Source organism: Pseudomonas sp. PvP027 (genome assembly GCF_017833005.1).
GTDB classification, from domain to species: Bacteria; Pseudomonadota; Gammaproteobacteria; order Pseudomonadales; family Pseudomonadaceae; genus Aquipseudomonas; species Aquipseudomonas congelans.
Window position 1 is genome coordinate 1,557,132 of the sequence record NZ_JAFIBK010000001.1, and the last position, 57,024, is coordinate 1,614,155.

Below are 57,024 nucleotides of genomic sequence, written 5' to 3' on the forward strand. Positions count from 1 at the left end.
ACTGTCCTGTTACAGGACAAGTCACGTTCCATGCCAACTGCGCCGAAAACAGCCCTTGAACCCTTGCTCAGCGCGCACGTTGCGATGGTCTACGCTTAGCGCCAGGCACTGCCGGGGCCCGTGAAAAACGACTTTGTCTGCGCAACACGACACGAAAATGTCATGCAAAACGCCTAACTTGGCTCAGGTATTGCTGATCTAGACCAAACAATCCGCAACGAACGCTTCTCTCAAGAAGTGCACTAGGAGCTCCGAATGAAACATCTTTTGTTGGCATCACTCCTCGGTTCAGCCATGGCAATGAGTTCGCTGGTCATGGCTGCGGACACGGATCTTAAAACGCTGGAGGCTGCGGCCAAGGCTGAAGGCGCGGTCAACAGCCTCGGCATGCCGAATGACTGGGCAAACTGGGGCGGCATCTGGAAAGACCTGGAAGCCAAGTACGGCCTCAAGCACATGGACACCGACATGAGTTCGGCCCAGGAGATCGCCAAGTTCGAGGCGGAAAAAGATAACGCCAGCGGTGACATTGGCGACGTCGGCGCAGCGTTCGGCCCTATCGCCGCAGCAAAAGGCGTCACCCAGCCTTACAAGCCGACCACCTGGGAGCAGATTCCGGAATGGGCCAAGGACAAGGACGGCCACTGGGCGCTGGCCTACACCGGCACCATCGCTTTCATCGTCAACAAAAATCTGCTGCACGGCTCTGAAATCCCGAAAAGCTGGGCTGACCTGAAAACCGGTAAATACAAGGTTTCCATCGGCGACGTGAGCACTGCGGCTCAGGCTGCCAACGGTGTACTGGCAGCAGCCATCGCCATGAAAGGGGACGAAACCAACATCGCACCGGGCCTGGCACTGTTCACCGATCTGGCCAAACAGAAGCGTCTGTCACTGGCCAACCCGACCATTCAGACTATCGAGAAAGGCGAAATCGAAGTCGGTGTGGTCTGGGACTTCAATGGCCTGAGCTACAAAGCCAAGATGACCAAGCCCGATGATTACGTAGTGCTGATCCCGTCGGATGGCTCGGTGATTTCCGGCTACACCACCATCATCAACAAGTACGCCAAGCACCCGAACGCCGCCAAGCTGGCGCGTGAATACACCTTTAGCGATGCGGGTCAGATCAGGCTGGCAGAAGGCAATGCGCGCCCGATTCGCGTAGAGCACATCAAACTGCCTGAAGATGTTCAAGCCAAATTGCTGCCGCAAGACCAGTACAAGAATGTCAAACCGATCGAGAAAGCAGACGCATGGGAGAAAACCTCCAAAGCGCTGCCGCAGATGTGGAACGAGCAGGTCATCATCGAGATGAACTGATTCTCTCCTGCGGCTCAGGGATGAAGTCGTGTACACCGGGCGAGCCAGTCTCGCCCGTTCTTTCAAAGCGAGTCGCCCATGAAACACAACGTCATCCTGATCGTGCTAGACGGCCTCAATTACGAAGTGGCACGCCATGCGATGGGGCATCTTCAAGCCTGGCACGCTGCAGGACGGGCCGCGCTCTACAAGATGGAATGCGAACTGCCCGCCCTCTCCCGTCCCCTTTACGAATGCATACTGACCGGTGTCGCGCCCATTGACAGCGGCATCGTGCACAACAACGTCTCGCGCCTGTCGAATCAGCGCAGCATCTTTCACTATGCTCGCGACGCCGGGCTGAGTACGGCAGCGGCGGCCTATCACTGGGTCAGCGAGCTGTACAACCGTGCGCCTTTCGACCCGGCACGCGATCGCCACACCGAGGCAGCGGACCTGCCGATCCAGCACGGCCTGTTCTACTGGGCCGATCACTACCCTGATTCGCACCTGTTCGCCGACGCCGAAAGTCTGCGTCTAAGCCACGCCCCGAACTTTCTGCTGATTCACCCCATGAACATCGACGACGCCGGGCACAAGCACGGCCTCGATACTGCGCAGTACCGCAACAGCGCCCGCAGCGCCGACATCATTCTGGCTGACTACCTGCAACGCTGGCTGGACGCGGGTTATCAAGTGCTGGTGACGGCCGACCACGGCATGAACAATGACCGCTCGCACAACGGGCTGTTGCCGGAAGAGCGGGAAGTGCCGTTGTTCGTCATCGGTGATGCCTTCACCTTGAATGTTGACGCAGCGCCGCGCCAGACCGACCTGTGCGGCACGGTCTGCGAGCTGCTGGGTATCCCCCACGACAAGCCGATCTGCCGGGAGCTCCTCAATTGACGACCTTTTCCCGAGGCAAGTGGCTGGGCCTGTTGTGCCTGCTGCCCTTCGCCGTATTCTTCATCGTGTTTCAGATTGCACCGCTGTTGTGGGTCGCGATTCACAGCCTGCAAAGCGATGCCGGCTGGGGCTGGGAAAACTTCACCCGGGCGTTCAGCTCGAAGTTCTATCGGCAGGCCATTCAGTACAGCCTGGAGATCAGTTTCTGGTCGAGCCTGTTCGGCATCGTCATCTCCGTCCTGGGCGCCTATTCACTGCGCAAGGTGGATTCGCGGCTGCGCGACTTCGTCAATTCCTTCGCCAACATGACCAGCAATTTTGCCGGTGTTCCACTGGCGTTCGCGTTCATCATCCTGCTGGGGTTCAACGGCGCGCTGACCCTGATCCTCAAGCAGACCGGGATCATCGATGACTTCAACCTGTATTCCAAGACCGGGCTGATCATCCTCTATACCTACTTCCAGATCCCCCTGGGTGTGCTGCTGCTCTACCCGGCATTCGATGCCGTGCGCGAAGACTGGAACGAGTCGGCAGCGTTGCTGGGTGCCAGCAGCTATCAGTTCTGGCGCTACATCGGCCTGCCGGTGCTGACCCCGGCACTGCTCGGCACCTTCGTCATTCTGCTGGCCAATGCGCTCGGCGCCTATGCCACGGTCTACGCGCTGACCACCGGAAATTTCAACGTACTGCCCATTCGTATCGCGGCAATGGTCGCGGGCGATATCACGCTTGATCCGAACATGGCCAGCGCGCTGGCGATGATTCTGGTCGGGCTCATGACCCTGGTCACCGTGGTCCATCAGTGGCTGTTGAGAAGGAGCTACCATGTCACGCGTTGAACGAGGGCCTGCGAGCATTTATCACAAGACAGTGGTCTACCTGCTGTTCCTGATCCTCTTGCTGCCGCTGGCCGGCACCTTTCTGTACTCGATCGCGACCAGTTGGTCGGCGACCATTCTGCCCAGCGGCCTGACCTTCAAATGGTACGTGGCGCTGTGGAGCGACCCGCGCTTTCTGACGGCGTTCGGCCAGTCATTGCTGGTCTGCGTTGGCGCACTGGTCCTTTCGGTGGTGCTGATTCTGCCCCTGCTGTTCGTCGTGCATTACTACTTTCCGCGCCTCGACGGGCTGATGAACATCCTCATCCTGCTGCCGTTCGCCGTACCGCCGGTGGTCTCCTCGGTCGGCCTGCTGCAGCTGTATGGCTCAGGGCCCATGGCCATGGTCGGCACACCGTGGATTCTGATCGGCTGTTACTTCACGGTCGCCCTGCCCTTCATGTACCGCGCCATCACCAACAACCTGCAGGCCATCAACCTGACGGACCTGATGGATGCAGCCCAATTGCTCGGCGCCAGCACCTGGCAGGCGGCGTTCATGGTCGTGCTGCCCAACCTGCGCAAGGGCCTGATGATTGCCCTGCTGCTGTCGTTCTCGTTTCTGTTCGGCGAATTCGTGTTCGCCAACCTGCTGGTCGGCACGCGCTATGAAACCCTGCAGGTCTACCTCAACAACATGCGCAACAGCAGCGGTCACTTCAACAGTGCGCTGGTGATTTCCTATTTCCTCTTCGTGCTGGTGCTGACCTGGGCCGCCAATCGACTGAACAAGGACAAAGACTGAGATGAGTTTTGTCAGCATTGAAAACCTGCAGAAAAGCTACGCCAGCACGTCAGTGTTCAGCGACATCAACTGCAGCATCGCGAAGGGCGAATTCGTTACCTTGCTGGGCCCGTCGGGCTGCGGCAAATCCACCTTATTGCGTTGTATCGCCGGGCTGACCCCGGTCAACAGCGGGCGCATTCTGCTCGATGGCAGCGACCTGGTGCCGCTCACACCGCAAAAGCGCAACATCGGCATGGTGTTCCAGAGCTATGCGCTGTTTCCCAACATGACCGTCGAGCAAAACGTAGCCTTCGGCCTGCGGATTCAGAAAGTCAGTGCCGACGAGAGCGCAAGGCGCGTTGCCGAGATTCTGCGCATGGTCGAGTTGCACGATTTTGCCACGCGCTACCCGCATCAGTTGTCAGGCGGGCAATGCCAGCGCGTCGCGCTGGCACGCTCGCTGGTCACTCGCCCGCGTCTGCTGTTGCTCGATGAGCCGCTGTCAGCGCTGGATGCGCGGATTCGCAAGAACCTGCGCGAACAGATCCGCGCCATTCAGCGCGAGCTGAGCCTGACCACTATTTTCGTGACCCACGACCAGGAAGAAGCGCTGACCATGTCAGACCGTATTTTCCTGATGAACCAGGGCCGGATTGTGCAGAGCGGCGACGCCGAAACCCTCTATACCGCGCCTGTGGACGTCTTCGCCGCAGGCTTCATCGGCAACTACAACCTGCTGGAAGCCGACGACGCCACTCGCCTGATGCAGCGCCCGATCAACAGCCGTGTCGCGATCCGCCCTGAATCGATCCAATTGAGCCTGACAGGCGAACTGGAAGGCGAAGTACGCAGTCACAGTCTGCTTGGCAACGTCATCCGCTACCGGGTGCAGGCCCGTGGCGTGGAACTGGTGGTCGACGTGCTGAACCGCAGCGCCGACGACCTGCACCCGGACGGAAGGCGTGTAACACTGAACATCGAACCGTCGGCACTTTGCGCCTTGAACTGAACGCGCCGTGAACTGAATTTGTTCTGCACGAATAACGCCACACGCTTGCCGATCAAGACGCCAAGCGTGAAGCTGACAACTGATTCAACAGACTTTAGGAGAAACGCACATGCCCCTGGCAATTTTCGACCTGGACGAGACCCTGATCGGTGGTGACTGCGCCACGCTCTGGAGCGAGCAGATGGGTCGCCTGGGCTGGGTTGATTCGACGTCGTTCATGCAACGCAACGACGAACTGATGGCTGCCTACAGCGCGGGCGAGCTCGCGATGGAAGACTACATGGCCTTCAGCCTGGAACCCATGGCTGGCCGTACACCTGAAGAAATCGATCATCTGGTCGGCCCTTGGGTCGAGGACGTCATCGAGCCGATCATCTACAGCGACGCCTGCACCTGCATTGCAAAGCATCGCGCCAAGGGTGACCGCATTCTGGTGATCTCGGCGTCGGGCGTGCACCTGGTCAAGCCGATTGCCGAACGCCTCGGGATCGACGAAGTGCTGGGTATCGAGCTGGAGGTGCAGCATGGCGTCTACAGCGGTGCCACCGTCGGCGTGCTGACCTATCGGGAAGGCAAGATCACGCGCCTGATGGAGTGGCTGGATGCCGAGGGGGAAAATCTCGAGGGTGCGAGTTTCTATTCGGATTCGCGCAATGACCTGCCGCTGCTGCTCAAGGTTGACCACCCTAACGTGGTCAACCCCGATGCCGTGTTACTGGAACACGCGCAGAAAGCAGGCTGGCCGGTGCACGACTGGAGCTGAGTCCAGAGGCACCGCCGGGTCAGACCAGACTTTCGTCGATCACCAGCACGATCTTGCCGGACACCGTGTTGGTCGCCAGCTCTTCGAACGCCGCTTCGGCATCCTTGACCGCAAAGGATTTCGCCAGTTGCGGCTTGAGGCGACCTTCAGTGAACAGCGGCCAGACGTGCTGGCCCAGATCGCTGAGCAGATCGGCCTTGAATGTATCGTCGCGGCTGCGCAGGGTCGATCCCATCAACTGGATACGCTTGCCCAGCACGTGAGCCAGATCCACCTGCGCCTCGCGGCCGCTCATGATGCCGATCAGCACCCAGCGACCATCCAGGGCCAGCAGTTTGACGTTGAGCTCGGCGTAGCTCGCCCCCACCGGGTCGAGGATGACGTTGAACGGTGCAAAATCGTTCAGGCCCTCAAGACTTTCGCTGCGTACCACGCCGCCCTGAGCACCCAGTTCGACGCAATAGGCCAGCCGTTCGGCCGAGCCGACGCTGACCCAGACCGGGTTGCCAAACGCCTTGCAAAGCTGAATCCCGGCTGAACCAACCCCACTTGCACCAGCGTGCAATAAAACCTTCTCGCCAGGCTTGAGCCCGGCGAGCTCGAACAGGTTCAGCCACGCCGTGGCATAGACCTCGGGAATGGCCGCCGCCTCATGCAGCGACAGCCCTTCCGGTACCGGCAGCACGTGTCGCCCGTCGACCACCACTTCTTCGGCCATCGCCCCGCCCGCCAACAGCGCGCAGACGCGGTCTCCGACCACCCAGGACGTACCCGGGCCGACTTCGGCGATCACGCCCGAGCACTCCAGACCCAGTGTCTGAGTGACGCCGGGCGGCGGCGGATACTTGCCTTCGCGCTGCAGCAGATCGGCACGATTCAAACCTGCAGCTGCCACTTTGATACGTACCTGCCCCACATCAAGGGCCGGACTCGGCTCCTCGACCCATTCCACATGTCCTTCAACGCCTTGCAATGCCTTCACGGTGCCTCCATAGTGAGTCCAGACTGAGCCCGTGGCTGTTTTGCCCGGGCTTTTGCATTATGCGGCCGGGTCCAAAGGAACCGGCGACCTCAAAGACGGCCTAATATGCGTTATCAATTGTCCTCGCGTCGAATCAGCATGAAGCAATTATTCCCCAGCACTGCCCTCGCACTGTTTGTCGGCCTTAGCGTTTTGCCGATGTCAGCCAGTACCTTTGCCGCCAACAGCTGGGATAACCTTCAGCCGGACCGCGACGAAGTGATTGCCAGCCTCAACGTGGTTGAGCTGCTCAAACGACATCACTACAGCAAGCCGCCCCTGGACGACAAGCGCTCAGCGATTATTTACCAGAGCTACATCAAGCAACTGGACCCCTCGCGCAGCTATTTCATGGCCAGCGACATTGCCGATTTCGACAAATGGCAATTCCAGTTCGACGATTTCCTGAAAAGTGGCGACCTGAACGCCGGCTTCATCATCTACAAGCGCTATCTGGACCGCGTCAACGCGCGTCTGAACTTTGCGCTGGGCGAGTTGGGCAAGGGCGTCGACAAGCTCGACTTCAATACCAAGGAAACCCTGCTGGTCGACCGCAAGGACGCCGCATGGCCCAAGGATACAGCCGAGCTCGACGAACTGTGGCGCAAGCGCATCAAGGATGAAGTCCTGCGGTTGAAGATTGCAGGCAAGGACCCGGCGAAGATTCAGGAAACCCTGACCAAACGCTACAAGAATCAGCAGGCGCGTCTGAACCAGACCCGTGCCGAAGATATCTTCCAGGCCTACATCAACACGTTCGCCATGTCCTACGACCCGCACACCAACTACCTGTCACCTGACAGCGCGGAGAACTTCGACATCAACATGAGCCTGTCGCTGGAAGGCATCGGCGCCGTGTTGCAGAGCGACAACGACAACGTGAAGATCGTGCGTCTGGTCCCGGCAGGTCCAGCGGCCAAGACCAAGCAGGTCGCGCCGGCCGACAAGATCGTGGCCGTTGCCCAGGGCGACAAGGAAATGGTCGACGTGATCGGCTGGCGCCTGGATGAAGTGGTCAAGCTGATCCGCGGTCCGAAAGGATCCGTGGTACGCCTGGAGATCATCCCGGCCAGCAATGCGCCGAATGACCAGACCAGCAAGATCGTTGCCATCACCCGTGAAGCGGTGAAACTGGAAGAACAGGCGGCCAAGAAGTCGATCCTGCACATCAAGCAGGATGGCAAGGACTACAAGCTCGGCGTCATCGACATTCCGGCCTTTTATCTGGACTTCAAGGCCTACCGTGCTGGCGATCCGGAATACAAGAGCACCACCCGTGACGTGAAGAAACTGCTCACCGAGTTGCAGGCCGAGAAGGTCGACGGTGTGGTTCTGGATCTGCGCAACAACGGTGGTGGTTCGTTGCAGGAAGCCACCGAGCTGACCAGCCTGTTCATCGACAAGGGCCCGACCGTACTGGTGCGTAATGCCGACGGCAAGGTCGACGTTCTGGAAGACGAAGCCAAGGGCGCGTTCTACAAAGGCCCGATGGCATTGCTGGTCAACCGTCTGTCTGCTTCGGCATCGGAGATTTTCGCCGGGGCGATGCAGGATTATCACCGCGCGCTGGTGATCGGAGGTCAGACCTTCGGTAAAGGCACCGTGCAGACCATTCAGCCGCTCAATCACGGCGAACTGAAACTGACGCTGGCCAAGTTCTACCGGGTTTCCGGCCAGAGTACCCAGCATCAGGGTGTGGTACCGGACATCACTTACCCGTCGCTGATCGACACCAAGGAAATCGGCGAGAGCGCGCTGCCCGAGGCCATGCCGTGGGACAGCATCAAACCGGCGATCAGGCCGGCGATCGATCCGTTCAAGCCGTTCCTGGCCCAATTGCAGGCGCGTCATGAGGCACGCTCGGCAAAAGACGCCGAGTTCGTGTTCATCGAGGATCGCCTGGCGCTGGCCAAGAAGCTGATGAACGAAAAGACCGTCAGTCTCAATGAAGCTGACCGTCGTGCCGAGCATGCCTCTATCGAAAGCAAGCAGCTTGCGCTGGAAAACACCCGCCGCAAGGCCAAGGGTGAAGAGCCGCTCAAAGAGCTGAAGAAAGAGGACGAAGACGCGCTGCCGGTAGAAGACGAGAAAACCAAACCCGAGGACGATGCCTATCTGGCAGAGACCGGGCGCATTCTTATCGACTACCTGGGTCTGAGTGCGGCTGTCGCGAAAAAGTAACGCAGCCTCATTGATGGCTATTTAGTCTCAACGTCATCAAACAGTCATGAAGCTGTCGTGAAATACGGGGCTGAACGCGAAAGCGCTCAGCCCTTTTTCATTCTCTTCGAGACGACCATGACCATAACAGAGCAGCTGAGCGCACTGAGTTCCATTCTGGCTCGTGGTGATTTGCACAGTTTGTTCCAGCCCATCGTCTCGCTGTCGGAGCACCGTATTCTGGGCTATGAAGCCCTGACTCGCGGCCCGTCCAACAGCGCCCTGCACTCGCCCTTGAACCTGTTCGCCATCGCCCGCCAGGCCGGTCGCCTGAGCGAGCTGGAGTTGAGCTGCCGGGACAGCGCCTGCCGGCGTTTCAGTCAGCAGAAGTTGCCGGGCAAGCTGTTTCTCAACGTCTCCCCCGAATCGCTGCTCGAAACCTCTCATCCTCCAGGTCGGACTCTGGAAATGCTGCGTCGGTACCACATCGCGCCCAAGGACGTGGTCATTGAATTGACCGAGCAGATGCCGACCGATGATTTCGATCTGCTGTACAACGCCTTGCACCACTATCGCGACATGGGTTTTTCCATCGCGCTGGACGATCTCGGTGCCGGTTATTCGAGTTTGCGACTCTGGTCGGAGCTGCGCCCGGACTACGTGAAAATCGATCGGCACTTCATCGACGGCATTCACCAGGATGCGGTAAAGCGCGAGTTCGTCGGCTCCATGCTGCAGATGGCCAAGGCCTCCAGAGCGACGGTGATTGCCGAAGGCATCGAATTGCCAGAAGAGCTGGCGACGCTTAAAGAGATGGGCGTGAACCTGGTTCAAGGCTATCTGCTGGCTCGCCCTCAGGAGCGCCCGCCGCGCGATACCCGCGCCATGCTGCCCAGAACAGAGATCGCAGTGGCGCCGCTCAACGAAGAAGCCGCCGATCTGTCTGCCCTGCTCAACCCACAGCCATCGGTCAGCCAGTCCACTCCCACAGCTGAAGTCCTGGAAGCGTTTCGCAGGCAGGCCAACCTAAACTCTCTGGCGGTGCTGGATGACGAAGCCCGACCGTGTGGCATCGTCCACCGGCACTCGCTGTCAGAAGCACTGCTCAAGCCCTTCGGTACCGAGCTGTTTGCCCGCAAACCGATCAGCCGCCTGATGAGCAGTGACTTTCTGGCCGTTGAAGTCAGCCAGTCGCTGCAACAGGTCAGCCGGCTGTTGACCAGCCGTGCCCGGCAGCGCATCGAGGAGGATTTCATCATCACCTCGAACGGTGCCTATCTGGGACTGGGCCGGGTGATCGACGTACTCAAGCTGATTACCGAGATGAAGATCCAGCAGGCACGTTACGCCAACCCGCTGACCCTGCTGCCCGGCAACGTTCCGATTCAGCAGTGCCTGACTCGGCTGCTGCAGCAGGGCCGTGCGTCGATGATCTGCTACGTGGACATCGACAGCTTCAAGCCCTTCAATGACATCTACGGTTACGCCCGTGGCGACGAGGTATTGTTGTGTCTGGCGCAATGCCTGAGCGACCGCGTCGATCCGGCCAGGGACTTTGTCGGGCACATCGGCGGGGATGATTTTCTGATGGTGCTGGGCTTTGATGACTGGGAACGGCGCCTGAAAACCCTGCTGGATGATTTTCAGAATCAATGTCGACGTTTCTACCGCGCAGAACACCTGGAAGCCGGTTGCTTCATCGCCCTCAACCGTCAGGGGCAACGCCAGGAATTCCCCCTGCTGTCACTGTCGATTGGCGTGGTCCACCTGCATGAAGAAAGCTGCACGCTGGTCGATGCCAGCCAGTTGGCCGACCTCGCCTCACAGGCCAAGCACTTCGCCAAGGATATCGCCGGCGCAAGCATTCACGTCATCGATTCGACGCGACTGGATTTGTTGATGCAGGCGTAAGGGCCGGTGTCATACCCTTACTGCGCTTCAACTTCCGGATAACTGTATTCAAAGACCCGAACCACCTCCGAGGCGTGCCAGGAGGCTGCAGCGACACCGTCCGAAGGCCCGGAGAAACGGCCCAGGCGCTCGGCGCACTCGAAAAACCCAGGCCGCGGCAGGCGGCTTGCGCCCTGGCTGATGACCAGCGAACTGCGCAAGGGCTGTTCGGCGCGGGCATCCATGGCGGCCAGGTGCTCCAGGGCCGCGGTGAGGGTCTGCATGGCCGGGCTGGGCAATTGCAGGCGCTCCACAAGAGCGCGATAGGTCAGCAGATGCCGTTGGCGCCGGGCCAGATCGAGTTCATTGAGCAACCCGTCCCAATGCTGACGACTGATGCGCACGCTCACGACTCACCTCGCCAGCCCGGTACCCCAAGCTCCCACGCCAGGCTACGTTTGATTGCGCCGTCCGGCTGACGAGTACCGTTTTCGATCAATTCCAGATAGGACGGGCTGATCCCGACGGTACGCGCCAGGCTCGCCGCTTCAAGGCCCTTGGCCTCGCGCAGCGCACGCAACTCATCGAACCCGGGAAGCTCACTGGCGGTGGTACCGGAAGTCGATGCAGCCGGCTCGCTGGATGGCTTGTCGGCCAGTCCGGCGGCCTTGAGCAGCGCTTGATACTGTGACCAGGGCAGCACGGCGTATTCCGGCTCCCCGTCACGGGATATTACTTGAAGATCCATAGAGTCACCTTGTACTACACGACCACCTACTGATCAGGCCTGATCCATAGGCAGGCATCTTAACAGCGGAACGCCAGGGCTTGTGTTCATTGCGTGAGACTTACACCTTGCCCCGCTCTTGCTCCAGCAATGCCTGAGTCTTTGGCAGTTGCTCGACCACAATGAGTTTCTCGGGCGATTGCTGCGCGCGCCATGCACGAAAGGCGTCCAGCTCATTGCTCAGGTGCTTGGTAACCCATGCCAGCACGGCAATGTCATCGAGCATGCCGAGGCCGGGTATCCAGTCAGGGATCGCATCCAGCGGGCTGAGGAAGTACATCAGACCGGCGACGATGGACAGGATCGCTTTGGGGCTTATGCTGCGGTATTCGCCACGCCAGTAAGCCAGGCACAAGGCCTGCAGCAAACGCAGATCGTCCTTGAGCTTACCCAGACGACTGCCTTCACTGTTGCCCTTGCGCGCAACAGCAAACAACAGTCCTGGCAATCGTCCAGCGGCCAGCAGACGCCGGGCTCCTGGCAGATAACGGATAAAATTCCATGGTGCTTTCATACCCACTCCCGTTCAGCAAATCGTTGTTCGATAAAAGCAGATCCGCTGAACCTGCCTGGACAGTGCCACAAGGTTATCCACAATAATTGTGGATAACCTTGTGAACAGCGGCTTTTTTCCAGCCTCAACACCCCATTTTCGGGGGGCCGTAGTCAAATCGGGCGTTTTTTACTCACAAAAAAACTACAAACGTGTGAACCCGACACCTTCTATGAAACGAATGCCTGGATCTTGCCGGACTGTCGGACAATGCTTTTGCATGCATCCATGATAGTGGGACTGCCCGAATGGCCAAGCGTTCGGGAAATAAGCCGGACACAAAAACGCCCTGTCGAGACAGGGCGTTTTCTGTAGCCAGGTGGTGCGTTACTTCTTGGCCGGAGCCGAAGCGGCAGGGGCTGCCTCTTCTTCGTCGGCATCAGCACCAGGCGTCGGTGCCGCTGCAGGGTCTTTGATACCCAGCAGTTCGAGATCGAACACCAGTACCGAGTTGGCCGGGATCGCCGGGCTCGGGCTCTGTGCGCCGTAAGCCAGATCACTCGGGATGAAGAGTTTGATCTTCTCGCCGACGTGCATCAGTTGCAGACCTTCGACCCAACCCGGAATCACACCGCCAACAGGCAGGTCGATCGGGCTGCCGCGCTCAACGGAACTGTCGAAGACCTTGCCGTCGATCAGCTTGCCTTCGTAGTGAACAGTCACAACATCGGTAGGCTTGGGCTGAGCGCCATCGGCTTTCTTGATGATCTGATACTGCAGGCCGGAAGCGGTGGTGACCACGCCGTCCTTTTTACCGTTCTCTTCGAGGAATTTCTTGCCAGCGGCAGAAGCTTCTTCGCTCATCTTGGCCAGACGCTCTTCGGAACGCTTTTGCAGCGCGGAGAAGGCTTCAACCAGCTCTTCGTCCTTGAGTTTCTGATCTTTCTTGCCGACAGCGTCTTCGATACCCAGGGCCACAGCCTTGGAATCCAGATCATCCATACCTTCCTGAGCCAGGCTTTTGCCCATGTTCAGACCGATGCCATAAGACGCTTTTTGTGCTGGGGTTTTCAGCTCTACGGTGCTGGCTTGCTTGTCACAACCTGCGAGTACCAGACCGACCAGGGCAATCGCCGCTGCCAACCGATGCTGTTTCATGCTAATTCCTTGTTCATGCGCCAAAAGGGCAAACGAGTAAAGCCGCGAGCTTATCAGGCCGCCGCGATCAATGGCTACCGGCATGAGAGGCAGAAAACGCCGATAAGTTCAGGTATCCAAAGGTTTTCCCGGATCTGTACCGCATTGTTCAGTTGCAGTTCAGTTTGCAATTCATACAGGCAAGGCGCTGGCTCGCTGCAAAGGGCTCAGGCCACCGGACTGATCACACCGGCATCCGGCCAGCGCTCACTCGTCTGCAGCACGCGCAGAAGCCCGGCCCGCGCGACCCGAAGGACGAAATCCTGCACGCTGAGGGTACCGGCAGCGAGCTGCGCCTGAATGGAATCGGCCCCGGAGTACACCCGCGATACGCTTTGCAACAGTTGAAACTCCTCGTCGGACTGGCTGGGGGTGTAACAGAGCAGCGCGCCGTCGGCGGCCGAGAAATAAACCGCGGACATCTCGAACCCATAGCGAATCGGCAAGCCTTTGCGGCGCTTTTCCGGTTTGTGCCGATAGCTGAACACCCGATGCAGGTCATCCGGCTCGAAGAAATCGTTGATGACTGCACGCCCGCCCTCGGCGGCCAGATTGGCAGAGCAGAAATACATACCGTCCACACGGTAGCCGTCAGGTAATGCAGGCCGGTAATACGCATCGGGATGGAACGCCGAACACGGCGCATACACCGGCATGCCATCATCGATAATCGGCTCGGCAGCCCGATAGGCTCGCGTGACCGGATTGAACAGCAGAAAACCGATGATTTGCGAGTGAATACGACTGCCGATACGACCATGTGCGTAACGTGCAGCTTCATCGGCACTGCTGAACGGCGCGCTGAGGCTCAGAGGCCGGGGTGGCCATTGCGCGTCGCAACTTGCGGGCGACTTGGCGGGCGGTCTAAGAGCGGCAGCCTCGTCGGGGTAAGGGTGCCAGTCGGCCGCGACTTTGCCGGCCTGCCCCCACAGGCGACTGGGCACGATCACCTGCAGATCCCCGGCACCGGCCAGCAGGCGGACCACATCACTGGGCATCATGCTGAGGTTCTGCAACGCCTTGTGGATCTGGCTGAGCTCACACAGGTGCGGCATGCTCTGCGGACCGGAGACGCGCGCAAGCAGGGTGTCTTCGGCGGCAGAGCGCGACAGCGTGTACTTGATCAGGGAACCGTCCGGCCCGGAAAGGTAGGTCGCGGCACACACCTCCTGATCATCGATGACCGCATAGATGTCGCCGGCTGAAAAACTGTTCGGGTAAGTGACCTTTTCACTCTCCGGCCACTCGTCGAGCCCGGCCTGCAGTGACGGGTGAGAATGGTAGACCGCATAGTCCTCATGCCCTTGCGGGTAGAGCACGTAACCTTCCTGCTCATTACGCGGAAACACTTCGTTGGGATCGAAGCTGAACTGGCTGCCGTTCATGGGTTCGGTCGCAACATACTTGCCGTCCCTGCGAATCAGAATGAAACCGCCGTATTCGCGATCACGCCGGTTGCCGATTCGCTCATGGGCATAACGCGCCGCGTCATCAGGATGATCGAACGGCGCGCTGAGCGCCGGCATGTCGGAATGGTGATCGATGGATCGTTTGTAGAGTCTTTTTCTGAGGTACATCCGGGGCTCCTTGAAAGCCTGACTGATTGAGTCATGAGCGTAAGGAAACCCGACACAGCGAGTGACATAGATGAATATGGCGTCACGTAGGTCAGCCGGCGCGAACAACATGAAATTAAAGATAATTTTTAAGCACTCCGGGATGTGCTTCGATCCTCGGCGTGGGCGAATCTGCCCAGCCCCTGCGTCGACCATCGCGACTGGCGATCAGGGCTCGTGCAGCATGTCGTGCTCAGGAACGTTTTATGCAATCGACCACTCGTTTTCGCCCAAAGCGCTCGACAGCTCGCCAGTGGGCAAGCCTGGCCGTGATCGCAGCAGCAGCCATGTTGCCGGTCAGCGCAGCCCACGCCACCAAGAAGCCGCCTTTGGTTGTCACTGAGGGCATCAAGGCCTACCGGCTGTGCACAGGCTCAGACAAGCTGTCACACGTCATCGAGGGGTCGATTGATCAACAGGCCATGACCGATGTCAGCGCCCTGCACTTCAAGGAAACCCCGGCGCACTCGACCTTTGACTGGCATCCGGCACCCGAAGAGCAGTACGTGATCACCCTGTCCGGCACGCTGGAATTTTCCACCACGGGTGGCGAGAACTTTGTCCTGCACCCCGGGGAAGTGTTGCTGGCACAGGACACTACCGGCCCCGGTCATCGCTGGAAGCTGATCGACGATCAGCCTTGGCGACGTGCGTACATCATCACCAAGCCAGGCGACAAGAGCGCGTTCGTGCCGAAGGACGGAGCGCCTGCGAAGGGCTGCTGATGCCTTGACGTAACCGCTGTCAGCGAGCGCGATTAAATCGACGCATCCACCGCCGGCTCGGAAATTTCGATCAGGTTCAGATCCGGGTCACGCACATACACCGACTGGATCGGTCCGGTGGCGCCGGTGCGCTCGACCGGACCCTCAACGATAGGCCACTCCTGCTCCTGCAGGTGCACAATCACCTGCTCCAGCGGGATGGTGGCGATGAAACACAGATCCAGCGCACCCGGCACTGGCAAATGGGCCTTGGGCTCGAACTCCTTGCCGCGCTCATGGACGTTGATTTTCTGATTGCCGAAGCGAAATGCCAGACGCCCCTGACGAAAGCGTTCAGGGGTCATACCCAGAACGCGTACGTAAAAGTCCTTGCAGGCGTCGATATCGGCAGTGGTCAGTACCAGGTGGTCCAGATGATCAATCACGGGATCAGCTCCGTTTGGAATAGAATTCTGTTTTACGACAACGGCCACGTTTCGGATCAGATGATGCCTAGCCGACGCCACTCGGCACGTGTGGACGCATTGATGCCATGCGCTTCAAGCACGGCATCGGTGTGTTGACCGAGTGTAGGCGCAGACGACCGTACCTGACCCGGCGTGTCTTGAAGTTTAGGCACGATACCCGGAAGGGTGACGGGCGTTCCGTCGTCCAGCGTGCCCTGCAACAGCATGTTCCGCGCCTGATAATGCGGGTCGCTGGCGATGTCGGCAGCATCGTAGATCTTGCCTGCCGGGATACGTGCTTCGTTGAGCGCCGCAAGCACTTCGTCCATCGAGCGTTCGGCGGTCCAGGTCGAAATGGCCGCATCAATGCGTGCCACATGCCTGACCCGGCCGTCGTTGTGCTGAAGCTCGGGGTCACTGGCCAGGTCCGCGCGGCCGATCTTTTCCATCAGGCGCCGGAAGATACTGTCGCCATTACCCGCGATCAGCGCGTACTTACCGTCATTGCAACGGTAGGCATTGCTCGGAGCGATACCTGGCAGGCTGCTGCCAGCCGGCTCCCGAACAGTGTCGAATACCGAATACTCGGGAATCAGGCTTTCCATCATGTTGAACACTGACTCGTACAACGCGACATCTACCTGTTGCCCGTCGCCGCCATTCTGCTCGCGGTGACGAAGCGCCAGCAGAATACCGATGACGCCGTGCAGTGCTGACAACGAATCACCAATCGATACGCCGACACGCACAGGCGTGCGTCCTGCCTCACCCGACAGGTGCCGCAAACCGCCCATGGCCTCGCCGATCACGCCAAAACCCGGCCGGTCGCGATACGGGCCGGTCTGCCCATAACCAGACACGCGCAGCATGATCAGTTTCGGATTGAGGGCGTGCAGCACTTCCCAGCTCAATCCCCAGCCTTCAAGTGTGCCGGGACGGAAGTTCTCGACCAGTACGTCGGCATCCCGGATCAGCCGACGCGCCACTTCCTGCGCTTGAGGCTGGCGCAGATCGAGGGTCACCGACTGTTTGTTGCGGGACTGCACCGCCCACCAGACGGACGTGCCGTTATGCAGCAAACGCCATTTGCGCAGAGGATCGCCGGTCAGCGGCGGCTCGACCTTGATGACCTCGGCACCGAACTCGGCGAGGATCTTCGCCGCGAAAGGCCCGGCAATGAGCTGACCAAGCTCCACTACCTTGATGCCCTGAAGAGGTAGGCTCATGACACGTCCGTTCTTGTTGGGAGGTAGAGGAATGATCTGCGCAAATGCGCTGGATGGAAAGCCGGACGGTGCGCCGCCAGACCTGACCACCGTAAAAAACCCCGCACCAGGCGGGGTTCATTGAATCAATTACTGCAGGCCAACTGGAAACTCATCGAGGAATCACCCGAAGCACCCCGTTTACCAACCATAAGCCCTAATACATTGACCTGCTCTGTCGTTGCAGCGCCGCCCAACTTGGCGTGTCCGTAGAACAGCCGCTCATGATCACTGGTATCAATGGAAGATACAGAGCAGAAACCTGGAGACTTTTCAAACTGCCCTTCCTTGAAGAACACCTTATAAGTAGCGAAGTAGTCTTTTTGGCTGCTGTAACTTACAGACTTGATCCATGGGGACGACCGAGCAACGACATTGCCATGCTGGTCGATGGTCGCCGTGTGCAGTTCCGGCATGGCCAGCGCACTTGCAGAGAGGATCAAGGCGGCGGTGCCTGCAAGCAGTTTAAAACGATTTTCCATAGTTATCCCTTCACTCAATATAGTATTAGCTCACCTGAATCAGGCGGCCGATTTGGATTAATTATTTTGAGTACTCGACAGACATGACTGATGTCTGAATACCCCGTCAACCCATTCAGCTAATACCAGCAAAGAAGATAAATCAAGCATTCACCGAGACTAACTAACAAGTCTGGTTTTAACTTCAAAAATTAAGGAAATTACTTACATCCGCGAAGAATAATTCCTACATAAGTTTAATAAAACTGCCGCGGGGGCATTGCAGGAGGAGGGTTAGATTTCCAAACGACAGAAAGCAGAAAGCCCGCACTAGGCGGGCTTTCTGTTTGCTTCAAGGAGTTCAAGGGCCTTGAAGCGGAATATGGCGCAGCGGACGGGACTCGAACCCGCGACCCCCGGCGTGACAGGCCGGTATTCTAACCGACTGAACTACCGCTGCGCGTAACACTAAAAGCGAGTTTGGTGGGTGATGACGGGATCGAACCGCCGACCCGCTGCTTGTAAGGCAGCTGCTCTCCCAGCTGAGCTAATCACCCTTCACTCTCGGTGTGGCGCGCATTCTACGGAGCTACCTGTACTCTGGCAAGCACTTTTTTAAATAATTTTTATAATCCTTCCAAAGGCTTACAAACGCTCTGTACAGGGTTGGCCGCAGCGGCTGAGGAGCGAATAATGCCCGCCTTTGTATAGAAAGAGAGATTCACCTCATGTGGTTCAAAAACCTGCTTGTCTATCGCCTGACCCAGGACGTGCCTTTTGATGCCGAAGCGCTGGAGACAGCACTGGCGACCAAGCCGGCGCGTGCCTGCGCCAGCCAGGAGGTAGCCACCTATGGTTTCGTCGCTCCTTTCGGCAAGGGCGAAGACGCTCCATTGGTACATATCAGTCAGGACTTCATGCTGATCGCAGCACGCAAGGAAGAACGCATTCTGCCGGGCAGCGTCGTGCGTGACGCGCTCAAGGAAAAGGTCGACGAGATCGAAGCCGAGCAGATGCGCAAGGTCTACAAGAAGGAACGCGATCAGCTCAAGGATGAAATCATCCAGGCGTTCCTGCCGCGTGCGTTTATCCGTCGCTCCGCCACCTTCGCGGCCATCGCACCCAAGCAGGGTCTGATTCTGGTCAATGCGTCCAGCCCCAAGCGTGCCGAAGACCTGCTGTCGACGCTGCGTGAAGTGATGGGCTCGCTGCCGGTGCGTCCACTGACGGTCAATGCCTCGCCAAGCGCGACCATGACTGAATGGGTCAAGACCCAGAAAGCGGCCGACAACTTCTTCGTGCTGGACGAGTGCGAACTGCGCGACACCCACGAAGACGGCGGTATCGTGCGCTGCAAGCGTCAAGACCTGACCGGCGACGAAATCCAGCTGCACCTGAGCACAGGCAAGGTCGTGACCCAACTGTCGCTGGCCTGGCAGGACAAATTGTCGTTCGTACTGGACGACAAAATGATCGTCAAACGCCTCAAGTTTGAAGACCTGCTGCAGGATCAGGCTGAACAGGACGGCGGCGACGAGGCTCTTGGCCAACTGGATGCCAGCTTTACCTTGATGATGCTGACCTTCGGCGAGTTTCTGCCGGAGCTGTTCGAAGCGCTGGGTGGCGAGGCCGTCCCTCAGTAAGCGGCTTGCGCATGGTGTTTCCCGGTGAGTCCTGAAACAGCGCGAATGCTTTTCAGGGCCTTACCGGGCTCGCCCGGCCCGCAGTGACTTCCCCTGCCCTGCGCACACTCACCTCCCTTCAAAAGGTTCAGCGATCGGCAACCATGTGCCTGAGGCGTTCCTGAATCTTGCTTTTATACAGACGCGCCGGCTCGCCGCCCGCCGGGCGATGGTACATCCCCGCCGCGCTCACCCAATCACCGGTTTGCTGGTAATACTGGCGCAACAGCAAGGCAGCGCTTTGCAGGTTGTGGATCGGATGCAGCGCATCGCAAGGCTCGCGGAAGCGGGCACGCCCGATATAGCCCCAATTCTGCTGGGTGAGCCCGATATCCACTGCGTAGATGCCCTCTTCGACAATTGCCTTGTGCACGGCCTGGCAGGCCAGTTCACGGGTTTCGAAACGCAAGGGTTTGCCTTTGACGTTCAGGGTCCAGGGCCAGGGATAGAAACCGATCTGCAGGCGCGTGTTGCTCTCGGTCTGCGCTACCGCGTACAGCAACTGCTCGGGAACGCCGGCAGCCTCGGCCACTTGCCTATAGGCGGTGGGTGGCCTCGCCCAGGCGAGATCGGCCATGAAAAGACCGAGAAACACCAGCCAGGCACCGGCCTGACCCGTCCTTTTACAGCACCCGCGCCTCATGCCGGGAGAGCTGACATTCATAACGACTTCCTTGATGAAGAAGATGACGAACAGCAGGCATCAGTAACGGATGTCCGGCATGTTGTTCTGGTTATTGATGCGTTGTTGCTGCATCTGCTGGCGCAGACGCTGCTGCTCGACGATGCGACGCTGAACATTGCGCTGGTAGTTGAGCTGCTGTTGCCGTTGACGCTGCTGGTTCTGGCGACTGTTCTGCAACTGCTGGCGCTGCTGCTGTGCCGCCTGACATTGCGCAACCACTGTGGCCAGTTGTCGACGAGCATTGCCCGCGGCAATGCCGTCCTGTTCGGCGGTGGCCTCGGCCAGCCGCTGGCTCGCGGCGCTGTGGGCCTGAGCGCAGGCGCTCGGAGAAGGCCCTGCTGCCAGAGAAAGACACGGCAATCCCGCCAACACTATTGCCAGGTACAGCTTGATTTTCATGATCCTGTCTCCGCTTGCGTCACCGCACTTGAGCCTGTGTGGTCACAGCCTGCGAAAACGTTGCATGCCGCTGATCAATTGATCAGATCACGCCAGCCCGGATCGATATCCAGTGCAATGCCGGCCTCATGCACGGCGAACAGCAAACGATAGAGCGCGGCGCGGTCATCGACCCGACACAGTGAAGGAAAGTCGCCGATGGGATGGGGGAGAAACATCGTTGCCGGGAAGTCTTCCACCTTCAGACCTCCCGGACGAGGCCTGATGTCGTGGTCCAGAGGAACGATGCCGGCAGCATCATCGTCGAGGGCAGCCAGGATCATTTCGATGCGTCCGGCCATCTCGGCGCAGGCCGGATCGAAAGGTTCAGGGCTGTCACCCAGGCTGCGCCGGTACGCGGCATTCCATGCCTGGGTGTCGGCGTAGGTCGGCCCGCCATAGTCAAGCAGCGGGGCCAGCAGCAACAGCTCGTAACGAGCAGGTATGGCAGCGGGCCCGTCAGGCTCGGCGTTCAGTACCAGAGGCGCGCTGCCATGCCAGAGGCTCCACAGCTCAGGGCCTTCGCGACGCGCCTGAAGCGAGAGAATCTGCTGGCCGACGCCGAGGGTCTGCAAACTTTGTACGCCACTGCGCTCGCCCCCCATCGCCAGCAGGTCTCCACTGCTCAGCAACTGACGCAGATGGCTGTCGCTCAGTTGGGCTGCACGCGCAGTGGAAGAGGTCAATGGCAAACCGTCGGGCAACGCCGGCAGGCCGGGCTGGCTGAAACCCGCCAGGCCATCGATCTCGCACAGCAACTGCCCCCCGGCCCACAAACGGGCTATTCCGGCACCGCTGGCGCGCACGCCGAACACCAGCCGACGATGTTCGGCAAAGCGCTGAAACATCTGCGCATGGGAATCCGGCATCCCTGACCAGGCAGTCTTGCAAACCCGCTGAATGCTCTGATCAAGAGGATCCTGAACCGCCCTTGACGGGATGGCCTCGGACCCCGGCTGAACCTGACGAGGACGGCCAATCCTGAAGTTCGACATGCTCACCTCTCACGCGCGAAACCCTTCTGGCAGGCAGTCGCGCAACTGCGAACGGGCCCTGGAAAGCCGCGATCGAATTGTACCTATCGGCACACCCAGAGCATCCGCTGCTTCCTGATAACTGCCTTCGGTCTCGACCGTGATTTCCAGCGTATGGCGCATGACCGCTGGTAATACAGAGATGGCCTGGACAGTCTGCTGGAGGTCGCGATAACTCTCGATGTGGCCGAAAATATCCTGAGTGGGCTCAGCATGCGCCAGTTGCTCTTCGAACTCAACGTGCATGGGGCGCCGGTAAACCTTGCGGAAGTGATTGCGGATCAGATTCAGCGCTATACCGCAAAGCCAGGTTTCCGGTTTGCTCTGCTGCAGAAATTTGCCCTCTGCGTGCAGAGCCTCGACGAAGGTCTGCTGAAGAATATCTTCGGCATCTTCCTGATGAATGACGCGCTTGCGTATGAAGTTCTGCAGTTTCTGGAGTTGTTGTTGGGTCAACTGAGCGAAGCACGAGGTGCCGGATGGCGTGGGCAGCAGGCTCTGATTCATGGCATTCATATGAAGTATTCCCTTAGATCATTCGCCGTGAGCGCTTCACGGCGATGCTGAAGGTCCTATAGCGAAACCTGTGCCACCCTCCTGAATGCCTTTAAATCATTGTTATGAATGGTATTTTCAGAAAACGCAGGTCGCCTGCCCCGCAATCTTTTGCAAGCACTCCCGAAAAGCTCCGCAATATTTTGCAAAATCCGGATACAAGGCCGATGAGCGCCTTTTGCATGGAACCGGATAGCGCCTGCGACCACACAGAGGAGTGTTCTCCAGACGCGTATCCGGCCCATGTCCCTCGAACGTATCAATACTTTCCAGCCGACCACCGTCCAGACAGCGGCGCCTCAGGCTGCGGCTGCGACGACGGCAAAAGCCGCGGTGACCACGGTTCATCAACAGCACGAGTCAGCTCACTTGAGCCAGTTGATGAGCGCAGCCCTGGTCGCCACCGGCAAGTTATTGAGTCAGCGTGAAGTGGTTTGCGGCAAGCATGCCAACAGCCAGCCCATGAGCCTGCAGCAGCTGTTGCAGGGCATGGGCAATCATGGGTCGATGAATATCAATGCCCAGCTCAACAAGACACGCCAACTGCTGCGCCAGCAGAAATCGCTGAAGGAGATTCTCAAGGATCAGGGCGACAACCCGCTGCAGACGCATCTGCTGCTCGAGGAAATCAACCATCAGGCCAGAGAGCGAGGCGATGACAGCGAGGCAGAGCAGGCTCAGTCCTGTCTGGAGGCACTGGACGCCGAGCATGGTGAGGAGATTCGCAGTGGCCTTAGCATCACGCCGGCGCTGACTCAGGCCGTGAAGAACCCCGACCTGCGTGACAGCATGCGCAAGGTCTATTACGAGCACCTGATCAAGAACCCGTCACTGGGCAACTTCATCGAGGCGGTGCTGCACCTGTGCGGCGAAGAGCATTTCCTCAAGGGGCTGCGCGCCTTGCAGCAGGCTTTGGCGGACGACATTGCCAATCTGGCGCAGCTGCCTCAGGAGGGCAAGCTTCGCTCATTGATGGAAAGTCTGGGGTGTACCAGCCAGGTAAACAACCTGATGCATGGCTGCTCGGAGCTGGTAGGCCGCATGGCTGCCAAAAACCCGGCCATGACCCTCAGCACCATTATGCTGATGCGCCAGTTGATGCAGTTGGCCAAAAAGTCGATGAACGTAGTCGATGCCCAAAAACTTTCGGAACAAGCCGGCGGTCCTTCGCCCTCGCTGAAATTGACCTTTCTCAACCGCCTGCAAAAGTTGGTTGCCAACGTATGCCGTGACGAAAAGATTCTTCAGACCTCGTTGCGCAACGTGAAGCTGGTCACAGACGACCTGGTGCCGATCGAGCGCAAGGCCTTGCCTGATCGGAGGAGCCGCTCATGAATGCCGTGCTCAACGGTTTGACCCGGGTGGCCGTCGCCGCCTCGAAACGTTCGGAAGTCGCCGGTGCGATCATCGTCATCGGCATCGTCTTCATGTTCATCACCCCCCTGCCGACCGGACTGGTGGACGTGCTGATCGCGGTGAATATCTGCGTCTCCTGCCTGCTCATCATGCTGGCCATGCAGCTTCCCAAACCCTTGGCCTTTTCGACCTTCCCGGCCGTGCTGTTGCTGACCACCATGTTTCGCCTGGCACTGTCGATCGCCACCACCCGACTGATCCTGCTCGAGCAGGACGCAGGGCACATCGTCGAAGCCTTCGGCAACTTCGTCGTCGGTGGCAACCTGGCAGTGGGCATGGTGATCTTCCTGATCCTGACGGTGGTGAACTTCCTGGTCATCACCAAGGGCTCGGAACGGGTGGCGGAAGTCGGTGCGCGTTTCACTCTCGACGCCATGCCGGGCAAGCAGATGTCGATCGACAGCGATTTGCGCGCCGGGCTCATCAGCGTCGATCAGGCCCGTCAGCGGCGTGCGGACCTGGGCAAGGAAAGCCAGCTGTTCGGCGCCATGGATGGCGCGATGAAGTTCGTCAACGGCGACGCTATCGCAGGCCTGATCATTGTCGCGATCAACCTGATTGGTGGTATCTCGATCGGCGTGGTCCAGCACGGCATGGCCGCTGGCGACGCGATGCAGCTCTATTCGGTACTGACCATCGGTGACGGCCTGATTGCGCAAATTCCGGCGCTGCTGATCTCGATCACCGCTGGCATGATCATCACCCGCGTGCCCAACGAGGAAAGTGACGAGAACTCCAACATCGGTGGCGACATCGCCAAGCAACTGGGTGCACAACCCAAGTCACTGATCATCGCATCGGTGGCCATGCTTGGCTTCGCAGCCCTGCCGGGCATGCCGACCATGGTGTTCGTGGTGATTTCGATTCTGGTCGGCAGCCTGGGGGTTTTCCTGCTGCGCAGCCGCAACCCGAAACTGCAGCCTGCCGCTCCCCAGGTGCCGCCTGAACAGAATGGCGAGCGGGATATTCGTGAGTTTTTTCCCTGCCGAACCTTCCTGCTGCAGTTTCATCCGGATCAGGATCAGGCGCAGATCATCGCCCTGATCAGCCAGATACGCCAACGCCGCAACCAGCTGGTGGCGCAATTCGGCATCACCCTGCCCTCGTTCGACATTGAGTACGCCAAACACCTGGACACGGATGAGTTCCGCTTTCTGGTTTACGAGGTGCCAATGCTCAAGGCGACCTTCACCCAGGGCTTTCTCGCCGTGGAGCGTCAGTTGCTGGCGGCCGAACCGATCCATGCCCTGCCGGGCAGCGTGGCCCGCGAAGAAGGCGATCTGCTCTGGATACCTGCCGACGACCCGACACTGCAGGACGCCGAGCTTTATCCCAGTACTTCGAGCGATCTGATCGTCGATCGCATGTTCCGCGCCATGCAAGCCTGCGGGCCGCAGTTCATCGGCCTTCAGGAAAGCAAGGCGATCCTGAGCTGGCTGGAGCGCGACCAACCGGAACTGGCGCAGGAGATGCAGCGTGTATTGCCCCTTTCGCGCTTCTCCGCAGTGCTGCAGCGTCTGGCCAGTGAGTGTGTGCCGTTGCGCGCCATTCGCCTGATCGCCGAGGCACTGATTGAACACGGCCAGCATGAGCGTGAAGTGGGTGCGCTGACCGACTACGTGCGCATCGCGCTGAAGTCGCTGATCTTCCACCAGTACTGCGGTCCGGAAGGTTTGCAGGTGTGGCTGTTATCGCCGGAAAGCGAAAACCTGATGCGTGACAGCCAGCGTCAGACCCAGAACGAAACTTTCTTCGCCCTGCCCGCCGAGGCGAGCCAGCAACTGGTCGATCAACTGACAGAGGCCTTTCCGCGTCGCGCTCGCGACAGCGCCGTGCTGCTGGTCGCACAAGACCTGCGCAGCCCGTTGCGCACGCTGTTGCAGGACGAATTCCATCGAATTCCCGTGCTGTCCTTTGCCGAACTCAACAGCACAGCCCAGGTGAAGGTGCTCGGCCGACTGGACCTGGACGACGAATTGCAAAAAACCATCGCCGACGAAAACGCGGCATGAGTTTGCTTAACCGATCGAGGAGTGAGTGATGTACGAGTTACGCGTATTGAACGGCTTGCACCGCGGTGCGGCCCTGCCACTGATTGGCGATCACTGGCTGGTCGGCAGTGACGAGCAGCACGACCTGCTGCTGCAGGATCCCGGCATTGCCAAACGCCACTGCCGTCTGACGCGTGATGGCGAACACTGGCGCCTGGAAGCTGAAGACGGCTCGCTGATCGACGACAAGGGCCAGTCCTGCGACAGCCTGACTGACCTGACAGAGGCCCAGACATTCCAGCTCGGCACTGTGCAGTTGAGCATCATGTCCAGCTCGTCGAACTGGCCTGCCGTTAGCGAACCTGCGGCTGCGCCAGGTGCACCGACCGATGAGCCGACGGCAGAAGCGCAGCAAACCCAGGAGCCGCCGAGACCGGCCAAACGCCCTGCGCTGCACAAGCGACTGGCGATCGCCGGAATCGTGGTCACCCTGGCGGGCAGCGCCTGGGCCCTCACTAGCCCGGCGCCGGTGATCAGCACCGCCCGTGCGCCGGTGCAGGAGAGAGAGCCGCAGGCCCTCAGCGCAACGGATACCGTCGAAAGGCTGCAGACCATGCTCAGGGAGCGCGAACTGCGTCATGCGGTCAGCGTGAACAGTGTTTCCGAGGGGATCGAATTGCGCGGTTCATTGACCCCGGAGCAACTGGCGCTGTTCCGACGCATGCTCGAACGCTTCAATCAACAGGAAAAAAGCGCAGTCGCGGTGCTCGACCACGTCAAACCGTTCGGCCGCAAGTTGCCTTTCGACATCGTGCAGATCGCCAGCGGCAAACGGGCTCACGTGGTGCTGGCCGATAACCGCCGGTTGTTCCTGGGCGATGAGGTGGACGGCCTGCGACTGACCAAAATCGACAAGAATCACGTCGAGTTCGATGGCGACGAGCACTACGAGGTGAAGTGGTGAACCCGGGACTGGCCAGCGCTGCGCCCCTCGCCGAGTGGGCCGATGCCTGCCGTGGGCGTTTGAACAGTCTCAGCCCGGTGGTGGTCAGCGGACGGGTCAGTGCCGTCAACGGCATCCTGCTCGAATGCCAGGTGCCTGCTGTCCGGATAGGCGATCTGTGCCGCGTATACAAGACCGGCGGCGAGTCGATGCTGGCGGAAATCGTCGGTTTTACCGAAGACTGCGCCCTGCTCAGTGCACTGGGCACGCCCGAAGGCATCGAGCAAGGCGCACGGATCGAGCCATTGGGCGTCAGCCATTCGGTGAGTGTCGACGACAGCCTGCTGGGCAGCGTGCTGGACGGCTTCGGACGACGTCTGGATGGTCAGGGAGACGGTGCCTTCGCCTTGCCCGGCGAGCACCGCCCTACCCAGCCGGTGATTTGCGACGCCATTCCACCCACCCAGCGGCCACGTATCGTCGATGCAATGCCTACCGGCCTGCGTGCCATAGACGCAGCCATCACTCTGGGTGAAGGCCAGCGCGTCGGCCTGTTCGCAGGCGCGGGGTGTGGCAAGACCACACTGCTGGCCGAGCTAGCGCGCAATATGCCCTGCGATGTAATCGTCTTCGGCCTGATCGGCGAGCGTGGTCGCGAACTGCGCGAGTTTCTTGATCATGAACTGGACGACGAACTGCGCGCCCGCTCGGTGCTGGTCTGCGCGACCTCGGACCGCTCGAGCATGGAGCGCGCGCGCGCAGCCTTCACCACCACGGCCATTGCCGAGGCCTACCGACAAAGCGGTAAACGTGTGTTGCTGCTTATCGATTCCCTGACCCGGTTCGCGCGGGCCCAGCGCGAGATCGGTATTGCAGCGGGTGAACCCCTCGGCCGCGGCGGCCTGCCGCCGTCGGTTTATACCCTGCTGCCGCGCCTGGTCGAACGTGCCGGCCGCAGCGAGCAAGGCTCGATCACCGCGATCTACACCGTGCTGATCGAACAGGACTCGATGAACGACCCGGTCGCCGATGAAGTCCGCTCGCTGATCGACGGGCACATCGTGATGTCACGCAAGCTGGCCGAGCGCGGTCATTATCCGGCCATCGACGTGCAGGCCAGTCTCAGCCGTATCACCAGCAGCGTCACGGACCGCCAGCATCAGCGCGGCAACGTCACCCTGCGCCGCCTGCTGGCGGCTTATCAGCAGGTGGAAATGCTTCTGCGGCTGGGCGAATACACGCCTGGCAACGACGCCATGACCGACTGCGCAGTGCAACTGCATGAGCAGATCAACGGTTTTCTCCAGCAGGAGTTGCGCGAGCCTCAGGCGCTGCAGGACACCCTTCACCAACTTTATGCGCTGATCGATCATGCGCCGTAGGGTCGCGGTCGAGGAAGCGGCACCCGATCCAGACCCGCAACGTGACGCGCTGGTCGAGGTCGTCGCGTTGCTCACACCGCTGCGGGAGCGGCGCAAAAACAGCCTGGAACGCCGCTGCCGGGAAGAGCAGGAACAGATCAGCCGAATGCAGGCTGCCATCGAACTGGCCGAACAGGAGTGTGTTGAAGACCTGCGCCAGCAGAGGCAGGAACGCAAGGCGCTGGCGCTGCAGTGCGAGGGCCAGGTGATGAGCATCAATGGCATCCAGCAATGGCAACAACAGGAGCAGCAGCTCATGGACCGCCAGACCGAATTGCGCCTGCATACGCAACGCCTGAACCTGGAACTCGAGAACCAGCAATTGCGGGCGACAGAAGTGCAGACCGAACTGCGCGCCAGCCAGCGAGCCCTGGAAAAACTGGCCTGCCTGCGTGAAACCCTGGCCTAGACGATCTGCTACAGGAGACGAAATGAACCTCAACAGCCCCGTCCATCACCTGCTCGATCACCGCCAACCTTCAGTGCCGGAACGCCAGGAAAGCAAACGCGAGCCTGCCCGCGACACCCCTCGGCCGCAAGGTTTGCCTGCACGCCCGCAAGGGAGAAACAACGAGCCCGAGCGCCCTCGGGAAGCCCCCTCGAGGGAGGCCGGAAAAACCCGGCACGGTGAGTCCGAGCGACTCGCCGACGGATTGTTCTTTGAGCAACTGCTGGCTCCGCCGGGCGGCATGAATGGTCAAGGTCAAGGCGGCTCACGAGGGCAGTCGTTCATGGGCCAGACCGACACGGCTGGTCTGGCCGGTTTCGCCGGGTGGAATCAATTGGTCGATGACCTGGCCATGCGCCTGCCGTCGGGCTCCGGCCAGTCTCTCCAGGCCACGCTGTTCATGCCCAACCTGGGACGCATCGGCCTCAATGCACGCAATCGCTCGCCACGCGGCTGGGACATCGATCTGGACTGCGCCGAGGCACATGCCGCCGAGCACCTGCGCCAGCAACATACGCGCTGTCAGGATGATCTGAGCCGGGCACTCTGCCAGCCGGTCAACCTGAGTGTTCGCCATGAGGGGCGCGCATGAATGCCCACGCCTTGCCGCTGCGGCGCCTCAGCCATGCCCAGGTGCGCATCGCCCGGCGTCTGGCAGGCGAACCCTGGATGGATTTCAGCGTCTCCGATCAGCCGGGACGCATGACCCTCAGAACCAGCCGCCGTGCCCCTGCCAGCACACCCATGCACTGGTTCGACTGCGCGCTGGGAAAGATGGGGCTCAGCGATGCCCAGGCTGTGCTCGGCGCCTGGTCCAGCACCCCCGCCTTCATAACCGCCGACAGCGCCGAAAGCTGGTTGTGGCCCTTGTACAACGCCGGGCTGTCAGCAGAGCTGGCCAATGTGCTGGGCGCCCTGCAGCCATCGGCCTCGCCTGAACAGCAAGAGGAGAAGTTCGAATACTGCGAGCTGACCCTGCAACTGAGCGCCGGACGCCTGCACAGCGTACTGGCACTCCCTGCGCACGCGCTCGCCGACTGGCTCGAGCAACCCGTATGGAACGTAAATCCACCACTCGACCACTCAGGGTTGGCACTGACGTTCGCAATGCGTCTCGGACGCCTGAGCCTGCCCTGGCAAGCGATCGAAAGCCTGCGTCCGGGTGACGTGCTCTGCCCCGGCGAAGCCGATTTCGACACTGCCGGACATGGCGCGCTGGTCATGGGGCCGCGCCACGTTCGGGTACGTATCGTTGAGCACGCCGAACGCCTGCAACTGGAAGTTTTGCAAATCGAGGAGAGGACGGTGACAGACCGTGATGAGCTGGATCAACCGATCAGCGAGGCCGCCGAGACATGGGCGCACGATGACGCGCAGGCCGATGACGCCTATGCGCAGGACGCTTATGGGGCTGATGCCTATGAGGAAGACGCCGGCCTTGACGATGACCGATACGAAGACGATGCGGTTGAAGACGAGGACGGTCATGAGCATCACGCCGACCCGCACCCGTCGTCCGGGCCTGTGTCTGAAACACCAACCGGGGCTTTCAATGATCTGGCGCTCCCGCTGACGCTGCGCTGCGGCCAGATCAACCTGACCCTTGGGGAGCTGGCGACCCTCGTGCCGGGTACGGTACTCGAAGTGCCAGGCATCAAGCCGGGGCTGGCCGGCCTTTACTACGGCGAGCGGCGGTTGGCGCAGGGTGAGCTGGTGGACGTCGAGGGGCGACTCGGCTTGCAGATCCTTCAGGTGGACGAGCGCGGATGACGCTTAATGACACGAACCCGATCATGCTGGCGCTCTTTCTCGGAGCGCTGTCCCTGCTGCCCTTCCTGCTGGTGGTGTGCACCTCGTTTTTGAAAATCGCCTCGGTCCTGCTGATCACTCGCAACGCCATCGGCGTGCAGCAAGTGCCGCCGAACATGGCGCTGTATGGCATCGCCCTGGCCGCCACGCTGTTCGTCATGGCTCCGGTGTTCTCCGAGATCGCGACCATCGCTCAGGACAATCCGCTGCAACTGCGCGACACCCGCGACCTGACCAGGAGCGCCAAGGCCCTGCTGGCACCGCTGCAGGCGTTCATGAATCACAACGTGGACCCCGATGTGCTGACCCATCTGCACGAAAACGCTTTGCGCATGTGGCCAAAGGATATGGCCGATGCCGCGAGCCGTGGAGACTTGCTGCTACTGATCCCGGCGTTCGTGCTGTCCGAGCTGCAGGCAGCGTTCGAGATCGGGTTCCTGATCTACATCCCGTTTATCGTCATCGACCTGATTGTCTCCAATCTCCTGCTGGCACTGGGCATGCAGATGGTCTCTCCGATGACCATCTCGCTGCCGTTGAAGATCCTGCTCTTCGTGCTGGTCAGCGGCTGGACACGCCTGCTCGACAGCCTCTTTTACTCCTATATGTGAGGGTACGATGGAAGCCTTGAACCTGTTCAAGCAGGGCATGATTCTCGTCGTGCTCCTGACCGCCCCGCCACTGATCGTCGCCGTTGCCGTCGGCGTGCTGACCTCGCTGGTGCAGGCGCTGATGCAGGTCCAGGACCAGACCCTGCCCTTCGGCCTCAAGCTGTTGGCGGTGGGGCTGACCCTGGCAATGACGGGCCGCTGGATAGGCGTCGAGCTGATTCAATTGACCAACCTGGCGTTCAACATGATTGCCCAGAGCGGCAAGGGCTGATCATGTTCGACGCCCAGTTCGCCTATGAACTGTTCAATGGCATCGCCTTGTCGATGGCGCGCCTCTATCCCTGCATGTTTCTGGTGCCGGCCTTTCTGTTCAAGCATCTCAAGGGCCTGCCGCGCTATGCCGTTCTGGCCGCCCTGGCACTGATTCCAGCTCCCGGCATCGGTCAGGAGCTGAGCCGTCTGGGCGAGTCGTGGACGGGCATCTTCTTCCTGATCTTCAAGGAAATGGTCCTCGGCACCCTGATGGGGCTGGTGCTCTATCTGCCGTTCTTCCTGTTCAGCGCCGTGGGTGTGTTGCTCGACAACCAGCGTGGCGCGCTGACCGGCGGCCAGCTCAATCCGGCACTGGGTGCTGATGTCACACCGTTGTCGCAACTGTTCGAGGAAACCCTGGTGATGCTGCTGATCATCATTGGCGGCCTGCCGCTGCTGATGCAGGTGATCTGGGACAGCTATCAGATCTGGCCAGCCACCAGCTGGTGGCCAGCACTGCAGGCACAGGGCTTCGAGGTGTACCTGGGCCTGGTGAACGACACCTTTACCCATTTGCTGCTGTATTCGGCACCGTTCATTGCCTTGCTGTTGCTGGTGGAAGCCGCCATGGCGCTGATCGGGATCTACAGCCCGCAATTGAACGTGTTCATCCTCGCCATGCCGGCCAAGTGCGTGATCGGTCTGGCGTTTCTGGTGATCTACCTGCCCACCTTGCTGGATCTGGGTACCGAGCGCCTTGAACTGCTGCGCGACGTGCGGCACACGCTGCTGCTGATTGTTCCGGCACCTCTGGAGCCTGCGCCATGAGTGAAAAGAATCAGGACGCTACGCCCAAGCAGATTCGCGACGCCCGCAAGCGCGGGCAGGTCGCCCAGAGCCAGGACTTGCCCAAGCTGCTGATTCTGGTGGTAGTCAGTGAGATCACGCTGGGCATGGCCGATGTCAGCATGGAAAAACTTCAGTCGCTGATCAAGCTATCCATGACGCGCATGGATCAGCCCTTCCTGCGTACCGTTGGAGAAGTGGTGACCCAGGGTGTCTGGCTGGTGGCGGCCTTCGCAGTACTCAGCGTGGGCGTCGCCATGCTGATGAGACTGCTGGGCAGCTGGATGCAGTTCGGCGTGCTGTTCGCGCCCGAAGCGTTGAAGCCGAGCATGGAAAAACTCAACCCGTTCAGCCACCTCAAGCAGATGTTCACCCTGCGCAGCCTGACCACGTCACTGTCCGGGATCATCAAGGCAGCGATTATCGCTGTAGTGATGTGGATGATCGTCGAGCCCGCGCTGGGCACTCTGGTGAGCCTGGTGCACAGCGACCTGGTGACGTTCTGGCATGCACTTTCCAAACTGTTCCACCAGATTCTGCGAGTCACGTGCGGGATCCTGCTGGTACTCGCCGTCGCCGACTTTGCCATTCAGAAATATTTCCACGCCAAACAGCTGCGCATGAGCATGGAAGACATCAAGCAGGAATATAAAAACTCCGAGGGCAACCCTGAGATCAAGGGTCACCGTCGCCAGCTTGCGCACGAACTGCTCAATCAGGCACCCAAGGCCCCGCCAAAGCCGGTCAAGGACGCCGATGTGCTGATCGTCAACCCAACCCACTACGCGGTGGCCCTGTATTACCGACCGGGCGAAACCGCGCTGCCGCGCATTCACTGTAAAAATATCGACGCAGGCGCCCTGGCGCTGATCGAAGAAGCCAAGCGTGAACGCATACCTGTCGTGCAGTGCATCTGGCTGGCGCGCACGCTGTATCGCGTCCCCCAGGACCGTTTCATCCCGCGTGACACCTTGCAGGCCGTGGCGCAGATCTATGGCGTGATCAAGCAACTGGACGACGAAGCCAAGCGTGAAGTCATCCAGGCCAACGACATCGATATCCTCTGACACCGCCTTGCAGGATTTATCAAGAACCCTTTTCCAGAGCCTCTGGAACCACTCTCGGCCTTAAGGCCACACAGATGTTCGGCTCTGCAAATGAGTATTCCAGGTATGGTCAACTTGAATCCGCTCTCATTCCGCACGCATGGTCAACCTCATGCGGTAAAAGAACAGCAGCCCGATCTGCACAGCCAGAAAAAGGCCCCGCGCCTCAATCAGATCCAGGATGGCTCATCGCGAGTACGCCTGGCGAACTCTCTGGTGAAGGCCGGCAGCAAGCTCACCAGCGCATTCCGTGCAAGCCAGCGCAAGGTCGACAAAAACGAACAGCGCGCCTGGCACGAGCCTCTGATGCGCCCGCCGCGAGACCGCAGCGAGAACGGCCTGCAGATGGTCAACTCCAGCGCGGCGCACGCAATTACCCAAAAGCTCAACGCCGAAGGCAAGTACGCAGACGTTCGGGCATTGCTGGCTCATGAAACAGGCACCGATGTGCGGGGTTACCTGATGCGCGATCAGGATAATCATTACCATCAGGTGCAACAGAGTGCTGCACTGATCAGCACGTTGAAATCGTCGATGCCGATGAAATGGAGGCCGGACCCGGCTGGCCGGGGGCATCAGGCTGAAAGTACCGGCATCTATACCGACCGGCGTAATCGCCAGTTCACCCTGCATGGCCGCACGGTGTACGCGTTCGATAAGAACACACAGCGCTGGGTACCTGATCAACCGTCCCAGGATGACATCTCTCGCCTGTCGCTGGACCTCAACGGCGATCTGAAACGTTACCGCCACAAGGACGACGTGCGCGACCACAGCGCGACACAAACCCATGAAGCGAACCTGATGCGCAATGGCAAGGTGCAACTGGCCGAGAAAACGTATCAGGGCAAAAGCTGTGAGGCACTTCTGCGCAAGGCCAATGGCGAGCCCATTGATGTCAAGCGCGTGGGACTGCTGCCAGCCACCAACGGACGAGCGACCCTGTTCGTCCTCGACAAGGATGACGGGCTTTATCACCTGCATATGCCCAAGGAGCTGGAGCCGAAGGACGAGTTCAAACTGCAGCGCGTGAAACTGCACTTTGATCAGGCCGTCGGTGCAGAGGCCGCCGACAAGGCGGCCGTCGAGGGATTCATCGCCGACGGCGGCACACTCAAAGCCGTGATACGCGACGGTATGGGTCTGCGTCACAGTACTCGACTGCACCAGCCAAGGGTCATCCCCGATGCAGAAGAAGTGCAGGCCAGAATCGAGCCGGGCTGGCGGATAAGCAAGCAACTGCACCTGCTCAATAACAACGGCCTGCCCGATCGCATCAACGCGAGCGACACCCAGATCCGCCTGCACAACGGGGCAGCGCTGGGGTTGAACAAGGCCGGCGAGCTCTGCGGGTGGAACGAGACCACTCAGCAGTGGGACAAACTGCATACGCATGGCGTCAGTGATCTGGTGCTGGGCCTGGACGACAAACCCTATGTGATCCATAAACACGCACCCAAGGCTCTCGATGTCAGTTTCGCTCAACCCAAGTTGAAACTGGGTAACGAGGAGCCGGTGGCACTGGGACGCTCGACCTCTGCGGAACTGGGTAGCACCTTGAGCGAGGAGCCGGTCAGTCATTGTGCGGTGCTCGACGACAAGCACTTCGCCTTGCTCACCCGCCCCGACAGCACTGCTCCCGCTGCGCTCAAGGCAAGCCTGGACGGCCTGAGTGTCGATATTCCCGCCCCGCGTGATGCCAATGGCAGGCCGCTGCCCATCAACAGTCTGGCGCTCGATCAGGCAAAACACCTGTATGCATCGGCCGGTGGCAATCTTTACAGGCTGCCCCATGACCAGTGGACGCAGAGTCAACACCGAGAAACAGCGGCGTGGACGCCAGCCGGATTGCAGGCCGGCTCTGCTGGCAAGACAGCCCCCACCTCGGCGCAGGCTCTGGAAAGCATTGCCGAGGAGCCTTCGCACGCCCCCACCGACGTACTCAAGGACCAGGTCAAGGCAGTTCTGGCAAAACAGCCTGGCATGGCGCTGAGCGAAGCCGAGCTTTCCCGGGCCCGAGTCACCATCGGCAAGGTCGAGATGGGTCCGAACAAGCGGCCGGTGTTCGAGGTCAGGCTGCAACGTCCACGGCTACAGCCAAGCGGGCAGGAAACGCCCCTGGCCCGCGAGGCGCGTGTGGGCCTTGCGTCAGATAGCGGAGCCACGAACACCAACGCCGCAAAAAACCGCCCTTCAGTATCTACCCACACACTGGAACTGTCTTATGACCGCCTCGGCGCGATCAGCCTGCGGCCGACCAAGGCTCAGTCCAACCCGGCGGCCAATACCCAATGGGAAATGATGCAGGCGCGCAACCACCGCACCGGCAAGATTGGCAATGCCAATAGCTCGTCGACCACCACGATGCTTGGCTCCACCACCGATAATGCGCGCGTGAGCAGCGGGAACATCTTCAAGAACGCCAATGAAGCGTTTCATCGAATGGGGGAATCCTACCAACACCACTTCCATCCCGTTGAAACGCACAGGGCCAATGCCCAGGACCTCAAGCGGGCTTATCAATCAGGCGACAAGGCCAAAGACCGCTTCAAGAACGCGCTCAATCATATCGCAACCTCCGGTGCGCGGAGCCGTGCGGGGCTCAACCCGTTCTATCAGGAATCACAACGACTCTACGAAAGTTTCGATAACCCAACGGCCATGATCGGCAAACCGCCGCTGGACCCACGCATTGACAAACTCAAGACTGGCAGTCAGCCACAGGGCCGCGCGGGCGAAGAAAAAGCGCAACTGCATAAACAGATCAAGGCATTACGCGAGAGTGTCGAGGACAGCAGCTACCAGGCCATTGTGCGTCTGGGGCAGATTCACGAGTTGCTGGACGAGCGCGGCGTCGCGTTGAAGCCTGTCACTCGCATGCCCAACGCCAACGGCGGAACCGTGAGCGTGCTGAGCAGAGCGCTGAACGGCAGCGGGCTCGATAACGACAACAAGGCTCGGGCCAAGCTTCGCGAGCTGGTGAACATGGGCCTCAAGCTACCGGACCGCCGACTCGAACCGAGCCTCGACAACACCGGCCGCAGCAAGAGCCCCAGCAGCCTGCTGGAAGATCGCATACTGCTCGACGCACAGCTCCTGCATCAGATGGCCGACCTTCTGAGCAGAAATCCGAACGACGAAACGGTTACAGGCGGCCGCAATGACGCCGGCAAAAAAACCGGTGCCAGCTCCGCGCTGGATCAGTTGCAGGGTTTACGCATGGCGTACGAGAACAACGACATCAAGCTGTTCAGCGACAATGGCGTCGTCAGCCATACCGAGCTGGAAAAACTCCAGGAGGCCCGCGATACCGTGGCACGCGAGCTGACCGGCAAACACGGCCTGAAGTACAACACCACCCGCTCGTTCTCTGCGGACATGCACGCCATCGGTGACCACTTCGGCAACCTGAAAGCGGGCGATGCGACATCATTGCTGCGCAGCAAGGGCGCCACCTTTACCACACCTTCGCTGATCGTCCCGCTCACCCCTGACGGCGGTGGCATCTACGTCAATTTCGGCGGAGGACGCGAGCACGGCATCAGCCTTGAAACCGAAGGCGGTGAAAGCGCAACCACCTTGGGTTTGAAAAACAGCCACAGCACCAATGGTTTTCTAAACGTCGGTTACTACCACGCGCCTTCGGCGGTGGCGCACCGCCTGTTCGGTTCCGGTCCGACCGACAATCCGAGCAGAATCAGCAGCCTGTATAGCGCCGACGTCAGTGCCAAGGCCACCTACACCCATGCGATCGCAGGCTGGCTGACCGCCAGCAACGCCAGTATGGCCAATATCATGGAAAACCTGCTCGACCCGAGTGCTTCGCTGTCGGACCTGTATCGGCTGGGCCAGGACAAGGGCGGTTCGGTGGAAGAAAGTGAGCTGTTCCAGCAGACTCTGGGCGCCGGTGCGAGCGTGGACATCGGGCGTCTGAACCTGGGCGGCACGCTGCTGCGCAGCGAAGACGGTGGCGTCTGGAACGCGTTCCTGCGTGCCACCCTGGGCGTCAATGCCGAAGCCACGTTGCTGAATAATTCCAAGACCAGCGTGACCACCCATAAAGGCGAGGGCAAGGACGCCATCGCAACGAAACGGGCCCGTGATGTACTGCCAGGCGCCAGTGTAGGCACCTATTCCCGAATCGGTGGCGCCACCAATGGCATCGTCCACCCTGACGGGTACGCCAATAATATGGGAGTCAAAAACCATATCCTCGTTGGCCAGACAGTGTTGACCGATGCCTTCAGCGTGAGCTTTGCCATCGATCGCGCGAAGAACGATAAATTCACGCTCAACTTCAAGCCCGGCAAGGCGGTGACCACACCGCAGCTGCACGATGTTGAAAAAGCCCTGACAAAAGTGCTCAAGGACAAGGAGGTTGCACAGGCGGTGAGTGAACGGCAGGCTCTGCTGGACGAACTGGAGGGGTGTGCGCCGGCACCGGTAAACGTTCCGCCCACACTGACACCCGGCCCTCTGGGGAGCTTCAGTTCGCCCACGGTATCCACTCGACAACGACCGGCTGCGACCCGTCTGGATGAACTGAAACCCCTGCTACCCCGATTGAAGGAGGGCTTGCCCCGCCAGGCCAATCGGGTAACCGACTTGAAAGACGCGGTGGATGCCCTGCCCGCCCAGCCAACCGAAGCACAGCGCGATGCGGTATTGGCCCAGGCGCGCCAGTTGGCTGTCGATATGAAAGCCAACACGATGGCAGACGACACGACCGCCCTACAGGAAAAAGCCACCAAGGCCATCGCTGCGGGACAAAAGCTGGAGAAAACGGAAATGGAAGGCCACCTGGCGGCGCTGCAACGCGTAGTCAAACAACTTGAGCATCTGCCTCTGGAAAATGAGGCGCTCAAAGAGCTGGCCTACACCGTTCAGCAACTGGACAAGAACAACGAGCTGTCCAAATCCGGCGGACGCCTGCTGGCCTCAGGTGAACACAAGTACACCGCGACCGGGGTGCAATTGAACAAAGGTGGTCTGACCGGGGCTTCAGCGCCCTGGCGTGACAGGACCTCTGGCAAGAACGCCGACGAGATCGTCAGGTTCATCAACAAGCACCCGGTGCTTCAGGAGATGGCCAGACGCGCCGAAAACGAAGGCCCCACATCCATGGAGCTGGTTCTGGAACTCAAGCCCGGAACACTGGAGCACCTCGAGGCTGGCTTGAATGCCGGGGATCCGGATATCCAGAAAAAACTCGAAGCCGCGTTGCGTGACGACGAAAACATTCGCATCAAGAGTATGACCGTGTTGCGCAGCGCTACGCAGAGTGACGGCAAAGCCACGCCAAGCCTGCTGCTCAGCGCCAAGAGCAGTGCAGCGGTCAACAGCACGGTGGTTCTGGCTTCACTGGACTTCAAGTACAGCCATGATCAGGAACACAAGCCCGTCAGCGTGACACCGGGTGGTCTGCTGGTCATGCCATGGGTCAAAAAAGATGTACGCGACGACCTGGCGCAGCAAAACATCAAGATCAGGAGCAGCAATAACCGCAAGAATCTGCACAGCGCTCCGGCAGAGCCTGGCGAGAGCGCGATGGAACATGCCAGCGGCAGCGCCAATACCGGCAGTGGACCACGAGGCACAGGCGCGTTGTGATGGCTGCCGACGGCCGCTCTCGAGCGGCCGTCGGCATTCGCGTGGCCGCTGATCGCTGATCGCTGATCAAGCATGAAAAATCAATAGAGGCAGGAGAACGAAACAAGCAGGCGGGAGGTTGCGAGAGACAGGCGCGACGGGCTGCCTTTCGGCAGCACCGTTCGCCCGAAACGAGGTTAGTAGGTCGCCGGTTTTTGTTCCGACGGGTCGTTGGCGTAAGAGACTGAGCCGCCACTGGGCTGGCCGCTCATCATGTTCTTGATGGCGTCTACACCGCTTCCGGCCAATTGCTGACCGGCACCTTGAGCGACGTTGCGCATGGCATCCTGAGCGATCGGAGCCAGGGGACGTGCGATTGCAGCGAGTGCTTGGAGCATGGGGATTTCCTCTCTGGTTTATGAACAACGTTATGGTTTAACCGGTTGAAGGCACCTGAGCCGATCCGGCCGCAGGTTGAACCTGGTGGCCCGGAAAAGATCACGCGCGGCGTCAGGAGCGGCTGTTGTCCCAGCGCAACCCGAGCTGGAACGCCGAGCGCTCCTAGCGCACCAATATCTTGCGCAGGGTTCCGAGACGATCGACAAACCCCATGATCCATTGACAGAAGCTCAGCTCGTCAAGCCTGCCAAGGTCTTGCTGGGCGCACAGGCGCACGCTGTTCTGCGCATCCAGCGCCAGCCAGCATCCGCCCATCTGTTCAGGCTTGAAGTTGAGCTGCAGCAAACGCTCGTGAACGCCCGGGCCGGCTTGATCAAGATCGATACGTGCGTGTACGAACGCTACGTCACCGGGGGCCGGGACTTCGATGTTGGCCAATTCTTGGCCTTGCTCATCGGCCAGTGCACACAGGCCATTCTCGAACGCCAGTGGACTGCCAGCCTGAGCGGCCAGGGCCGCAAGCAGGCGATCTGCATGAGGTGTGCTCACAAGTTATGCTCCGTATCAGCTATGAGGAACCTGACGGGTCTCAATGACGCGACAGGCTCTTGCCAAGATGCTCCAGCCCCATCAGTTGCAATTGATGGGTGCTGATTTCATCCAGTGCGGCTCTGTCCAGCTCACCCGGCAGACAGCGCCAGATCACGAATTCACGACGTGAGTCCAGAAACAGAAAGTAATCGTGGTAGCGTTCCGGGTCATCGAAACGACGTTCAAGCGCCTCGCCAAACTGCGACGGGCCAAGGTTGTGCCAGTCGACCTGCAGGGCCAGCCCCCAGTCCATGCACTCACGGCGCGTACAGAACGACACGCCCGCAGCGATTTCCCAGATGGCAGGACGCCCTGCCACCACTTCGGCGTAGAACTGCTCCTTGTCAATATTACGAGTGGTCATAACTTTCAATCCTCCAGAGGCACTCGAGTAAAATCGACCTGTTCATCCCCCAGGCCGAGACCGTCGCGCATTTGCGGCGGCCACCAGATAACAACCTCACGGTTAGTGGAGGTTGGCCGATCACATGCCTCCCCGGTGCATCCGGAGTGACCAAAGGATGAGCAACCGGCCAATATCAAAACAGTGACAGCAAGTACCAGAGCCTTCATGGCTGGCGCACCTCCGCGGCAGTTGTCAGCAAGGAGCGGCGTGATGGCGCACCGCTGTTGACCTTGGGTGGTCGCAAGGCAATGAACACCTCGGCCTCGCCACCAGGTGGCACCCAGGCGTTGGGCCAGACACTCACACCCACCACGTAGCGCCCGCCACAACCGGCTTCATCGACGCGTTGCGGTTTGTCGGTGGTATTGCGCACCAGAGCCACTGCGATGCCGAACCCCTGATCGCTGGCATACCACTGGGCGCGACGCGGATCGAGCTGCAGCGCAGGATTGCCGTCACACAGTGTCTCCGGACGCAGCGGGATCGAAGCACTGGTGAATCCGGCAGGAACCGTGCCGCGGATCATTTCACTCAGGGCATTGCTGACCACGGTGCGGTTAGGCTGCTCGGCACCCTCGCGGCGTTCCTTGATCTTGTTCAGACGGTCCTGCACATGATTGGGATTGCCATAGTCGATATAACGCATCGGATTGACCTGATCACCGACCAGGCGCGGGGTAAGGATGAACAGCCGCTCGCGATTGGACTGGCCCCGCTCGCGTGCGGTAAACAGCAGCTTGCCCAGAATCGGAATGGCGCTCAGGTACGGCACTTTCTTCGTCCGCTCGTTATTTTCATAAACGTGGAAACCACCCACCACCAGCGAGGCTTTCTCGGCGATGACGGCCTGAGTGCTGACGTTGCCACGCCTTACCGATGGCTGCTCGGCGCGGATATTGGACTCCTCGATCTGCCCGTCCTCGATGTCGACGACCAGCTGGATCATCTGGTTCTTGGCACCGGACGCGGTAATCGAGCGGGGAATGACCTGCAGACTGGTGCCTGCGGTCAACGGCTGGAAGTTGGCGACCCGTTCGCCCACGGCTTCGAGAATCTCGGTCTGGCTGAAGTCGATCACTGCAGGCTGGTTTTCCAGGGTCAGCACCGATGGATTACCGATTACCGTGGCCGACCCGTTGCCTTCCAGGGCACGCAGCCCGGCAAAGAACTTGTCCTGATCCTGGACGAACATGGTTGAGCTGCGGCCGTTCTCGGCAATGTTCGCTCCGCCGCTGAAGTTGCCGGCGCTCAGCCCCCAGTTGCTGGACAGTTCGTCCATCTGGCTGCGGTCGACGTCGACGATGATCGCGTCGATTTCGATCACATTGCGCGGTTTGTCCAATTCCTCGACAAGATCCTTGTAGATCGAGCGGCGCTCGGGTGCGTCGTAGATCAGCACGGCGTTATTGCGTACGTCGGCCTCGACCCTGATATGACTGCGCGAACGACTGGAGCGCTGTTCATCTTCGCTCGGAGGCTGGTAATTCTGGCCGGCAAACTCGCTCGAACGGGAGTCATCGAATAACTGCGGAAAGTTGCTCGCATCAGCACCGAAGCCACCCATGCCTGCCATCGGCAGCGTACCGGAACGCAACGCATCGGCATTCAAGGCTCCGCCGCCGAGCGACGAGGCACGGCGTTCGAGCAGGTTGCGCAGCAGCGTGGCAACGCCATCGATTTTCAGGCTTTCGCCGCGATACTTGATCGGTCTGTCTGCAGCGTTGGCGAAGCGCAGCGGCAGGTAAATGACCTCCTGCTTTTCATCGCGGCTCTTCTGCTTCTTGCTGAAATCCTCGATCAGCTCGACATACTTGCGCGGGCCACGCACCAGCACCACGCCCTGCTCGGGCAACGCACCCCAGCCGAAACGCTTGTCCAGCAGGCCGACATCGGTCAACGCCTCGCTGAGGTCGTCCACGGATTTCTCGTCCACTTCAATACGTTTCGACTGCTGCTGGTCGAGTGGGCTGACATACAGGCTGTTGTTGTAAACGAACCATTGAAACTTGTGCTCAAGCCCCAGGCGGTCCAGAAAGGCTTCCGGACTTTCGCTGCGCATCCGGCCGTTTACGGTGCCGCTGATTCCCTCCGCCTCCAGCTTGACGCCAAAGCTTTCGGCGAAGTCGTTGAGCACCTGGCTCAGCGGGGCATTCTTGGCGTCATAGGCATACGGTGTATCGCGCCATTGTTCCGGTACAACTGCCAGGGTGGGCGTCGCCCAGAGCATCGCAGCCATCAAGGGCAGGCAGGTCCAGGCTGTTCTAGCCATTCATAAGTCCTCTGTGCAAAAGTCCCAGGCCCAGCGAAGCCTGAATGGCTGGTCGGCTAGCGGGTTGGCGGGGTGCCTGCTCGGCAAGTACCTGAATCCAGGCGGCTTGCTGATTGGCCAGGTTTTCTACCGTGGCGATCAGGGTCGAGGTGTCGGCATCGGCGTTCAGCCAGCGCACCAGACAGGCTCGCTGTTGACGGCTGTCGTAAGCGAGGGCAATAGGGTCGTCCCCCATCAGGCTGGCCTCGGCGAGGCGAAGCAAAGGTGCCAATTGCTCGTTTTGCATACCAATGCGCCCAGGCAACGCGACGCGGCAGAAGAAACCACCACGGTTCTGCACCTGGATGCTGACTCCGTCCACCCAGCATTCGAACAGCCCGCCAGCCTCGAGGCGGCAGGCTTCGAGCTGAGCGTACAGCTCATTGGAAGCCATCGAGCACCGTCTTGGTCAGGCTGTGCTTGACCTTGAACGCCTGGTTCATGGCGAAGTTGGCCGAAGAGGTTTTCATGGTCTCTTCAAAAATAGCCTGCATGTTCTCGACACTGGGGTCGTCGGCGGCGGCTTTGGTCACCGACTCATAGCTGCGATTGGCTCGCTCGTAGTTGTTGTCCAGCCGTCTTTCCAGGGCGTTGGTCGTCATGGCGCGTTCTCTCGAAAAAGGATGACAGTGATGAGTGGTCGCGCCGCGGAAAACGGTTCCGTGACCCGTCACATTGATCATTTTTTTGAAAGCTGCGTCACGCGGGAGCCGTTCAGGCAAGCTCAAGCACGCACGTGCGCAGGCGTTCCCAGTCGAGGCCGAAATCGCCCTGCTCGGTGCTCAGCAACAACGTGCCGGAAGCGAGGCCGGTATCACGCTCCAGTTGCCAATGCGCTCGGGGTTGGTGCTGCAGCCAGGCCTCGACGGGTTCATGCATGTCCACTGCACAACGCAAGGTGGCACGCACCGGCCGGGACTGGCTCTGGTCAAGCTGACGTACCAGCGCCAAGGCACGTTGTTCCTGGGGAAACTCGTCCAGCAAGGTCTTCAGGGTCTGGCTCAACAGGCCTTGTGCCTGCTCGACCAGCGCGTCGCGTTGTGCCTGACGTTCAGCCTCCCAGTCACCCAGAAAGGCATCGGCACGCGCCCAGAAATCTGCTTGAGCCTCGGCAAGCATGCGCTCGACTTCAACCTGGGCATCAGCGAGCAGCGCCTGCGCTTCAGCGCGAGCGCGTTGCAGATATTCACTGGCCAAAGCCACATCACTGAAACACTCACGACGCAACAAGGGCTGGGCCAGGCTGGGAAGGTTCGGGTCAAGGCTAAGCTTGCGGCGAATGAACATGAGGTTCCTCCAGAACTCGTTGCAACGCGGCACGCCAGAGCATATCCAGACGTCTGGGCTCGTTGCATGGCTGCGGCTCGATAGCCATCGCCATAGCCCGTGGCCATAACAGGCGCAGACGCTGCCACTGCTGCTCGCCACACCATTGGGCCAGCAATTGAAGAGGCTCAATGTGCTCGTCGGGCAACCAGCTGCCGGGACGCAGCGCCTTGGCAATACTGCGACACCAAGGGCGTAAATCGTCATTGGGCAAAGGCCGGGTGGCGCGCGCGGTACACAGGTGTTCAACGACCGCGAGCACCGTCTCTCGCTGCTCGCTTGCCTGAATAAGTCCCACGATCAGCGCATCGGGCAGCAGCGGACTGCTGGCCTGTACGCCAAACGCCGTACCCAGATGATCCGGGTGTAGCGATGAGAGCAGAACAAACTGGTCATTACTCAACTGACGCTCGCCCAGCACGCTGGACCAGCTGGGGTCAGCCCACTGCCAGGGGCGCAGCCACCATTGCAGCCAGTAGTGGGCCAGCGCCTGATTCATGTGGCGCGCTCGCCCGCTGGAACGACATCGGTCCCCGGCGCGGGGGGTGCAGAACGCCTGCCGAGAAAACCGAGCAACGTATGACGCAGGGCCGGACGCAGCCAGAGCGCCAGACCGGCGAGCAAGACAAAAATCCCCACAGCGAGCGCAACACTCCACGCCTTGAGCGAGCCAAGCTGCTGTTCGGGCACCAGAAACGGGCCGAAACTGACCAGTACCTGCTGCTCCTGGTACGCCTGGGCGTCGACAAACACCACCGAAAGTTTCTCGGTGTTATCCAGAGCGCCCGCCATACCCGGAATACTGCTGGACACCATGCGCCGGATTCTCGGCAACACCGTGTCCGGGTCGAGGCTGGCGGCATGCTTGATGAAAACTGCGGCAGAGGCCGGCTGCACTGGCTCACCAGGCGCGACACGCTCGGGCAATACCACGTGCACACGGGCAACGATGACCCCGTCGATCTGCGACAAGGTCGACTCAAGCTCCTGAGACAAGGCGTAGATATAGCGGGCCCGCTCTTCCAGAGGCGTGGAAATGACCCCTTCTTTCTTGAAAATTTCACCCAGGTTGGTACGCGTACGTCTCGGCAGCCCCGCCGCCTCCAGCACCCGCACTGCGCGGTTGATATCGCTGGCCGAGAGCAGCACGCTCACGCCTTCCTTGTTGCTGCGCTTGGTAGCCTCGATGTGCTTGCTCGAAAGCTCGGCGATCACGTCGTTGGCATCGTTCTCCGACAGCTTGCCGTGCAGCTCGATCTCGTCGCCGCAGGCGCTGAGTAACAGTACCAGCCCGATCATGCCCAGATGTCGCAGAAAATGCCTCATCAGCCCATCCGTCACTGCATGTTGGTGAGTTTGTCCAAGGCTTGCGAACCCTTGCTGATCATTTTTACCGACAGTGAGGTTTGCAAGTAGTAGGAGCTCAGCGCCCGGCTGGCCTCCATGAATTTCATCGGGTCCGAGTCCAGGGAGGCTTCACGAAGCGCCTTGCCGGCGTCCTTGGACATGTCCTCCAGAGACAGGGCCTTGCGCGTGAGCGGGTTCATCACCTGCTCGGAGAAGCTCCCCGCAGCCTCGGTGGGCTCGGTCTTCTGAAGAGCAGCCTTGAACCAGTCGGCATCGCCGCGAGTCGCGGAGCCCTCTTGCTCCTCCAGTTCCGGCTTGAGTGCCGCGGCGGAGGCCGAGCTGTTATCCAGTTTTCCAATCGACATATCGACCTCCGTCGCGGTTGTCAGCTAAACATTTTGTCCATGATTGATCCGGCGGTCTGCGAGGCATCCTGGCTCAGAGCCTGGCTCTGCGCGGAAGCCCCACCCTGAGTGCCGCCTTGCATCAGCTTGAGGAAGTCCTCGGCACTGAGGGTGACGCTCACGTTGCCGCCGCCGAAGTTTCCACCACCAGGACCGCCAGCCGATCCGCCACCGCCGCCTTCACCAGAGGAGATGGGCAAGCCACTGTTTGCCAGCATGCCCGACGATGACGCAGAGCCACTGGCAGCGCTTTGGCCCAGCATATTGATCGCATCCTGAAAGGCGCTGGCCTCGGCGCTGTTGAGCTTGAAGTCAGGATTGCCTTTGTCATCGACCTCATTGAGTTCGTCAGACCACGACTTGGTGTTGCCGTCTGCGTCATGCGGAGAACCAAACTCCTCGGGATGCTGATCCATGAACTGCGCAACCTCTTCGAGGATGGCTTTGTCCTTTTCGTCAAACGTGGCCCCCCCCGAATTGGAGGCTTCATCAGAAGGTTGCAGCAGGCTGTTGAGCTTTTCCTGAGCCAGGCCGCCAAGCAGTTTGGACAATATGTCTTCACCGCCTGCGCCGCTACTGCCGCCCACCCCCGCGCTGCCACCGAGCAGTTGCTCGATCATGCCGCTCAAGGCTTCCTTGAGTTCTTCCGGCGACATGTTCTGCACCGTAGAGGCGCCTGTGCCCTGCGCGGCGCCCTGCGCACCGCTGCCTGCGCCCATCTGCTGGAGCATCGAACCGAGGGCTTTTTCAAGGAAATCGGAGAGCATTTTGACCAGCGGGTTGTCGCTGTTGACCTGACCCTTGTCATTGGTCATCGACTTGACCAATGTGTCCAGCGCGGCATCCAGGGTCTGTGGGCGCTCACTTGCGCCAGACGCGTTCGTGCCGAATCGCGTCTGCGACTCGTTGCCGAGGCCGAACGACCGACTGTTATTTTCGATATTCATGGGGGAGATAGACATGCCTATACGTCCTCTGATGATCAGGCATACAAGAATGACGGCGGCGTCGTGGCAAACCTCGCAACAGGCTTGCCAAGCCGCCGCCAGACGCGATCAGTAGCTGATGGAGCCGACGTTCTGCGAGACGTTGTTCATGTGATTGATGTCGGCTTTCTGGACCATGCTCTGCACGGCGTTTTCAGCTTGTACCTTGACGCTTTCGCGACCGGCATTAGTGACCTTGGAGTCAGCTGCGCCCGTGGCGTCGGACAAGTTCTCGGCGTTCTCGGAGGAGCGATCGGTCATGCCACCGTCACTGCCCGCGGTCATCGCGCCGAACGCGTTGGAAGCACTGCCAATAGTGTTATTAATGGAGTTAAAAAGATTGCCCAACATAATGCACCTCAGCTTGTTGAATAGCGTGGGAGATTCAGGCCTGACACGGTTGGATCGTCAGTCCTGATCACTGAGTGGGCACGAGGAAGAAAGCAGTTCCACTTTTAACGAATTGATTAGTCGGTGACTGACGAATGAAGTCGTTGACGACGGCCCCCGCAGTGAGCGCCAGAGGCGCGCAACCATTGCAGATACTGGCTGCAGGGCCGGGATCGAAGGTTAAAACGGTATTGAGAACCGAGTCGGATAAAACGAGGCGTCAGGCTGAAAGGCTTTTGATGCGGTGATAAAGAGTGCGACTCGGGATGCCCAGTTCGAAACTGGCCGCTTCGACACTTTGCTGATGCCGCTTCATGGCTTCATCGATAAGAATCCGCTCGATGACCCGCAACTGCGCCTTCAACTGCAAGGGCTCCGGTGAACATGCCTGGGCCAGCGGCGCAAAGCCCAATACGAAACGTTTGGCACTGGACTTGAGCTCGCGGATGTTGCCGGGCCATGAATGAGTCAGAAGTTGCTGAGTCACCGCTGGCGTCACCACCGGTGCGGGACGCCCAACCAGCATGGCTTGCTTGGCCAGGAAGCGATTGAACAGCGGGATGATTTGCTCGCGACGCTCGCGCAGCGGCGGCATCTGAATGCTGACCACGCTGAGGCGGAAGTAAAGGTCGCGGCGGAAAGTACCCTCTTCCACCAGTTGCTCCAAGGGACGTTGCGACGAGGTGATCACGCACATGTCCACCGGGATGAATTCGGTCGATCCCAGGCGCTCCACACCTCGGGTTTCCAGTACCCGCAGCAGCTTGGCCTGCAATGACAGTGGCATGCTGTCGATCTCATCGAGGTATAGCGTGCCGCCCTGAGCAGCCTCCACATAACCACTGCGTGATTTGCTGGCACCTGTATAGGCACCACTGACGACACCGAACAGTTCGCTCTCGGCCAGACTCTCCGGAATGGCAGCGCAATTCATCGCGACGAACGCTCCGCGTCGTCGCGACAGACGGTAAATCTGTCGAGCGAGGGTATCCTTTCCCGTGCCGGTTTCACCGACCAGCAACAGGTCGATATTCAACGGAGCCGTATTGGTAGCCAGGTACTGCAAGTCAACGAAATCGCCAAAATAGGCAATATCCTTCAGGTCCGCTTCGTACTCACGTCTATCCATGTGGGATACCCTCTTCGCACAAACGTCCGGTGTCTCGGCCTTATTGGTATATAATTTGCGCTTGACAAACTACAGAGGCCGCACAAGTAAAGTGATTGCATTTCTAATGACTTTCCTCTCCCTGTTACAACGGGAAGGCAGTCAGAGGGGATGCGGTATTTTCGAAAAGTCCGCTCATCCTAGACCTAGGCTTCACGAACTAAGTTCCCGGGAAGTTATAGTTAGCGCTTTTTTAATGCTGTTAAGCCCGTAAACACTGGCTTACTGCATGTGCCGACCCAGAGCCTTCAAGCACTCTAAAAACGACACTCACCTACTGTTTGCGACACAGCAGATCAGGGTGACTGTTAAAAGTGACATTTTTATGAATGCACTTCACACCAACAACTTAACTCTCATAATCATGTACGCGCATCACATTAACTGCGCCACCACTACTGTGCCATACGGTGTGAACCTGTTCAAAGTTTATAAACTACAAAATAGTATTGTTGCCCGTGAAAAGGAGTATTGGATCGCTCCACTAGTGTTGGCGTCGACAAGGCCATCGGGCAATAAACGCAGCGGTCAGGCCGACACTTGCCGGTTGGTCCAGCATCTGCAGATGCGTCAGCAGGTAGGCATTGACGGTTTGCACGACCTCACCGGCATCCACGCCCTCCTGACTGCAGAACAACAAGCCTGCATTCGCATCGTAAACACCCTGAACGTATCCCAACGCCTGCATCTGGCCGGCCGTCAATGGCCGTCCCTGCCGGATCTCGCGTAACGGTTGCTGCAGGTCGTGCCCGCTGAAAAAAGCGCCGTGGGCAGAAGCACACAGACTGGCCAGCACAAGCCCGCCGGCGAATCGCATCGAGCGCATCAAATGTTTATCGCCTGCGCTGCTGGCCACAGACCTTTCCGTACGCCCGCGCGAAGGCTTGTGCACGTACTGCGCACGGAAAAAACTGCCAGGCACCATCGGGTCGATCTCGTCGTGATCATGACGCTGTGTGGTCGAAGCCACCAAACCGGTTCCATGTTTTGTGCAAAGTTTTCTGAAACGCGTTTGCAAGGAACCGATTGTCCCTGCGCAGCCACACATCCCTTGCCCACTTCACCCGTGGGTCTTCAAGCATCAACCCCTACCGGCAACCTCGAATACGCCCGCTGCCCGGCAAGCGGCCATCAGTGGGCTGGAGCACCGCCAATCGATCATCCGTTCGGAGAGAGCACATGAAATTACCTGGACTCAGCAGCTCGCCACCCAAAACCCCTGACGTCACACCGAATGCTACAAAGCCTGAAGCCAAGCCCAGCCCAGCCAGGACGCCAGCAAACCGGCCGACACCCAGAACAACTCCGGTAACGGCGGCAACAGCGCCACCGGCAATTTCAGTAACGTGGCTCAAGGCACAGGGTCATTGGCCAGCGGCAGTGCGTCTCTGTATCGCGCCGACCAAAGCAGTCAGAACCAGCCCCAGGCGACGCAGGGCAATCAAGGCGCTCAAGGCAGCTCTGGTGGCGTGAGCTATGGCAGCAACAGCGGTGGCTCGATACCGCCCTCTCTGCAAAACAACACCTCCAGTCAGCAGAGTCAGGGGCTGAGCGGCAGTGACGGGCTGTCGAAACTGCTCTCGCCACTGGCGAAGATGCTGGATAAAGTCCTCGGCACCATGCTCCAGCATTCCGGCGGTGGCTCAAGCATGCAGTACGTCGGCGGCAATGCCTCTGCGCAGAACAAACCCACCCCTGACGTAGAAATCAACATCCAGCTGGGCACAGCAGGTCGTAACAGCGCCCAGCAAGCCGCCCCCTTGGCGCAATTGCAGCCTGCTGCAACTCCGTCCAGCGCGACCACCACCGCAGCACCTTCGCAGGTCACCGGCAACGCAGGCGCGCAACCGGCAGCGGAGAGCGAGAAAGACACCTCCACCAAGCCGACTGAAGCCACCGGCAGGCCAGCCGGTGACACCCGTAGCGCCGAGGAAATCATCGAGGCCAACCCTATCCTCGCCAAACTGGGCGATCAGAAGGACATCAACCGTGAGGGTGCCTACAAACAGCTCGGAGACTGGACGGAAAACAACAAGGACCCGGAGGCACGGGCCGACGCGGCCTATAACGCTGCACGCGTGCTCAATTACATCGATGCCTCGCACGGCGCCAGTGGCAGTGATCGCGGTGACAAGGCTGGCAACGGCGACCTGGAAGGTATTACCGACGACGGCGATGCACGGCACGGAACACCCGCCGGCAACTGGAAGGACTTCACAGAGAAAGGCTATGGCGCACTTAAGGATGATCACCGCCTGGACAAGACCAATGACACTCACGTGAAAGCAGATGGCAGTACCAAGAATGATCTGCCCTGGGCTGCAGGCGAGGCCGGCAAGGCGCTGTGGTTCATTCCCGGCTTGAGCAGAGTGTTGACCGGTGTCGGCGATTCGGACGGCAGCCTGGGCGGGATGATCAAGGGTGGCATCGAAGGTGGTGTAGAAACGGCCGTGGACGCACTCGAAGGCATTGCCCGCGGTGGCAAGAACCCTGCAACGGCGCTCTTCGGGGCCTATACCGGGGCCTTGGCAGGCAACGAGGCGGCCCCTGAAGAAGTACGCAAGGTGGCTGGCATGCTCTAAGCCGCCTCTCTGGCTTCAAGCTTTCTGGCTTCAGGCACTGTCCCCTGCCGCGCATTTCGCTGGTGTAAACATGCGCGGCGGGTCTTGAGCCTGCCAGGCAGGTACGGCATCACTCCTCATCGTGGCCGTTCGTCACGACCTTCGTTACAGCGTGCGCATCTCGATACATCGCCCCCTGCCTGCACGCAGGCACCGTAACACCCCACTGAGCAGATCCCCCTGCACGGCATTTTCGGCCGAACGGACACCCTTGTCGGGAACCCGTTGTGCACGTGCTGCCACTCACTTTTTTAACGCTTGCCCTATGGCTGCCTGGCCTGGACAAGCGATTACATCGAAGCACCCCATCCCTAGCTGAGGACAATAATAATCATGGCTATACCTCATCAATATCGCCGGCTGCTGGACGAAATCCGCCAGTTGGCCCTCTTGCCTGAATCCATCCTGTCTCATGAATTGACGCACCTCACCATTCGCGGCGTCGACTTTTCCATGTACCCGGTCGGCGACCAGCAGCAAGAGCACGTCGTGATCCATTGCGAGCTTGGCGCACTGCCCGACAAGCGCCGCGAAGAAGTGCTGATCCGCCTGATGGACACCAATTTCCATATGGTGAATTCCGCAAAATCCGTCACGTTCTGTCGCAACGAGCAAAGCGGGCACATGATGCTCAGCGCAGCACAGCCGCTGGCTGATCTGTCCGGCAAGGCGGTTCTCGATCAGATGGGCTCGCTGGCCGACTACGCACTGGCATGGCGTGAGCATTTCTTCCTCGGCGACAGCAGCTCAAAACAGCGGACGACGGCAGCGCCAGCGCCGCAACCGGCACGCACCGTACTTTCGCAGAGGGCCCTCTCATGAGTCCGCTCGGCATTGGCAGCTCAAAGCAAATCGGGCGCGTACAAACACCTGAACACGACAACATCGAACTGGCCAAAGTGCAGGGCGTGAAAACCTCCAGCCGAGGCCCCGTCGATCCTCACCAGGTGCCTGGCGACCTCCAGCAGACCAGAAACAGAGCTCCTTTCAGGATGTCGTCGCAGCTTGCAAGAGATGCGACGAAGCTTGCCAAAGGCAAGCAGAAAATGAGCGCTGATCAATTGCGCCATCGTATGCAGGTCGAAGGGCGCTACCTTGCCGAACGCATGGCACATGCTGAACAAATCGGAGAACCCGAGAGCGGTTATGTGAGCTTTTCCCATATCGCTGCGGGGCTCGGATCGGAGAACTCGATCGCAGACGAAATCGACCAGGCCAGCGCGCAGTTATCCAGACAGCTTGAGGAACTCCTAGCGGAGCCGGCCAGGCCGGATCAGAGCAACATGCAGCACATGACGGGCCTGCTCAAGGACTTGCTCAACGCCCAATCCAGGCTGTTTGCCGCACATGCCGCAGAGTATGAAGAAGTGCGCAGGATGCCGAACCTTTCCACGGAAGACAAAGCAGATATCCTGCGCAGCGAATTGAGCTTCGCGACTTACGCAACCAACAGTGCCGTGCAGATTCCAGCCATGGTTGACAAGGCACTGGACAAGGCCTCGGTGATCGCCGCCTCACTGGACACACTGGGGCAACCCGAAGAGGCCGCTCAATGGCACGCCACTGCGAATGAATTGAAGGAAGTCCAGAAGGATATTTCCTCCGACTTCAAGACGGCGATCGATCAGGCCAAGCTCTCGCTGGTGCTCAAGCAGTATCAGGACACCAGTTCCGACTGGAAGAACCAGGGGCGCGCCTTCATGGGTCAGGGCCTGCGTCAGGCGGGCCTGTCCGGCTTCGCACTCGGAGCCGTCCGCGCGTTCACACTCGCGGGGATGGCAAATCACCCCGTTGCCCAGGTGTTCGGCGCAGGCCTCACTACCGGCATCGCCCACGAAGTCGGCACTCAACTGCTGGCCACGGCGATCCTGGAAATAGTCGGAGGGGCAACACGCCCCATCAACAGTGCCGAGGTTCTGCCAACGCCCAACAAACTGGTCAGTGAAGACGGTCAGGTCCGCCCCCGCAATGACGAAGAAATGAAAAAGGAAATGGACCTGGTCAATGCGATGCGTCAGGAACATGAGCAAAGCAAAAATGCCAACAAGACAGGCTCTCTTCCCGGCGAAGCCAAGGCTTGGGCGTTTTTTTCAGGCGTTCAGGGCGCGCGTGCCGCTATCACCAGTGATATGGACCTGACGGCGTTTCAGGACGCAGGGGCGGTAACGCTCGGTTCCATTCTTGCCGGATTTTTCATGGGCGGAACCCACGGCGCGGACGGACTGAACGCGAAAATGACCGATCAGTTCGGACGCAAACTGCATGCGCACACCATGAAAGAGCCTTCCGACAAACCAACAGGAGCCCGAGTGAAAAAAGCCGTTGACGATGGCTTGGCAAAACTGAATCCTTTTGAAACGGCCAATCGCAAGGTGTTCGAAAACAAAGTGGCAGCGATGATTGCCGGTATGGGTTACGCCAAGATACTGGACCCCGCTATCGACGCGGTATCTGGCAGCAGTCCCGCCATGAAAGCTGGTTTGACCGGTCTTGCTGCAGGCGTGCAGTCGGCCATGCTGCTGTCTCAAGCCTGGGGAGGATTCGGGTTGGGGGCACAGGTGACGGCCGACAAGAAGGCACTCGCCACCGAGCGTGACAGAAAAGCGCTGGAGCAAGGCGGAACCGCCGCACCAGCCGGGCCTCGAAGTTATGAACGACTGCGCACGGCGTTAAACAATACCACCGACCCGGGACGCGAACACTTCACTCATGCGACCAAGGCCGGCACGTTGTCTCGCAAGGCGGAAGATGCCTACGTGAGGCTTCAGGGTGTGGGCGAAATGGTCGAGGCGCTGGTCACCGACACACTGGAGGACGGTCCGGGATTGCTGGCTGAAGCGGGTAGCAGTGTAAAAAAAGCCTTCAAGGGCGACAAGGTAGAGGCCAGCTCATCCGCGCAAGGCGACACCTCGAAAAAATAGGCACAGGACCTGTACGCAGATGACCCTGAGCATCTGCGTACAGGTTTCTGAAGCCACCTGCGCCAGAGAAAGGGCTTGCGTGCAACGCGCCGCTCCTCCCCCTTTTCTGCCCTTGCCGGACCTGTTCGGCAAGGGCATTTTTGGTTACGATCCCTCCCCTCGCCGATAGACCGGCCGGTGCTTTCATAAACATTCGAAGCAAAAGAAGGAGAAGTACCGTGCGCGCTCTGGCTGCCTTGAGTCGTTTTGTCGGCAACACGTTTGCCTACTGGGTTTTGCTGTTCGCCATTCTGGCGTTCCTGTTTCCCCAGGTGTTCATCGGCCTGAAAAGCTGGATCGTGCCCTTGTTGGGGCTGGTCATGTTCGGCATGGGCCTGACCCTGAAACTCGACGATTTTTCCGAAGTCGCGCGTAACCCCTGGCGAGTGGCGCTGGGTGTGATCGCGCACTTTGTGATCATGCCAGGTGTGGCCTGGCTGCTCTGCCAGGTGTTTCAACTACCGCCGGAAATCGCCGTGGGCGTGATTCTGGTCGGTTGCTGCCCGAGCGGTACTTCATCCAATGTCATGGCCTGGCTGGCAAAGGGTGATCTGGCGCTGGCGGTGGCAATCGCTGCAGTCACCACTCTGCTTGCCCCGCTGCTGACCCCGACCCTGATCTGGTTCCTGGCGTCGGCGTGGCTGCCGGTGTCCTTTCTCGATATGTTCTGGTCGATCCTGCAACTGGTCATGCTGCCGATTGTGCTGGGCGTGATTGCCCAACGCCTGCTGGGCGCGCGGGTCAGCTATGCGGTAGACGTGCTGCCGCTGGTGTCGGTGGTCAGCATTGTGATGATCGTCTGTGCGGTGGTCGCCGCCAGCCAGGCGAAAATCGCTGAATCCGGCCTGCTGATCATGGCGGTGGTGATCCTGCACAACACGTTCGGTTTTCTGCTGGGTTATTTCACTGGCAAGGTTTTCAAGCTGCCATTAGCGCAACGCAAGTCGCTGGCGCTGGAAGTCGGTATGCAGAACTCGGGACTAGGCGCTGCGCTGGCCAGTGCGCATTTTTCGCCGCTGGCGGCGGTGCCAAGCGCGCTGTTCAGTGTCTGGCACAATATTTCCGGTGCGTTGCTGTCGACGTATTTCAGGAAGATGCCGGAGGAAGAGAATACGTCCGCTCGTTGATGCCATTTGACTGTCGTCCCCACGCTCCAGTGAACTGACCCCAAAAAGTTGGACGGTTGGCTATCGTTCCCATGCTCCGCGTGGGAATGCAGTTCGTGACGCTCTGCGTCACACGGCGGTTCTGCGGTGTCAGGTGGATCGGGGTTCGGCTCAGGTCACCTTTTCGCCCCTCGGCGACTCACTTTGAGGGACCAAAGTGAGCAAAGTCCCAGCTCCGTTTCCGGCCCGACTTCGTCGGGTTCCTTCGCCCTGTCACTGATCCGGGGCTAGCCGCACCGGGCCATCCATGGCCCGGTGCGGCTAGCCTGGCGTCCTGCCAGGCTACCCCCGGATCAGCGCCAGGACTCAGCCGTCACTTACGTCGCACTCTGCGTCGTCTGTGCCATCGCGGTTGAAAAGCATTTCGGTGGTAGTTAATGCGATTTTGACTATCGTTCCTCACGCTCCGCGTGGGAATGCAGTTCGTGACGCTCCGCGTCACACGGCGGTTCTGCGAGGTCAGGTGGATGTGGGTTCCAGCTCAGGTCACCTTTGGCCATCGTGCCAATCCGAAGTGATTGGCACGTCAGTTGTACAGAGCGTAAACGCTACTGCACTTTCCCTCTCAGTGCTTTAACTTCTTCGCGCACGTCCACGGGTGTCGCCACATCTGCTGCAATGGGCGAACCGGCAACCAGTACGACGCGAGACCACAGGCGGCGAAACAGGGTCTTGCTCGGGTCGCGGCTGAAGAAGCTGCCCCACAGGCCTTGCAGTGCCATTGGAATGACCGGTACCGGGGTTTCCTGGATGATGCGGCTCATGCCGTTCTTGAAGCCGCTGATTTCGCCGTCGGTGGTCAGTTTGCCTTCCGGGAAGATGCACACCAGTTCGCCTTCCGCGAGGTACTGGGCGATGCGCTTGAACGACTTCTCGTAGATGTCCATGTCTTCGTTACGCCCGGCAATGGGGATGGTCCCGGCCGTACGAAAGATGAAGTTAAGCACCGGCAGCTGGTAGATCTTGTAGTACATGACAAAGCGAATCGGACGCCTCACTGCACCGGCAATCAGCAATGCATCGACAAAGGACACGTGATTGCAGACCAGCAGCGCCGCACCTTCGTCCGGGATCCGGTCCAGGTTGCGATGTTCGACGCGGTACATGGAATGGCCAAGCAGCCAGATCATGAAGCGCATGGTGAACTCGGGGACGATCTTGAAGATGTAGATGTTGACCCCGATGTTCATCACCGACACGGCGAGAAACAGCTGCGGAATCGACAGTTTGGCAACGCTCAGCAGCAGGATCGAGACAATTGCCGAAACCACCATGAACAGCGCGTTGAGGATGTTGTTAGCGGCAATGACGCGCGAGCGCTCTTTCACCGGCGTGCGCGACTGGATCAACGCGTACAGCGGCACGATGTAAAAGCCACCGAATACGCCGATACCGAGAATGTCGAACAGCACCAGCCAGCCCTGCCCGAAGGACAGCACCGCCAGCCAGTCGTTGGCCTGCACATTCTGCGGGAAACCGCCCGAATGCCACCACAGTAGCAGGCCAAAAATCGTCAGGCCCATCGAGCCGAACGGCACCAGTCCGATCTCGACCTTATGCCCGGACAAGCGCTCGCAGAGCAGAGAGCCCAGCGCGATGCCGATGGAGAACACGGTCAGAATCAGCGTAACGACCGTTTCGTCGCCGTACATCCATTCCTTGGCATAGGCCGGGATCTGCGTCAGGTAGATAGCCCCCACGAACCAGAACCACGAGTTGCCGACAATCGAGCGCGAGACTGCGGGCGTTTGCCCCAGCCCCATGCGCAAGGTGGCCCACGACTGGGTAAAGATGTTCCAGTTGAGTTTCATCTCCGGCGAGGCAGCATCGGCGCGCGGGATACCGAAGCTGGCCAGGAATCCCAGGCAGGCGACCAGCACGATGGCAGCAGCCACCACCCAGGCGTATTGCGAGGAGGACATCATCACACCCGCGCTGATGGTGCCGGCCAGAATCGCCAGAAAAGTGCCCATCTCGACCAGCGCGTTGCCACCGACCAGTTCGCTCTCGCGCAGGTGCTGGGGCAGTATCGAATACTTGACCGGCCCGAACAGCGCCGAATGCGTGCCCATGGCGAACAGCGCGGCCAGCATCAACTCCAGATGATTGAACAGAAAGCCTGCCGCGCCCACCGCCATGATGACGATCTCGCCGAACTTGATGATCCGGATCAACTTGTCTTTGGGGTATTTCTCGCCGAACTGCCCGGCCAGCGCCGAGAACAGAAAGAACGGCAGAATGAACAGCAAGGCGCACAGATTGACGTAGATCGAGCGATCCCCGTCGATGCTCAGCTTGTAAAGGATGGCAAGGATCAATGACTGCTTGAAGATATTGTCATTGAACGCCCCGAGGGACTGCGTGATGAAAAACGGCAGGAAACGGCGTTTCCCGAGCAGGCTGAATTGTGACTGTTGGCTCATCGTCCGTGGTCCTGAGAGGCTGGGGTGAACTGACGCAGCGGCCAATCCAAGGCACAT

General features: G+C 59.7%; 55 protein-coding genes and 2 tRNA genes. 26 read left to right on the plus strand and 31 right to left on the minus strand.

What is annotated here, in order from left to right:
• Window positions 1–255: 255 nt before the first annotated feature.
• The 6 genes from JOE33_RS06115 to JOE33_RS06140 all read left to right on the plus strand — a co-directional run bounded on the left by JOE33_RS06115 (window position 256) and on the right by JOE33_RS06140 (window position 5,585).
• Window positions 256–1,323, plus strand: a complete 1,068-nt coding sequence (locus JOE33_RS06115; RefSeq protein WP_010439519.1) for an ABC transporter substrate-binding protein — start codon at window positions 256–258, stop codon at window positions 1,321–1,323.
• 78 nt (window positions 1,324–1,401) lie between these two features.
• Entirely contained in the window at window positions 1,402–2,208 is an 807-nt protein-coding gene (locus JOE33_RS06120) for an alkaline phosphatase family protein (protein WP_122579419.1), read from the plus strand.
• Window positions 2,205–3,047 carry an ABC transporter permease subunit gene (locus JOE33_RS06125; protein ID WP_054994557.1) on the plus strand — a complete coding sequence of 281 codons (843 nt, stop codon included), beginning with the start codon at window positions 2,205–2,207 and terminating at the stop codon, window positions 3,045–3,047. The genes JOE33_RS06120 and JOE33_RS06125 overlap by 4 nt, the downstream gene beginning before the upstream one ends.
• A complete protein-coding gene (locus JOE33_RS06130) occupies window positions 3,034–3,831 on the plus strand; it encodes an ABC transporter permease (RefSeq protein WP_003368352.1) in 798 nt (265 codons plus the stop codon). Before JOE33_RS06125 ends, JOE33_RS06130 begins: the two co-directional genes overlap by 14 nt.
• 1 nt (window position 3,832) lies before the next feature.
• Window positions 3,833–4,822: an ABC transporter ATP-binding protein gene (locus tag JOE33_RS06135; RefSeq protein ID WP_010439513.1), complete on the plus strand. Its 990-nt coding sequence runs from the start codon at window positions 3,833–3,835 to the stop codon at window positions 4,820–4,822.
• Window positions 4,823–4,931: 109 nt separating this feature from the next.
• Window positions 4,932–5,585, plus strand: coding sequence for an HAD family hydrolase (locus tag JOE33_RS06140; protein WP_032612104.1), 654 nt, complete (start codon window positions 4,932–4,934; stop codon window positions 5,583–5,585).
• A 19-nt stretch (window positions 5,586–5,604) separates the two neighbouring features.
• Here JOE33_RS06140 and JOE33_RS06145 read toward each other — a convergent pair whose 3' ends face one another.
• Complete coding sequence (locus JOE33_RS06145) at window positions 5,605–6,567, minus strand: NAD(P)H-quinone oxidoreductase (RefSeq protein WP_010439510.1); 963 nt, start codon at window positions 6,565–6,567, stop codon at window positions 5,605–5,607.
• Between the two features lie 138 nt (window positions 6,568–6,705).
• Between JOE33_RS06145 and JOE33_RS06150 the strand changes: the two genes are divergently transcribed.
• Together JOE33_RS06150 and JOE33_RS06155 are read left to right on the plus strand one after the other, a co-directional pair.
• Window positions 6,706–8,787: a carboxy terminal-processing peptidase gene (locus JOE33_RS06150; RefSeq protein ID WP_186005904.1), complete on the plus strand. Its 2,082-nt coding sequence runs from the start codon at window positions 6,706–6,708 to the stop codon at window positions 8,785–8,787.
• A gap of 117 nt (window positions 8,788–8,904) precedes the next feature.
• A complete protein-coding gene (locus JOE33_RS06155) occupies window positions 8,905–10,677 on the plus strand; it encodes a bifunctional diguanylate cyclase/phosphodiesterase (RefSeq protein ID WP_025991158.1) in 1,773 nt (590 codons plus the stop codon).
• Window positions 10,678–10,694: 17 nt separating this feature from the next.
• On the opposite strand, the gene JOE33_RS06160 is transcribed toward JOE33_RS06155, so the two are convergent.
• The 5 genes from JOE33_RS06160 to JOE33_RS06180 all read right to left on the minus strand — a co-directional run bounded on the left by JOE33_RS06160 (window position 10,695) and on the right by JOE33_RS06180 (window position 14,710).
• Window positions 10,695–11,066 carry a hypothetical protein gene (locus tag JOE33_RS06160; RefSeq protein ID WP_003430937.1) on the minus strand — a complete coding sequence of 124 codons (372 nt, stop codon included), beginning with the start codon at window positions 11,064–11,066 and terminating at the stop codon, window positions 10,695–10,697.
• On the minus strand, window positions 11,063–11,404 hold the full coding sequence (locus JOE33_RS06165) for a helix-turn-helix transcriptional regulator (RefSeq protein ID WP_187625262.1): 342 nt from the start codon (window positions 11,402–11,404) through the stop codon (window positions 11,063–11,065). Before JOE33_RS06165 ends, JOE33_RS06160 begins: the two co-directional genes overlap by 4 nt.
• A 100-nt stretch (window positions 11,405–11,504) precedes the next feature.
• Window positions 11,505–11,957 carry a YkvA family protein gene (locus JOE33_RS06170; protein ID WP_010439499.1) on the minus strand — a complete coding sequence of 151 codons (453 nt, stop codon included), beginning with the start codon at window positions 11,955–11,957 and terminating at the stop codon, window positions 11,505–11,507.
• Window positions 11,958–12,323: 366 nt separating this feature from the next.
• On the minus strand, window positions 12,324–13,094 hold the full coding sequence (locus tag JOE33_RS06175; RefSeq protein ID WP_003346532.1) for an FKBP-type peptidyl-prolyl cis-trans isomerase: 771 nt from the start codon (window positions 13,092–13,094) through the stop codon (window positions 12,324–12,326).
• Between the two features lie 206 nt (window positions 13,095–13,300).
• The gene (locus JOE33_RS06180; protein ID WP_187625261.1) at window positions 13,301–14,710 is read right to left on the minus strand and encodes a DUF4329 domain-containing protein; all 1,410 of its coding nucleotides are present in this window, start codon (window positions 14,708–14,710) and stop codon (window positions 13,301–13,303) included.
• A 245-nt stretch (window positions 14,711–14,955) separates the two neighbouring features.
• Here JOE33_RS06180 and JOE33_RS06185 point away from each other — a divergent pair, with 245 nt between their 5' ends.
• Window positions 14,956–15,474 (plus strand): hypothetical protein, encoded by a 519-nt coding sequence (locus JOE33_RS06185; RefSeq protein ID WP_010439491.1) that lies wholly within the window; start codon window positions 14,956–14,958, stop codon window positions 15,472–15,474.
• Between the two features lie 32 nt (window positions 15,475–15,506).
• On the opposite strand, the gene JOE33_RS06190 is transcribed toward JOE33_RS06185, so the two are convergent.
• The 5 genes from JOE33_RS06190 to JOE33_RS06210 form a co-directional block, all read right to left on the minus strand.
• Window positions 15,507–15,899, minus strand: a complete 393-nt coding sequence (locus JOE33_RS06190) for a VOC family protein (protein ID WP_032612100.1) — start codon at window positions 15,897–15,899, stop codon at window positions 15,507–15,509.
• 56 nt (window positions 15,900–15,955) lie between these two features.
• Window positions 15,956–17,146: a CoA transferase gene (locus JOE33_RS06195; RefSeq protein ID WP_187625260.1), complete on the minus strand. Its 1,191-nt coding sequence runs from the start codon at window positions 17,144–17,146 to the stop codon at window positions 15,956–15,958.
• A gap of 125 nt (window positions 17,147–17,271) precedes the next feature.
• Window positions 17,272–17,667 (minus strand): hypothetical protein, encoded by a 396-nt coding sequence (locus JOE33_RS06200; protein ID WP_054994556.1) that lies wholly within the window; start codon window positions 17,665–17,667, stop codon window positions 17,272–17,274.
• Between the two features lie 362 nt (window positions 17,668–18,029).
• A tRNA-Asp gene (locus JOE33_RS06205) sits at window positions 18,030–18,106 on the minus strand.
• 21 nt (window positions 18,107–18,127) lie between these two features.
• Window positions 18,128–18,203 (minus strand) — tRNA-Val (locus JOE33_RS06210).
• 171 nt (window positions 18,204–18,374) lie between these two features.
• Here JOE33_RS06210 and rdgC point away from each other — a divergent pair.
• A complete protein-coding gene (rdgC, locus tag JOE33_RS06215; protein WP_010427639.1) occupies window positions 18,375–19,289 on the plus strand; it encodes a recombination-associated protein RdgC in 915 nt (304 codons plus the stop codon).
• A 127-nt stretch (window positions 19,290–19,416) separates the two neighbouring features.
• On the opposite strand, the gene JOE33_RS06220 is transcribed toward rdgC, so the two are convergent.
• The 4 genes from JOE33_RS06220 to JOE33_RS06235 form a co-directional block, all read right to left on the minus strand.
• Window positions 19,417–19,992 carry a transglycosylase SLT domain-containing protein gene (locus tag JOE33_RS06220; RefSeq protein ID WP_239985082.1) on the minus strand — a complete coding sequence of 192 codons (576 nt, stop codon included), beginning with the start codon at window positions 19,990–19,992 and terminating at the stop codon, window positions 19,417–19,419.
• Between the two features lie 39 nt (window positions 19,993–20,031).
• On the minus strand, window positions 20,032–20,412 hold the full coding sequence (locus JOE33_RS06225; RefSeq protein ID WP_010427636.1) for a hypothetical protein: 381 nt from the start codon (window positions 20,410–20,412) through the stop codon (window positions 20,032–20,034).
• Window positions 20,413–20,486: 74 nt separating this feature from the next.
• A complete protein-coding gene (locus tag JOE33_RS06230; protein WP_141250377.1) occupies window positions 20,487–21,446 on the minus strand; it encodes a hypothetical protein in 960 nt (319 codons plus the stop codon).
• Window positions 21,447–21,455: 9 nt separating this feature from the next.
• Window positions 21,456–22,001 (minus strand): RNA polymerase sigma factor, encoded by a 546-nt coding sequence (locus JOE33_RS06235; protein WP_010427633.1) that lies wholly within the window; start codon window positions 21,999–22,001, stop codon window positions 21,456–21,458.
• A gap of 282 nt (window positions 22,002–22,283) precedes the next feature.
• Between JOE33_RS06235 and JOE33_RS06240 the strand changes: the two genes are divergently transcribed.
• The 12 genes from JOE33_RS06240 (at window position 22,284) to JOE33_RS06295 (ending at window position 38,493) form a co-directional block, all read left to right on the plus strand.
• Window positions 22,284–23,375, plus strand: coding sequence for an HrpJ domain-containing protein (locus tag JOE33_RS06240; RefSeq protein WP_010427630.1), 1,092 nt, complete (start codon window positions 22,284–22,286; stop codon window positions 23,373–23,375).
• A complete protein-coding gene (gene sctV / locus JOE33_RS06245) occupies window positions 23,372–25,468 on the plus strand; it encodes a type III secretion system export apparatus subunit SctV (protein ID WP_187625259.1) in 2,097 nt (698 codons plus the stop codon). Before JOE33_RS06240 ends, sctV begins: the two co-directional genes overlap by 4 nt.
• A 28-nt stretch (window positions 25,469–25,496) precedes the next feature.
• A complete protein-coding gene (locus tag JOE33_RS06250) occupies window positions 25,497–26,411 on the plus strand; it encodes an FHA domain-containing protein (RefSeq protein WP_187625258.1) in 915 nt (304 codons plus the stop codon).
• Between the two features lie 59 nt (window positions 26,412–26,470).
• Window positions 26,471–27,772 carry a FliI/YscN family ATPase gene (locus JOE33_RS06255; protein WP_240009374.1) on the plus strand — a complete coding sequence of 434 codons (1,302 nt, stop codon included), beginning with the start codon at window positions 26,471–26,473 and terminating at the stop codon, window positions 27,770–27,772.
• A complete protein-coding gene (locus tag JOE33_RS06260; protein ID WP_122591722.1) occupies window positions 27,762–28,220 on the plus strand; it encodes a hypothetical protein in 459 nt (152 codons plus the stop codon). The genes JOE33_RS06255 and JOE33_RS06260 overlap by 11 nt, the downstream gene beginning before the upstream one ends.
• A gap of 22 nt (window positions 28,221–28,242) precedes the next feature.
• Window positions 28,243–28,851 carry a type III secretion system HrpP C-terminal domain-containing protein gene (locus JOE33_RS06265; protein ID WP_010427616.1) on the plus strand — a complete coding sequence of 203 codons (609 nt, stop codon included), beginning with the start codon at window positions 28,243–28,245 and terminating at the stop codon, window positions 28,849–28,851.
• Window positions 28,848–30,029, plus strand: a complete 1,182-nt coding sequence (locus tag JOE33_RS06270; RefSeq protein WP_240009367.1) for a FliM/FliN family flagellar motor switch protein — start codon at window positions 28,848–28,850, stop codon at window positions 30,027–30,029. Before JOE33_RS06265 ends, JOE33_RS06270 begins: the two co-directional genes overlap by 4 nt.
• Window positions 30,026–30,679 carry a type III secretion system export apparatus subunit SctR gene (sctR, locus tag JOE33_RS06275; RefSeq protein WP_032612085.1) on the plus strand — a complete coding sequence of 218 codons (654 nt, stop codon included), beginning with the start codon at window positions 30,026–30,028 and terminating at the stop codon, window positions 30,677–30,679. Before JOE33_RS06270 ends, sctR begins: the two co-directional genes overlap by 4 nt.
• Before the next feature lie 7 nt (window positions 30,680–30,686).
• Complete coding sequence (gene sctS, locus JOE33_RS06280; RefSeq protein WP_010427610.1) at window positions 30,687–30,950, plus strand: type III secretion system export apparatus subunit SctS; 264 nt, start codon at window positions 30,687–30,689, stop codon at window positions 30,948–30,950.
• A complete protein-coding gene (gene sctT / locus JOE33_RS06285) occupies window positions 30,950–31,759 on the plus strand; it encodes a type III secretion system export apparatus subunit SctT (RefSeq protein WP_025990808.1) in 810 nt (269 codons plus the stop codon). Before sctS ends, sctT begins: the two co-directional genes overlap by 1 nt.
• Window positions 31,756–32,844, plus strand: coding sequence for a type III secretion system export apparatus subunit SctU (gene sctU, locus JOE33_RS06290; RefSeq protein ID WP_032612081.1), 1,089 nt, complete (start codon window positions 31,756–31,758; stop codon window positions 32,842–32,844). The genes sctT and sctU overlap by 4 nt, the downstream gene beginning before the upstream one ends.
• Before the next feature lie 114 nt (window positions 32,845–32,958).
• Window positions 32,959–38,493: an AvrE-family type 3 secretion system effector gene (locus JOE33_RS06295; protein ID WP_209924047.1), complete on the plus strand. Its 5,535-nt coding sequence runs from the start codon at window positions 32,959–32,961 to the stop codon at window positions 38,491–38,493.
• A 176-nt stretch (window positions 38,494–38,669) separates the two neighbouring features.
• On the opposite strand, the gene JOE33_RS06300 is transcribed toward JOE33_RS06295, so the two are convergent.
• From JOE33_RS06300 to JOE33_RS25980, 15 genes are all read right to left on the minus strand, one after another.
• Window positions 38,670–38,870, minus strand: a complete 201-nt coding sequence (locus JOE33_RS06300) for a hypothetical protein (RefSeq protein ID WP_187625256.1) — start codon at window positions 38,868–38,870, stop codon at window positions 38,670–38,672.
• Between the two features lie 163 nt (window positions 38,871–39,033).
• Complete coding sequence (locus tag JOE33_RS06305) at window positions 39,034–39,420, minus strand: CesT family type III secretion system chaperone (RefSeq protein ID WP_010427600.1); 387 nt, start codon at window positions 39,418–39,420, stop codon at window positions 39,034–39,036.
• 40 nt (window positions 39,421–39,460) lie between these two features.
• Window positions 39,461–39,826, minus strand: a complete 366-nt coding sequence (locus JOE33_RS06310) for a hypothetical protein (protein WP_010427599.1) — start codon at window positions 39,824–39,826, stop codon at window positions 39,461–39,463.
• Between the two features lie 5 nt (window positions 39,827–39,831).
• Window positions 39,832–40,035 (minus strand): HrpT family type III secretion system protein, encoded by a 204-nt coding sequence (hrpT, locus tag JOE33_RS25735; RefSeq protein WP_025990807.1) that lies wholly within the window; start codon window positions 40,033–40,035, stop codon window positions 39,832–39,834.
• Window positions 40,032–42,137 (minus strand): type III secretion system outer membrane ring subunit SctC, encoded by a 2,106-nt coding sequence (sctC, locus tag JOE33_RS06315; RefSeq protein WP_032612077.1) that lies wholly within the window; start codon window positions 42,135–42,137, stop codon window positions 40,032–40,034. The genes hrpT and sctC overlap by 4 nt, the downstream gene beginning before the upstream one ends.
• Window positions 42,130–42,570, minus strand: a complete 441-nt coding sequence (locus JOE33_RS06320; protein ID WP_010427595.1) for a hypothetical protein — start codon at window positions 42,568–42,570, stop codon at window positions 42,130–42,132. Before JOE33_RS06320 ends, sctC begins: the two co-directional genes overlap by 8 nt.
• On the minus strand, window positions 42,557–42,778 hold the full coding sequence (locus JOE33_RS06325) for a hypothetical protein (RefSeq protein ID WP_010427593.1): 222 nt from the start codon (window positions 42,776–42,778) through the stop codon (window positions 42,557–42,559). The genes JOE33_RS06320 and JOE33_RS06325 overlap by 14 nt, the downstream gene beginning before the upstream one ends.
• A gap of 112 nt (window positions 42,779–42,890) precedes the next feature.
• Window positions 42,891–43,463, minus strand: coding sequence for a type III secretion system stator protein SctL (gene sctL / locus JOE33_RS06330; protein ID WP_050549112.1), 573 nt, complete (start codon window positions 43,461–43,463; stop codon window positions 42,891–42,893).
• Window positions 43,441–44,001 (minus strand): hypothetical protein, encoded by a 561-nt coding sequence (locus tag JOE33_RS06335; RefSeq protein ID WP_054994551.1) that lies wholly within the window; start codon window positions 43,999–44,001, stop codon window positions 43,441–43,443. The genes sctL and JOE33_RS06335 overlap by 23 nt, the downstream gene beginning before the upstream one ends.
• Window positions 43,998–44,828: a type III secretion inner membrane ring lipoprotein SctJ gene (sctJ, locus tag JOE33_RS06340; protein ID WP_032612075.1), complete on the minus strand. Its 831-nt coding sequence runs from the start codon at window positions 44,826–44,828 to the stop codon at window positions 43,998–44,000. Before sctJ ends, JOE33_RS06335 begins: the two co-directional genes overlap by 4 nt.
• An 11-nt stretch (window positions 44,829–44,839) precedes the next feature.
• Window positions 44,840–45,214 carry an EscI/YscI/HrpB family type III secretion system inner rod protein gene (locus JOE33_RS06345; RefSeq protein ID WP_010427586.1) on the minus strand — a complete coding sequence of 125 codons (375 nt, stop codon included), beginning with the start codon at window positions 45,212–45,214 and terminating at the stop codon, window positions 44,840–44,842.
• Window positions 45,215–45,234: 20 nt separating this feature from the next.
• Window positions 45,235–46,215, minus strand: a complete 981-nt coding sequence (locus JOE33_RS06350) for a hypothetical protein (protein ID WP_187625255.1) — start codon at window positions 46,213–46,215, stop codon at window positions 45,235–45,237.
• A gap of 93 nt (window positions 46,216–46,308) precedes the next feature.
• Window positions 46,309–46,590, minus strand: a complete 282-nt coding sequence (locus JOE33_RS06355; protein WP_010427582.1) for a hypothetical protein — start codon at window positions 46,588–46,590, stop codon at window positions 46,309–46,311.
• Window positions 46,591–46,849: 259 nt separating this feature from the next.
• Window positions 46,850–47,758 (minus strand): sigma-54 dependent transcriptional regulator, encoded by a 909-nt coding sequence (locus JOE33_RS06360; protein ID WP_010427580.1) that lies wholly within the window; start codon window positions 47,756–47,758, stop codon window positions 46,850–46,852.
• Between the two features lie 523 nt (window positions 47,759–48,281).
• Entirely contained in the window at window positions 48,282–48,767 is a 486-nt protein-coding gene (locus JOE33_RS25980) for a Rap1a/Tai family immunity protein (protein WP_143009981.1), read from the minus strand.
• A gap of 376 nt (window positions 48,768–49,143) precedes the next feature.
• On the opposite strand from JOE33_RS25980, the gene JOE33_RS06370 reads away from it, so the two are divergent.
• The 4 genes from JOE33_RS06370 (at window position 49,144) to JOE33_RS06385 (ending at window position 54,505) form a co-directional block, all read left to right on the plus strand.
• Window positions 49,144–50,379, plus strand: a complete 1,236-nt coding sequence (locus JOE33_RS06370) for a hypothetical protein (protein ID WP_209924048.1) — start codon at window positions 49,144–49,146, stop codon at window positions 50,377–50,379.
• A gap of 372 nt (window positions 50,380–50,751) precedes the next feature.
• Window positions 50,752–51,240, plus strand: a complete 489-nt coding sequence (locus JOE33_RS06375; protein ID WP_010427572.1) for a CesT family type III secretion system chaperone — start codon at window positions 50,752–50,754, stop codon at window positions 51,238–51,240.
• Window positions 51,241–51,464: 224 nt separating this feature from the next.
• Entirely contained in the window at window positions 51,465–53,339 is a 1,875-nt protein-coding gene (locus tag JOE33_RS06380) for a hypothetical protein (RefSeq protein WP_209924049.1), read from the plus strand.
• Window positions 53,340–53,557: 218 nt separating this feature from the next.
• Window positions 53,558–54,505, plus strand: a complete 948-nt coding sequence (locus tag JOE33_RS06385; RefSeq protein ID WP_096131811.1) for a bile acid:sodium symporter family protein — start codon at window positions 53,558–53,560, stop codon at window positions 54,503–54,505.
• Between the two features lie 587 nt (window positions 54,506–55,092).
• Here the strand turns inward: JOE33_RS06385 and JOE33_RS06390 are convergent.
• Window positions 55,093–56,967 (minus strand): MFS transporter, encoded by a 1,875-nt coding sequence (locus JOE33_RS06390; protein WP_187625252.1) that lies wholly within the window; start codon window positions 56,965–56,967, stop codon window positions 55,093–55,095.
• Window positions 56,968–57,024: the final 57 nt, after the last annotated feature.

Excerpts from the sequence above, each read along its gene's own strand:
- JOE33_RS06185 (WP_010439491.1), top strand. The coding sequence starts at position 14,956 with ATGCAATCGACCACTCGTTTTCGCCCAAAGCGCTCGACAGCTCGCCAG.
- JOE33_RS06260 (WP_122591722.1), top strand. The coding sequence starts at position 27,762 with ATGCGCCGTAGGGTCGCGGTCGAGGAAGCGGCACCCGATCCAGACCCG.
- JOE33_RS06140 (WP_032612104.1), top strand. The coding sequence starts at position 4,932 with ATGCCCCTGGCAATTTTCGACCTGGACGAGACCCTGATCGGTGGTGAC.
- JOE33_RS06230 (WP_141250377.1), bottom strand. The coding sequence starts at position 21,446 with ATGTCGAACTTCAGGATTGGCCGTCCTCGTCAGGTTCAGCCGGGGTCC.
- sctC (WP_032612077.1), bottom strand. The coding sequence starts at position 42,137 with ATGGCTAGAACAGCCTGGACCTGCCTGCCCTTGATGGCTGCGATGCTC.
- JOE33_RS06250 (WP_187625258.1), top strand. The coding sequence starts at position 25,497 with ATGTACGAGTTACGCGTATTGAACGGCTTGCACCGCGGTGCGGCCCTG.
- JOE33_RS06175 (WP_003346532.1), bottom strand. The coding sequence starts at position 13,094 with ATGAAACAGCATCGGTTGGCAGCGGCGATTGCCCTGGTCGGTCTGGTA.
- JOE33_RS06130 (WP_003368352.1), top strand. The coding sequence starts at position 3,034 with ATGTCACGCGTTGAACGAGGGCCTGCGAGCATTTATCACAAGACAGTG.
- JOE33_RS06155 (WP_025991158.1), top strand. The coding sequence starts at position 8,905 with ATGACCATAACAGAGCAGCTGAGCGCACTGAGTTCCATTCTGGCTCGT.
- JOE33_RS06265 (WP_010427616.1), top strand. The coding sequence starts at position 28,243 with ATGAACCTCAACAGCCCCGTCCATCACCTGCTCGATCACCGCCAACCT.
- JOE33_RS06195 (WP_187625260.1), bottom strand. The coding sequence starts at position 17,146 with ATGAGCCTACCTCTTCAGGGCATCAAGGTAGTGGAGCTTGGTCAGCTC.
- sctR (WP_032612085.1), top strand. The coding sequence starts at position 30,026 with ATGACGCTTAATGACACGAACCCGATCATGCTGGCGCTCTTTCTCGGA.
- JOE33_RS06360 (WP_010427580.1), bottom strand. The coding sequence starts at position 47,758 with ATGGATAGACGTGAGTACGAAGCGGACCTGAAGGATATTGCCTATTTT.
- JOE33_RS06235 (WP_010427633.1), bottom strand. The coding sequence starts at position 22,001 with ATGAATGCCATGAATCAGAGCCTGCTGCCCACGCCATCCGGCACCTCG.
- JOE33_RS06120 (WP_122579419.1), top strand. The coding sequence starts at position 1,402 with ATGAAACACAACGTCATCCTGATCGTGCTAGACGGCCTCAATTACGAA.
- JOE33_RS06150 (WP_186005904.1), top strand. The coding sequence starts at position 6,706 with ATGAAGCAATTATTCCCCAGCACTGCCCTCGCACTGTTTGTCGGCCTT.
- JOE33_RS06300 (WP_187625256.1), bottom strand. The coding sequence starts at position 38,870 with ATGCTCCAAGCACTCGCTGCAATCGCACGTCCCCTGGCTCCGATCGCT.
- JOE33_RS06270 (WP_240009367.1), top strand. The coding sequence starts at position 28,848 with ATGAATGCCCACGCCTTGCCGCTGCGGCGCCTCAGCCATGCCCAGGTG.
- JOE33_RS06200 (WP_054994556.1), bottom strand. The coding sequence starts at position 17,667 with ATGGAAAATCGTTTTAAACTGCTTGCAGGCACCGCCGCCTTGATCCTC.
- JOE33_RS06325 (WP_010427593.1), bottom strand. The coding sequence starts at position 42,778 with ATGACGACCAACGCCCTGGAAAGACGGCTGGACAACAACTACGAGCGA.
- JOE33_RS06135 (WP_010439513.1), top strand. The coding sequence starts at position 3,833 with ATGAGTTTTGTCAGCATTGAAAACCTGCAGAAAAGCTACGCCAGCACG.
- JOE33_RS06350 (WP_187625255.1), bottom strand. The coding sequence starts at position 46,215 with ATGTCTATCTCCCCCATGAATATCGAAAATAACAGTCGGTCGTTCGGC.
- rdgC (WP_010427639.1), top strand. The coding sequence starts at position 18,375 with ATGTGGTTCAAAAACCTGCTTGTCTATCGCCTGACCCAGGACGTGCCT.
- JOE33_RS06320 (WP_010427595.1), bottom strand. The coding sequence starts at position 42,570 with ATGGCTTCCAATGAGCTGTACGCTCAGCTCGAAGCCTGCCGCCTCGAG.
- sctV (WP_187625259.1), top strand. The coding sequence starts at position 23,372 with ATGAATGCCGTGCTCAACGGTTTGACCCGGGTGGCCGTCGCCGCCTCG.
- JOE33_RS06355 (WP_010427582.1), bottom strand. The coding sequence starts at position 46,590 with ATGTTGGGCAATCTTTTTAACTCCATTAATAACACTATTGGCAGTGCT.
- JOE33_RS06180 (WP_187625261.1), bottom strand. The coding sequence starts at position 14,710 with ATGTACCTCAGAAAAAGACTCTACAAACGATCCATCGATCACCATTCC.
- hrpT (WP_025990807.1), bottom strand. The coding sequence starts at position 40,035 with ATGAAGGCTCTGGTACTTGCTGTCACTGTTTTGATATTGGCCGGTTGC.
- sctJ (WP_032612075.1), bottom strand. The coding sequence starts at position 44,828 with ATGAGGCATTTTCTGCGACATCTGGGCATGATCGGGCTGGTACTGTTA.
- sctL (WP_050549112.1), bottom strand. The coding sequence starts at position 43,463 with ATGTTCATTCGCCGCAAGCTTAGCCTTGACCCGAACCTTCCCAGCCTG.
- JOE33_RS06335 (WP_054994551.1), bottom strand. The coding sequence starts at position 44,001 with ATGAATCAGGCGCTGGCCCACTACTGGCTGCAATGGTGGCTGCGCCCC.
- sctU (WP_032612081.1), top strand. The coding sequence starts at position 31,756 with ATGAGTGAAAAGAATCAGGACGCTACGCCCAAGCAGATTCGCGACGCC.
- JOE33_RS06390 (WP_187625252.1), bottom strand. The coding sequence starts at position 56,967 with ATGAGCCAACAGTCACAATTCAGCCTGCTCGGGAAACGCCGTTTCCTG.
- sctS (WP_010427610.1), top strand. The coding sequence starts at position 30,687 with ATGGAAGCCTTGAACCTGTTCAAGCAGGGCATGATTCTCGTCGTGCTC.
- JOE33_RS06220 (WP_239985082.1), bottom strand. The coding sequence starts at position 19,992 with ATGAATGTCAGCTCTCCCGGCATGAGGCGCGGGTGCTGTAAAAGGACG.
- JOE33_RS06310 (WP_010427599.1), bottom strand. The coding sequence starts at position 39,826 with ATGACCACTCGTAATATTGACAAGGAGCAGTTCTACGCCGAAGTGGTG.
- JOE33_RS06240 (WP_010427630.1), top strand. The coding sequence starts at position 22,284 with ATGTCCCTCGAACGTATCAATACTTTCCAGCCGACCACCGTCCAGACA.
- JOE33_RS06345 (WP_010427586.1), bottom strand. The coding sequence starts at position 45,214 with ATGTCGATTGGAAAACTGGATAACAGCTCGGCCTCCGCCGCGGCACTC.
- JOE33_RS06115 (WP_010439519.1), top strand. The coding sequence starts at position 256 with ATGAAACATCTTTTGTTGGCATCACTCCTCGGTTCAGCCATGGCAATG.
- JOE33_RS06165 (WP_187625262.1), bottom strand. The coding sequence starts at position 11,404 with ATGGATCTTCAAGTAATATCCCGTGACGGGGAGCCGGAATACGCCGTG.
- JOE33_RS06225 (WP_010427636.1), bottom strand. The coding sequence starts at position 20,412 with ATGAAAATCAAGCTGTACCTGGCAATAGTGTTGGCGGGATTGCCGTGT.
- JOE33_RS06375 (WP_010427572.1), top strand. The coding sequence starts at position 50,752 with ATGGCTATACCTCATCAATATCGCCGGCTGCTGGACGAAATCCGCCAG.
- JOE33_RS06170 (WP_010439499.1), bottom strand. The coding sequence starts at position 11,957 with ATGAAAGCACCATGGAATTTTATCCGTTATCTGCCAGGAGCCCGGCGT.
- JOE33_RS06380 (WP_209924049.1), top strand. The coding sequence starts at position 51,465 with ATGAGCGCTGATCAATTGCGCCATCGTATGCAGGTCGAAGGGCGCTAC.